The organism is Actinocrinis sp. (assembly GCF_035653575.1).
GTDB lineage: Bacteria > Actinomycetota > Actinomycetes > Streptomycetales > Catenulisporaceae > Actinocrinis.
In genome coordinates, this window is sequence record NZ_DASRBQ010000019.1 from 1 (window position 1) to 56,586 (window position 56,586).

The following is a 56,586-nucleotide window of genomic DNA, read 5'->3' on the forward strand; positions in this document are numbered from 1 at the left end:
CCTGCACCCGAGATCACCCCCGCCGCGCCACACCCCCGCGTGCAGCCCGCCCGCGCCGCATGCCGCCCCGCGCCGCGCCCGCCGACAACTATCGCGATGCGCACCGCACCGCCGAACCGGTACGCTTCCCCCGTTCGTCAGCGGGGTGTGGCGCAGCTTGGTAGCGCGTCCGCTTTGGGAGCGGAAGGCCGTCGGTTCGAATCCGGCCACCCCGACCCTGTGAGCAACACGTGGCGGTCACCTGTGCTCAGGTGACCGCAGTGACTCAGTCTCCTGCGATCGGGCGGGCTTCGTCTCCAGACCACCCGGGATCGGTACCGCTTCTCCGGCTGTCCACATGGGCCGTCGCCAGGCGGGTTCGGGCGGTCTTCGGCCGATTGAAGCGCGATCGGTGGCGGCGGGACGCGGCCGACCTGTGACGATCCGTCATGATCAGTCGTGATCTGCGCTTTTATCACCCGGCCGGGGTCGGCAAGGTACGATACCCGCGCAAGCGCGATGCGGCGCGCGTCTCGGTATGCCTGCCGCCGCCGCAACGCTTCCATACGGCGTGACCACACCCCGAGCACGCGCTTGCTACCGAGAAGTAGTCCCAGCGAGGAGATCACTGCTGTGAAGAGCGCCGTCGAGACCCTCGACCCCACGCGGGTCCGGCTCACCGTCGAGGTTCCCTTCGCCGAGCTCGAACCCAGCCTCGACACGGCGTACAAGAGGATCGCCGAGCAGGTGACGGTCCCGGGCTTCCGGAAGGGCAAGGTGCCACCGCGGGTCATCGACCAGCGCATCGGCCGCGGCGCCGTGCTCGAGGAGGCGATCAACTCCGCGCTGCCGGAGCTGTACGGCCAGGCCATCCAGGAGGCCAAGCTGGAGGTCGTCGGCCGCCCCGAGGTCGAGGTGACCGAGTTCGCCGACGGCGAGCAGCTGAAGTTCACCGCCGAGGTGGACGTGCGCCCCGAGTTCGACCTGCCCGACTACAAGGGCGTCGAGGTCGAGGTTGAGGACGTCGAGGTCACCGACGAGGACGTGGACGAGCAGGTGGAGGCGCTGCGCAAGCGCTTCGGCACGCTCACCGGCGTCGAGCGCGCGGTACAGGACGGCGACTTCGTGACCGTCGACCTGATCGCCACCATCGACGGCGAGGAGCTCGAGGACGGCACCGCCACCGGCGTCTCCTACGAGGTCGGCTCGAACAGCATGGTGGACGGCCTCGACGAGGCGATCATCGGCAAGAGCGCCGGTGAGACCGCGCAGTTCGTCTCCACGCTGGTCGGCGGCTCGCACGCCGGCGAGCAGGCCGACATCAAGGTCACCATCGGCGCGGTCAAGGCCCGCGAGCTGCCCGAGCTCGACGACGAGTTCGCCCAGCTGGCCAGCGAGTTCGACACGCTCGAGGAGCTGCGCGCCGACATCCGCGGCCGGCTCGAGCGGGCCAAGAAGTTCGAGCAGGGCGCCCAGGCCAGGGACAAGGTGCTGGAGAACGTGCTGGCCAAGGTCGAGGTCCCGCTGCCGGCCAAGGCCGTCGAGGCGGAGATCGCCTGGCGCAACGAGCAGCTCGACGAGCAGATCCAGCGCGCCGGGATGACCCGCGAGGGCTTCCTCAAGCTGCAGGACCAGGACGCCGACGCCTTCGCCGCGGACCTCGACAAGCAGGTGCGCGAGGGCATGAAGGCGCAGTTCGTGCTGGACCGGCTGGCCGACAAGGAAGAGCTGAGCGTCAACCAGGCCGAGCTCACCCAGCACCTGATCCGCCGCGCCTCCGGCTCCGGCCTGACCCCGGACCAGTTCGCCAAGCAGGTCGTCGACTCCGGGCAGGTGCCCGCGCTGGTCGGCGAGGTGCGCCGCGGCAAGGCGCTGCAGCTGATCCTGGAGAACGCGCAGATCAAGGACGCGTCGGGGAACACGGTCGACCTCTCGGAGCTGGACGCTCCGGCGCTCGGCGAGGGCCCGGACGCATTCGGGCGTGAGCTGGGGGACGAGCACTACGGGCACGACCACGCGTAGGTAGCGGGGAAGCGGCCAGCGACCAGTCGCCGAGCGAAGCGAGGCGGGCTGGGCGCAGAAGGCACTGCACTGCACGCCTAGAGCGAACAAGCGGCCCTAATCCGTCGTCACGTTAGTGGCACGGGTTAGGGTCGCTGTCAGTAGAACGGGTCTTCTGAAGCGAGACAGGTGGACGACGTGACGAATCCGTATTCGGACAGGGCTCCGCGCATGGCGGGTCTCGACGGCCCGGGCGGGCTCAACGACCAGATCTTCAACCGGCTGCTGCGCAACCGGATCGTCTTCCTCGGCGCGCCCGTGGACGACGACATCGCCAACACCCTGTGCGCCCAGCTGCTGCTGTTGAACGCGGAGGACCCGGAGAAGGACATCTGGTTCTACATCAACTCCCCGGGCGGTTCGGTCACCGCGGGCCTGGCGATCTACGACACCATGCAGCTGATCTCCAACGACGTGGCCACCGTCGCGCTGGGCATGGCCGCCTCGATGGGCCAGTTCCTGCTGACCGCCGGCACCCGCGGCAAGCGCTACGCCCTGCCGAACGCCGAGATCCTGCTGCACCAGGGCTCCGCCGGCCTCGGCGGCTCCGCCTCGGACATCAAGATCCAGGCCGAGCGGCTGCTGCGCAGCAAGCGCCGGATGATCGAGCTGACCGCGCTGCACACCGGCCAGCCCGAGGCGAAGATCGAGAAGGACTCCGACCGCGACCACTGGTTCTCCGCCGAGGACGCCAAGGAGTACGGCCTGATCGACGACATCTTCACCTCCGCAGCGCACGACCCGGTGAACAACCCGGTCACCACCTCCTGACCCGCCGCGACCAGACAAGGAATTCCGCAATGACTGAGAGCCAGTCGGCCGCGCGCAGGCACGAGGCCCGGTACGTCCTGCCCCACTTCATCGAGCGCACCAGCCAGGGCGTGCGCGAGTACGACCCGTACGCCAAGCTGTTCGAGGAGCGCATCATCTTCCTCGGCGTCCAGATCGACGACGCCTCGGCGAACGACGTGATGGCGCAGCTGCTGACCCTGGAGTCGATGGACCCGGACCGGGACATCACCATCTACATCAACTCCCCGGGCGGCTCGTTCACCGCGCTGACCGCGATCTACGACACGATGCAGTTCGTCAAACCGGACATCGTGACGGTGTGCATCGGCCAGGCCGCCTCGGCCGCCGCGGTGATCCTCGCGGCCGGCACCAAGGGCAAGCGGCTCGCGTTGCCCAACGCCCGCGTGCTGATCCACCAGCCGTACACCGAGACCGGCCGCGCCGACCTCAACGACCTGGAGATCCAGGCCAACGAGATCCTGCGGATGCGCGCCCTGCTGGAGAGCCTGCTCTCCAAGCACAGCGGCCGCACCGAGGAGCAGGTGCGTGACGACATCGAGCGGGACAAGATCCTGACGGCGGCTCAGGCCGTCGACTACGGACTGGTCGACCAGGTGGTCACCAGCCGGGTCGAGGGCATGGCCCGGCCCTCGCTCTGACCAGGGTGCCGGGTACAAGTCGAGGCACCAGGTTCGCTTGAGGCCGCGTCGCGCCGGAACGGACGGTGGGGGGCGCAGGGAAGCTTCCCGGCGTTTACCTGCCCCCGTTCCGGCCGCGAACGCGGTACCTTCTTCCATTGAGGGCTTTTTCGGCCCCGCCGGGCCGGGCGTCCGGCGTCGAGGCGAAGGAGATCCACCCCGTGGCACGCATCGGTGAGGGCGACCTGCTTAAGTGCTCCTTCTGCGGGAAGAGCCAGAAGCAGGTCAAGAAGCTGATCGCCGGACCCGGCGTGTACATCTGCGACGAGTGCATCGACCTGTGCAATGAGATCATCGAGGAGGAGCTGGCCGGCTCCGCCGAGCACCGGTGGTCCGAACTGCCCAAGCCGCGGGAGATCTACGACTTCCTCGACCAGTACGTGATCGGCCAGGACGCCGCGAAGAAGGCGCTGTCCGTGGCCGTGTACAACCACTACAAGCGGGTGCAGGCGGGCGACACCGGCCGCTCCTCCCGCGACGAGACCGTCGAGCTGGCCAAGTCGAACATCCTGCTGCTCGGCCCGACCGGCTCCGGCAAGACCTTCCTCGCCCAGACCCTCGCCCGGATGCTCGACGTCCCGTTCGCCATCGCCGACGCGACCGCGCTGACCGAGGCCGGGTACGTCGGCGAGGACGTCGAGAACATCCTGCTGCGCCTGATCCAGGCCGCCGACTTCGACGTGAAGAAGGCCGAGACCGGGATCATCTACATCGACGAGGTCGACAAGATCGCCCGCAAGAGCGAGAACCCGTCGATCACCCGCGACGTCTCGGGCGAGGGCGTCCAGCAGGCGCTGCTGAAGATACTGGAGGGCACCATCGCGGCGGTGCCCCCGCAGGGCGGCCGCAAGCACCCGCACCAGGAGTTCATCCAGATCGACACGACGAACGTGCTGTTCATCGTGGGCGGGGCCTTCGCCGGCCTGGAGAAGATCATCCAGGCCCGGATCGGTAAGCAGGGCATCGGCTTCGGCGCCCAGCTGCGCAGCCGCGCCGAGCTCGAGTCCCAGGATGTCTTCCACGAGGTCATGCCGGACGACCTGATCAAGTTCGGGATGATCCCCGAGTTCATCGGCCGCCTCCCGGTCATCACCAGCGTGCAGAGCCCGGACCGGGACGCGCTGCGGCGCATCCTGATCGAGCCGAAGAACGCGCTGCTGCGCCAGTACCAGCACCTGATGGCCCTGGACGGGGTCGAGCTCGAGTTCTCCGACGACGCCATCGAGGCGATCGCGGACCTGGCGATCCTGCGCGGCACCGGGGCGCGCGGCCTGCGCGCGATCATGGAGGAGGTGCTGCTCTCGGTGATGTACGAGGTGCCCTCCCGCCGCGACGTGGCCCAGGTGCTGATCACCGCGGAGTCGGTGAAGGAGCACGCGAACCCGACGCTGGTGCCGCGCGACTCGCCGCACCGGGCCAACCAGAACCGCACCCCGCGCGAGAAGTCGGCGTAGCGGGGCGGCGGGGACCGGTACGTTCCAGAGCGGTGAGGGATTCCTCGCCGCTCTTGGCGTATCTGGATCCGGGTGACGGGCTGGCCGGCTGCAGAGCTGACGCGCCGTCAGAGCGCTGGTGTGCGCCTCAGTGCTCGACGGCCGCCCGCAGGTCGAGCGTGTAGGTGACCATCTTGCTCTGGCTGACGCTGGGCAGGAAGTAGACCCAGCCGAAGCTGTCGTGGTCCACCCACACGCAGGAACGCACCGTGGTCCCGTCCACGTTCAGCTTGCCGCAGTCCAGCGCGCCGCCCAGTGCCCCGGGATTCTCCACGGTCACGTTCGTCATCGACGCGCCGTCGGTGATCTGCTTCATCACGCCCGTCGGGCCCATGATGCCGAGGCTGGTCTGGAAATCGGCCAAGTTCGCGGTGCTCTCCGCCAACAGCCACACGCTGAAGGAGCCCGCCGAACCGACCCGGTAGAAGCCGACCTGCGGATCCGGGTAAGCGCTGTTCGACTGGAGGTTCTTCTTCAGATCGCTGATTCGCTGCTGGGTGTCCCCGTTGACCACCAGGTGCAGCGGCCCCGCGGTCACCGGGATGATGAGCGTGTGCGAGGTCTGCGACCCGGCCGTGTCGGCGCCGGTCGGCGAGGGGTCCGCCGCGTTGTTCGGCGTGCTCGACCCGGACGCTGGAGTGGCTGTCGCCGTCGGCCCGTTCTGCGCGGCCGGTGTGGTCGGGCTGCCGCCGCTCATCGCCACGACGGCCGCCACGACTCCCGCGACCAGCACCGCGCCCGCGCCGAGCCCGACGTACAAGCCGGTCCGGCTGCGCTTGGGCGGCTGCGCGGTGCCCAGGGGAGGAGCCCCGAAGAACGGCGGCCCTGCCTGGTACTGGGGCTGACCCCAGGGCGAGGGGTTCGCGGCTCCCGGATTCCCCTGAGTCGCGTCCCACTGCTGTGTCGCTTGCCACTGAGACGGGTCCGGCTGCGGCGCGTACCACTGCGGGGTGTCTTGCTGCTGCGGGAAGGCCTGCGTCGGATGAGGCTGCGTGGGATGAGGCTGCGTGGGATGAGGAGGCTGCGTCGGATAAGGCGGCGGGAAGGCCTGCGTCGGGTGCTGCGGCGCCTGTTGCGGCAGGATCGGCTGGCCGTACTGGTCATAGCCCGTCGGCTGATCCGGTTGAGCCGGTTCCGAAGGCGGTTGCGCGTCCCATGACATGGCGTCAAACCTCCCTGCCCCGCCGCGGTGGCGAAGCGGGCAAACACTATCGAGGCGGCGCCGAATAAGGCGGGTACCTTTAGCTGCGCTCGAGCGGCCGCACCGCCCGCACGGCCGCGCGACGACGGTAATTGGGAACGGAGCCCGCTGCGCGATCCGTACAATCGGAGCGTGACCGATACCACTTCCCCTCAGAGCCAGGGCGCCCAGCTGGACGCCGCCGCCACCCTGCCGACGCAATACGCGCCCGCGCAGGTAGAGGGGAAGCTTTACGAGCGTTGGGTACGGGCCGGCTACTTCGAGGCCGACGCGAAGAGCGACCGCCCCGCGCACACCATCGTGATCCCGCCGCCGAACGTGAACGGCTCGCTGCACATCGGCCACGCCCTCGACATGACGATCCAGGACGCGATCACGCGCCGCAAGCGGATGCAGGGCTTCGAGACGCTGTGGCTGCCCGGCATGGACCACGCCGGCATCGCGACCCAGAACGCGGTGGAGCGCGAGATCGCCAAGGAGGGCCTGTCTCGGCATGACCTGGGCCGGGAAGCCTTCGTGCAGAAGGTGTGGGAGTGGAAGGCCGAGTACGGCGGCCGCATCCTGAACCAGATGCGGCGGCTCGGCGCCTCGGTGGACTGGAGCCGCGAGCGCTTCACCTTCGACGCCGGGCTCTCCCGCGCCGTGCAGACCATCTTCAAGCGCCTCTACGACGACGGCCTGATCTACCGCGCCGAGCGGATCATCAACTGGTGCCCGCGCTGCATGACCGCGCTCTCCGACATCGAGGTGAACCACGAGGAGGACGAGGGCGAGCTGGTCTCGATCCGCTACGGCGACGGCGCGCACTCGATCGTGGTGGCCACCACCCGGGCCGAGACCATGCTCGGCGACACCGCGGTGGCCGTGCACCCGGACGACGAGCGCTACAAGCACCTGGTGGGCACCGAGATCGAGATCCCGTTCACCGGGCGCCGGGTGCCGATCGTGGCCGACCGGCACGTGGACCCCGAGTTCGGCACCGGCGCGGTGAAGGTGACCCCGGCGCACGATCCGAACGACTTCGAGATCGGCCAACGCCACGGCCTGCCCTCGCTGCTGATCATGGACGAGCGCGGCTCGATCACCGCGCACGGCCCGTTCCAGGGCCTTGACCGCTTCGAGGCGCGGCCGGCCGTGGTGGCGGCGCTGCGCGAAGAGGGCCGCATCGTGGCCGAGAAGCGGCCGTACCTGCACGCGGTGGGCCACTGCTCGCGCTGCGACACCGTGGTGGAGCCGCGCCTCTCGCTGCAGTGGTGGGTGAAGGTGGGCCCGCTCGCCGCCGAGGCCTCCGCCGCGGTGCGCGAGGGCCGGGTGAAGATCCACCCGAAGGAGATGGAGCCGCGCTACTTCGCCTGGACCGACAACCTGCTGGACTGGTGCATCTCCCGGCAGCTGTGGTGGGGCCACCGCATCCCGGTGTGGTACGGCCCGAACGGCGAGATGGTCTGCGTGGGCCCAGACGAGGAGCCGCCCGGCGCCGGCTGGACCCAGGACCCTGATGTGCTCGACACCTGGTTCTCCTCCGGGCTGTGGCCGTTCTCCACGCTCGGCTGGCCGGACGACACCGAGGACCTGCGCAAGTTCTATCCGACCAGCGTGCTGGTGACCGGGTACGACATCCTGTTCTTCTGGGTCGTGCGGATGATGCTGTTCGGCCTGTACGCGATGAAGGACCGCGGGCCGATCGAATCAGTGCCCTTCCGCACCGTCTCGCTGCACGGCCTGGTGCGCGACAAGTTCGGTAAGAAGATGTCCAAGTCGCGCGGTAACGGCGTGGACCCGCTTGAGTGGATGGAGAACTACGGCTCCGACGCCGTGCGCTTCACCCTGGCCCGCGGCGCGAACCCGGGCGCGGACCTGGCCACCAGCGAGGAATGGGCGCAGGGCTCGCGCAACTTCTGCAACAAGGTCTGGAACGCGACCCGCTTCGCGCTGATGAACGGCGCGGCCCCGGCCCCGCTGCCGCCGCGCGAGCGGCTCGGCGCGGCCGACCGCTGGATCCTGTCCCGGCTGTCCGCGGTGACCGCCGAGGTGGACGCGTACATGGAGGACTACCAGCACGCCAAGGCCTGCGAGGCGCTCTACCACTTCGCCTGGGACGAGGTGTTCGACTGGTACGTGGAGCTGTCCAAGGGCCCGCTCGGGCGCGGCGGCGACGAGGCCGAGGCCACGCGGGCCGTGCTCGGGCACGTGCTCGACGTGACGCTGCGGCTGCTGCACCCCTACATCCCGTACGTGACCGAGGAGCTGTGGCTGGCCCTGCGCGCTCAGGCGCACGAGGGCGGCGCGCCGGGCGAGCCGGACTCGATCGTGGTGGCGGCCTGGCCGGTGGCCGATGAATCCCTGCACGACCCCGAGGCCGAGGCCGAGATCGCCGCGCTCCAGCAGGCGGTGACCGAGGTGCGCAGGTTCCGCGCCGACCAGGGCCTGAAGGTGGGGCAGAAGGTGGCCGCGACGCTGGCCCTCTCCGGCCCGCTGGCCGTGCACGAGGCCGAGATCCGCACGCTGGCCCGGCTGACCGACCCCGGCGAGGGCTTCGCGGCCACGGCCACGCTGCAGACCGCGCAGGCCACCGTGCAGCTCGACCTGTCCGGCGCGATCGACGTGGCGGCCGAGCGGGCCCGGCTGGCCAAGGACCTGGCGGCCGCGCAGAAGGAGATCGCGGGGGCCGAGGCGAAGCTGGGCAACGAGGGCTTCCTGAGCAAGGCCCCGGAAGCCGTGGTGGAGAAGATCCGCACCCGGCTCACCGAGGCGCGGGCCGACGTCGACCGGATCACCGCGCAGCTGGAATCTCTGCCGCAGGGCTGAGAACGGCTCACCGCGACGACCGCACGCAGCGCGGCGCACGACCCGACCGGGTCGTGCGCCGCTTTGCTTCACTCAGCCCTGCGCTCTATCGGAGCCCTTATTCGAAACCGAAGTCCTCGGTCCACCACGGGCCGACCGAGTTTGATCCACTGGTGTTCTGCGCGCCGTTTGCCGGGGCGCTTTTCGACGGTCCGTCGTAATAACCGACCCCGGCCGCCTTGTATGAACAGTTCAGAATATTCTGTCGGTGCCCTGGTGAATTCATCCAGCCGTTCACGACCTCCTGCGGAGTGCGGTATCCCTCGGCGATGTTCTCCGCCGCCGGCTGGGTGTATCCCGCGTTCTGCATGCGGGTCCACGGAGTGACCCCGGACGGCGTATCGTGCGAGAAGTAACCGTTGACTCCTATGTCCTGCGAGTGCTCGTAGGCGGCGCTGGTCATGGCCAGGTTGACCGCCAGCGGCGGGCACCCGTTGGCGGCCCGCTGCTGATTGACCAGTTCCATGACCTCTTCCGCGTAGAAACCCCCCGCGGACTGCACATCGTGCACGGCCCCGGTCTCCGGCGGTGCCTCGCGCAGCATGGGCGCCGCGACCGGGATCTGATGAAACGCCAAGGGCATCGGCACGGCCAGCGCCCCCGCGCCGACAGCCGCCTGAAGTACCCGCCGCAGACTGCGCTCGCGTGCCTCGTCCGATGCCGGACGGCTTTCGTTGATCATGCGGAAGACCATATTCCGCCCGAACGGCGGAACAGGGTGCCCACGCCGAAGCGGAGCCAAACCTCCGAAAGGTAGCAACTCCTCTCCGGATTTGACCAGGGACGGGGTTGGTGAGACGCTAGAAGCCCGCGCACCTGTCGTTTTGCACCATCGGACGCCAGTGGGCCGCCGCGCTTGCCGGGGCGTACAAGAGTCGGCTTCAGCTGCACTACAGCCGGGCTCTTTACCCCCTTCGGCACCCCTCCAGCCCCAGCACCGATCACGCATGACGACGCCGCGCGAACCGACCTCACGTGACACGGCATACCAGACGCCGTGTCGGTCACTCAGCGTGGAGGACCCTGGAATGGCTAAGGCGCTACTCGGACACATCGGGGGGACGGACCCGCGCATGGTCGCCGAGATGCGGAGGCTGCAACAGCGAGTACGTGACCTCGAAGACCAGCTGGTACGAGTACAGGCTGAGAACGACTCGCTCGCCGCGGCAGTGCAGACCGCTTCTCTGGACCACGAGCTGTTCGCCACTTCGGTCGCCGAGCGGGAGCCCGCGCTGACCTGACCGGATTCTCCGGTCAACCGGAGGCGCCGGCCGACACCGACGGCACCCGAAACACTGTGAAGGGACGCGAATCCGCGTCCCTTCTCCGCTTCCCGGGCCCGTCCGCCCCGTAGCCGGACCTCAGCCCCGCCGGTCGAGCCCGGCGCGCCGGGCATCTTCCACCCCGGTACCGGTACGACTTTCCCCGCAATCCGGACGGCTCGCCCGGAGCCGTCACCTCGGCCGGGTACGCTCAAGGGATAAGCCTTCCCGCCCGGCCCCGCTAGGACTCCGACCGACGTGTACCTGAAGAGCATGACCCTCCGGGGCTTCAAGTCGTTCGCCTCCGCGACGACCCTGCGCTTCGAGCCCGGGATCACCTGCGTCGTCGGCCCGAACGGCTCCGGAAAGTCCAACGTCGTCGACGCCCTCGCCTGGGTCATGGGCGAGCAGGGCGCCAAGTCGCTGCGCGGCGGCAAGATGGAGGACGTGATCTTCGCGGGCACCGCCGGGCGCCCGCCGCTCGGCCGGGCCGAGGTCACCCTCACCATCGACAACACCGACGGCGCCCTGCCGATCGACTACACCGAGGTCACCATCTCGCGGATCATGTTCCGCAACGGCGGCTCGGAATACGCGATCAACGGCTCCAACTGTCGCCTGCTGGACATCCAGGAGCTGCTCTCCGACTCCGGCATCGGCCGCGAGATGCACGTGATCGTCGGGCAGGGCCAGCTCGACGCGGTCCTGCAGGCCGGGCCCGAGGAGCGCCGCGCGTTCATCGAGGAGGCGGCCGGGGTCCTCAAGCACCGCAAGCGCAAGGAGAAGGCGCTGCGGAAGCTGGACGCGATGCAGGCCAACCTCACTCGCATCACCGACCTGACCACCGAGCTGCGCCGCCAGCTCAAGCCGCTGGGCCGGCAGGCCGAGGTGGCCCGGCGCGCCGCGGTGATCCAGGCCGACCTGCGCGACGCCCGGCTGCGCCTGCTCGCCGACGACCTGACCGAGCTGCGCACCGCGTACGAGAAGGAGACCGCGGACGACACCGCGATCCGCGAGCTGCGCGCGCAGCTGGAGCGCGAGTACGCGGAGAGCCAGGCCCGCGAGACCGAGCTGGAGCACGAAGTCCAGGAGCTCGTACCGCACCTGGCCGCCGTGCAGGAGGCCTGGTACCGCCTCTCCTCCCTGCGCGAGCGGCTGCGCGGCACCGCGTCCCTGGCGGGGGAGCGGGTGCGCAACCTCAACCAGTTGGCCCAAGGCGCCGACGCGAACGAGCGACGCGGCCGCGATCCAGAGGACATGGAGCGCGAGGCGCAGCGCATCCGCGAGCAGGAAGAGGCCATCGCTGAGGAGATCGCCGAGGCCCAGCGCGTGCTGGCCGACGCGGTACGCCGCCGCGGCGAATCCGAAACCGCGCTGGCCGCCGAGGAGAAGCGCCTGGCCGCCGCCGTGCGCTCGGCCGCCGACCGCCGGGAGAACCTGGCCAAGCTGGCCGGCCGGGTCGACGCGGTCAAGTCCCGCTCCGGGGCCGCGCAGGCGGAGATCGACCGGCTGCACGCCGCGCACGAGGAAGCCCGCGGCCGGGCCGCCGCCGTCCAGCGCGAATACGACCTGCTCAAGGCCGAGGTCGAGGGCATCGACGGCGGCGACGGCCTCGACGCCGAGGTGGAGGCGGCCACCGAGGCTCTGGCCACCACCGAGGACACGCTCACCGCGCTGCGCGCCGCAGAACGCGACGCCGAGCGGGAGCGCGGCGCGATGGCCGCCCGCAAGGAAGCGCTCGAACTGGGCCTGAGCCGCAAGGACGGCGCCGGCGCCCTGCTGGCCGCCACCGACCGGCTCTCCGGCCTGCTCGGCTCGGTCGCCGCGATACTGACCGTCGAACAGGGCGCCGAGGCCGCCGTCGCCGCGGCACTGGGCCTGGCCGCCGACGCCGTCGCCGTCTCCTCAGCCGACGCCGCGGTCAACGCCATCCGGCTGCTGAAAACCGAGGACAAGGGACGCGCGGCCATCATCGTCGGCGGCGCCCCGGCCGACGACCGCTTCGCCGAGTGGCCGACGCTGCCGCCGTACGCGAAGTACGTCGTCGACCTGGTCACCGTCCCCGAGGAGATGCGCGCCTCGCTGCGCCGACTGCTGCGCGGCATGGCCATAGTGGACGACCTCGGCGAGGCCTCCTCCCTAATCGGCGCCCACCCGGATCTGATCGCGGTCACCCGGGACGGCGACGTACTCGGCCGACACGTCGCACACGGCGGCTCCTCCTCCGCGCCGTCCCTGCTCGAGGTGCAGGCCGCCGTCGACGAGGCCGCCGAGAAGCTGCTCGAGGCCGGCGAGCGGGCCCGTCGCCTACGCGCCGAGCTCGAAGCAGCCACCGAAAGCCAGCGCACCGCCAAGCAGACCCTTGACGCGCTGCTCGCCCAGCGCCGCGCCGCCGACGCGCAGAAGGCCTCGGTCGCGCAGCAGCTCGGCCGGCTCGGCGGCCAGGCCCGCGCCGCGCTCAGCGAGGTCGAGCGATACGCCAAGTCCATCGAGACCGCCGAGAGCGCTCGCGAGAAGGACCTGCAGACCCTGGCCGACCTCGAACTCCAGCACGAGGAGGCGATCGCCGCCGCCGAGGCGCTGGAGGAGGGCTTCGACCTGGCCCCGGACGCCCGCGACGAACTTGCCGCGGAGGCGAGCGCCGCGCGCGCCGCCGAGATGGAGGCGCGGCTGGCGGTACGCACCGGGGAGGAGCGCGCGCGCTCCCTGGCCGGCCGCGCCGACGCGCTCGACCGCAACGCCCGCCAGGAGCGCGAGGCCAGAGCCCGCGCCGCCGAACGTCAGCAGCGCGCGTCCCGGCAGGCCTCCGTCGCGCAGGCCGTGGTCTCCGGCGCCCGGCAGACCCTCGCCTGCCTGGAGGTCTCGCTCGCTCGCGCCGGAGCCGAACGGGAGGCGGCGGAGCGCGACCGGGCCGAGCGCGAGGCGGCGCTGCAAATCCTGCGCGGCCGGGTGCGTGAACTGGCCGGCGAGCTGGAGAAGCTGACCGACTCGGTGCACCGCGACGAGGTGGCCCGCGCCGAGAAGCGGATGCGCATCGAGCAGCTGGAGGCCCGCGCGCTGGAGGAGTTCGGCGTCACCGTCGAGGCGCTGCTCGACGAGTACGGCCCGGACAAGCTCGTGCCGCCGGCGGCCGCCCTCATCAACGCCGACAACCCCGACGACCCGCGCAACGCCCCCATCCCCTTCGTCCGCGCCGAGCAGGAGAAGCGGCTGCGGCAGGCGGAGAAGGACTACGCCGCGCTCGGCAAGGTCAACCCGCTGGCCCTGGAGGAGTTCGCCGCCCTTGAGGAGCGCTACAAGTTCCTCAACGAGCAGCTGGAGGACCTGAAGAAGACCCGCACCGACCTGCTCCAGGTGGTCAAGGAGGTCGACGAGCGGGTACAGCAGGTCTTCGCCGAGGCCTACGCCGACACCGCGCGCGAGTTCGAGGGCGTCTTCTCCCGGCTGTTCCCCGGCGGCGAGGGCCGGCTGTACCTCACCGACCCGGAGGACATGCTCACGACCGGCATCGAGGTCGAGGCGCGCCCGCCCGGCAAGAAGGTCAAGCGGCTCTCCCTGCTCTCCGGCGGCGAGCGCTCGCTGACCGCCGTCGCGCTGCTGGTGGCCATCTTCAAGGCGCGCCCGTCCCCGTTCTACGTCATGGACGAGGTCGAGGCCGCGCTCGACGACACCAACCTGCAGCGGCTGATCCGGATCTTCGAGGAGCTGCGCGAGTCCTCGCAGCTGATCGTGATCACGCACCAGAAGCGCACGATGGAGGTCGCCGACGCGCTCTACGGCGTCTCGATGCGCGGCGACGGCATCACGACCGTCATCTCGCAGAAGCTGCGCGACGCCGCAGCTGCCTGACGCGTCGTCAGATCACCGTCGGATCTGAGCTCTGCCGATCTGTCCGCCCCAGGCGATATCCTCCCGTCCCGTAACGTACGGGAGGACGTCGGCAGGGGGAATCGTGCCGGAAGAAACCGACAACGCCGCGATCAAGACAGCCGTCGTCAGGCCGGCTCCTATCAGAACGATGTCTGGCGTCGAACCGGCCGCCGTCATCGCACTCGTTGAAGCGTTGACGTCCGCCTCCGAACGCCTCGCCGGCATATCGGGCCGTCTCGAAGCGGCCCGCGTCCACGATGAGGCGTTCGGCAAGCTCATCGACGCGGCGAAGGTGCGCGACGCATACCACAAGCGGCTACCCGCGACCGAGCACAACCTCGGCGAGGCCCGCGCCGTCATCGAGCACTTACTCACCGAGTTCACCGCCGACGCCCCACTCGCGCAGACTCCCAGCTGCCCGGCAGATGCCTCGTGAGCCGCGCGCGTACCCACCACTGGACCCATCGCTACGACCGCGCCTGTGAGGCTGGGGCCGATCAATCGCCCGAGGCTTATCGAGACCACGCCCACGACCCGATCGACGAAGCTGCGCTAGCGCAGATCGGCCGAACGCATCTTTCGCACGTCCGCATCCCGAGCATCCCGGTGCCCGGCCTCGGCACGCTGGAGAAGAAGCTGATCTACTGGGTCTGCGAACACACCGGCGCGCCAAACCCTTTCCACGCGCTCGAACGGCTCACCGGCGACTGCGCCGAACTCCTAGCAGCCGAGCGGGCCTGGGAGGCGGCGTTCAACGAGATCGAGGCTGTCGCCGCGTCGATCCGAGCCGCGGCGCAGCCGGTTCGCGCCACCTGGACCGGCGCCGAGGCCGAGCGATTCGGCACCGCATTGGACGCCTATCTCGCTGAACTCGACGTCCTCGCCGGATGCGTGCGCACGACGCGGGATTGCTTGAAGGCGGTGCGCAGCGAGGCGCAGCTGGCGGAGAGCACCGTGCAGATGCTGATCAACCTGCTGCTCGGCTCGCTCGGTGGGCTGATCGTCGCGGAACTGATGACGGCCGGGACGGTGACACCGGTGGCCGCGGCTCAGGTCCAGATGGAGCTGACGTACGTCGCCAAGAAGATCGCGACCATCGGCGGCAAGCTCAGCGCGCTGTACTCGGACGTGATCAAGGTGCTCGACACGGTGCGCGGCTTCAAGCGGATCGAGGCGATGCGGTTCGTCTTCGACCTCGCGCCGGGCGTGACGTCCGCGCTGTGATCCTCCTCCCGAGCGCTTTACCTCCGCGCGCGGCCGGCGTGGCCCCGGCAACCCCCACGCCTTGAGAGAATGGCTTCATGGAGATTGTGATCATCGTCATCGCCGTCGTGCTCGCCTTGGCGGTGATCGGAGTGCTCGCCAACTACCTCGTGAGCGGGAGCCGCGCCCGCCGCCAGGTGCCGCCGCCCGCGGAGCCCGCGGCGCCGCAGGTCGAGGAGCGCCCGGCCGGGGGAACGTCGACCGCCACACTCGCCCCCGAAGCACCACCCGTCGAGGCGCCCACCGCCCCGCCGGTTCCCACCGCGCCGCCCGTTCAGACCGCGCCGCCGCTCGAGGTCCCGGAGCCCACCGCGGGCCGCCTGGTACGCCTGCGCGGCCGCCTCGCCCGCTCCAACAGCGCGGTCGGCAAGGGCCTGCTCAGCCTGCTGTCCCGGGACAAGCTCGACGAGGAGACCTGGGAGGAGATCGAGGACCTGCTGCTGACCAGCGACATCGGCGTCGCGCCGACCCAGGAGCTGGTCGAGCGGCTGCGCACCCGCGTCCGGGTCCTCGGCTCACGCACCCCCGATGAGCTGCGCAACCTGTTGCGCGAGGAGCTGCTGACGCTCATCGGCCCGGACACAGACCGCACGGTGCGCTCGCTGCGCCCGGAGGGCGAGGGACCAGCGGTCGTCATGGTCGTGGGCGTCAACGGCGTGGGCAAGACCACGACCACCGGCAAGCTCGCCCGCGTCCTGGTAGCCGACGGCAGAACGGTGGTCCTCGGCGCCGCGGACACGTTCCGCGCGGCGGCGGCCGACCAGCTGCAGACCTGGGGCGAGCGAGTCGGCGCGACCACGGTGCGCGGCCCGGAAGGCGCGGACCCGGCGTCTGTGGCGTTCGACGCGGTCAAGCAGGCCAAGGAGAACGGGGTCGACACGGCCCTGATCGACACGGCGGGCCGGCTGCACACCAAGGTCGGCCTGATGGACGAGCTCGGCAAGGTCAAGCGCGTGATCGAGAAGCACGGCCCGGTCGACGAGGTGCTCCTGGTCCTCGACGCGACCACCGGCCAGAACGGCATGGTCCAGGCGCGGGTCTTCCGCGAGGTGGTGGACATCACCGGCATCGTGCTGACCAAGCTCGACGGCACCGCAAAGGGCGGCATCGTCGTGGCGGTCCAGCGAGAGCTCGGCGTCCCGGTCAAGCTCGTCGGCCTCGGCGAGGGCGCCGATGACCTGGCCCCCTTCGAGCCCGCCGCCTTCGTGGACGCCCTGATCGGCCAGTAAGGCGCGGCTTCGCCGGGACGCTGGGCCGCTCCGCCTCGCCTGGCGGCTCGGCGTCTTCGCGCACGCCTGCGGCTGGCCATAACGCCTACGGCTGCCCGCCCTCCCGCCCCAGACGCTCCGCACCCTCGCTGACGCTCGGCCGCTCCGCTCCCTTCGCACTCGTCGTCAGTGAGGACGGTCTCGCTGGCGTCCGTAGTTCGAGACGTCGATCGGGACCTTCGCGCGCCCCTATTTATCCCAGCCCAGCACGTGAGCGAAGGCCGAGATGACTGTGGCAAGCGCAGCCTCGGGCGTCCCGGGATCCAAGGTCTGATGGCGCAGTTGGCTTTCCCAGTCGCCGCACGCCTGGCGGTCGAAATAGTGCGGCGTGATCTGGACGCCGGCGACGCGACGGTACAGGTCGGCCGCCTCGGACGTGATCGCGCCGAGATTCGCGAGAGCCGCGAGGTCATAGAGGTCTCGGGCCGTGCGGCGGTCCAGCCACGCGACGGTCTTCATCGCGACGAAGGCGGGAAGTGTCGGAACCGACATGGTTACCGACGTCGGCAGGTCGCTGTAACGGAGGCTGACTTCGCGCTGTTCTGAAGGCCAGGACCGCAGCTCATGGTGATCTCTGCTGTCGATGAGTTGGACGCGGACGCGCAATCCATCACCGGTCACCAGGCTTGCCGGCTCAAGGTGTTTGGTTCGGCTTAGCGCGGGATCCCAAGCCAGGCTGGGAAACTCGCGTCGCAATGCGCGCGGCAACGCCGAGTCGAGGTCCGATGCGAGCCGCGCGCGCTCCGGAGTATGCAGGTCGATGTCTTCCGACAGTCGGCCGCCCCGTGCCGGATCGGTGAGGTGCGTGCGGGCCAACGCAGTACCGCCGAAGAACGTAAGCGGCGAGTCGACGTGTGCCACTGCGCGCAGCAGGTGGCTGATGAGGTGGTCCCGGCGAACCTGATCCTCGGCGACGCCGAACTCGGCTGCCGTCTCGGAGAGTTCGGCGTCAGACAGCATCCGCAGTTCCGATCAGGTCGCGGACTGTGCGCAATGCCGATGGCCGGTGCTGTGAGTGGGCGAGTTCGGTGAGTAGATCGGCATCGGCGCGCGAGTTCAAGGCCCGAATGGCGTCGAAAGCCTCCGTGGCAGGTTGGCCTCCCAGTTCGGGTCTCGCGGCAAGATCAAGCATCGTCTGCTCTATTGTCGTGACCCAGCCAGCTGTCAGCTCGGTGGTGATGCGCTCTAGGTCGAGCTTCGCGGCATCGCGCTTGACGAAAACGACGTCGCCTGCGGTCGTGACGAGCCGGGGGCGCTGCTTGGGAACTGCTACGACGGCAGTCGCCAGAGCGCGGGGAATGGCGCCGTGGTGTCGCGCCGCGGTGACACCCATCAGCGCCACTGCGTCCCGGCTGTAATCGGCCTGCCCGATGCCGAGCGCCACAGCCTCGATCGCGGGCCGCCAGCGATGATCGCCGAGCCGATTCTGCGGGTTCAGCACGTAGTAGCCGGTGGCGACGCGAGTGATCACACCGTTGGCGACAAGTCGCCTGAGTTCGGGGCGGGGATGCGCATAGACGAGCCCCGCTTCCGCAGTCCGCAAGATCCGATTATCCCGCCGCGCCAGCGCCGGAGGGAGTGCGGTCGCCGCTCGGGCCATCTATCACCACCGTAGGCTTGAACCCTACGCTCATTATAGTCAATGGGGTGAAGCGCCTTGCGGCTTGGTCGCCGCGCGACCCAAACCGACTAGCGGGTCGGCAGCGAGCCGGCCAACGCGCGGCGGGGTGCGAGGGCGAGGGCGCCGAGAACCACGTGGGCCGCGGGGAGCGTGGGGCGGGCCGCGCTCGGCGCGCGCAGCCAGAACGGATCGGCCGGGGTCGGCGCGGCGGCGCGCTGGGCGAGGTGCAGCTGGAGCTGCGACTGCGACTGTGCCTGCTCGAGGACCTTGGGCAGCTCCACATGGCTGCCGGCGCCGAGCAGGGCGGGGCCGGTGCGCGGATCCATCAGGGGGCTGAGTGCGGCGGACGTGCCGACCCGCACGAGGAAGCTGATGCGCGCGCCGTGGGTACGCTCGCCGGGCCGCGGGGTGACCAGCACCGGACCGAGCTGCACGCCGAGGCGGTCCAGGCGGATCAGCGCCGTGCGGCCGGCGGTCGCGTCGGCCTCGATGACGTCGAAGGCGATGCCGCATGCTGCGAGGATCGGCGACTCGGGCGTCCGCGACCACGTCGCGAAGACCTGCTCGAGGTCCGTGGACGGCGCCTGCTCAGGGCTCGGCGTGATCGGCCAGTTCCAGGCGGCGTAACGCAACGCGGCGGTGCGGGGAGTGCTCGCGCTGGGACTCGTGCGCGGGCGGCCGATGGCGTGCGCGCGGGACGCGGCGCTGGTGCGCACGCTCGGGGCCGGGCCGATCGCGAGGCCGAGACCCGCGCTCGTGCGGGGCGCGATCTGCCGTGCCGATTGGGCTTCGGCGTCGGGTGCGGACGCTACGCGGTCGCGTGCGTGCAAGCGTTCCGGCGCGATCAAGCCCCGTGCACGCGCTGCGGCCTCGTTATCGGCTGCATTTGCACGCGCTGCCGCCCCGGCCGCGTTCTGGCCGGCGGCACGGCGGCGCGCGGCCTGGCGCGGTAGGAGAGCGCCCAGTCCGAGCTGGCCACGCATCGTCGTCACGCCTCTCTCAACTGTGACGCCCCGATTCGGTTACTGCCGCGCGCTCCGGTTCCGTCCCCTCACCGGAATGAGCGATGGCGAACAACCTCCCGCAATAGACCTTAGTCGGGGGGACAAAACGACGCGCCGGAGGCCGGGTGGCGAATCCTGGCGCATTTGCAGATTCCGCTGCGAACGCCGCAGTCGAGCGGTTACGTTCAGCTCACTAGGGGTTCACTAGCGGTCACAAGCGGCTTCAGACGCAGACGACGCATGGCATGTATGGGAGGGGCGGGCCGGTGCCTGAGCGGCTGCCGAACGAGCTGTTCGCCTCCTGGTTCCTGCGCAGCGGGTGGTCGAAGGGCGAGGTCGCCCGGCTGGTGAACCGGCGGGCGCGGGACCTCGGCGCGACGCACGTCGCCACCGACACCTCCCGGGTGCGCCGCTGGCTGGACGGCGAGCAGCCGCGCGACCCGATCCCGCGGATCCTGACCGAGCTGTTCAGCGAGCGCTTCGGCTGCGTGGTCACGCTCAGCGACCTCGGGTTGCGCGAACCGGCCAGCCCGATCGCCGGCACGCTGACCGACCTGCCCTGGTCGGCCGAGCGCACCGCCGAGCTGCTCGCGGAGTTCTGTCGCAGTGACCTGATACTCGGGCGCCGCGGCGCGGGCGGCGCTCCACCGCTGGCCGCCGGGTCCGCGCTGGTCGAGCCGGTCAAGCGCTGGCTGCTGCCCGCGCCGATGGTGCGCACGATGGGCCCGGCCGGCGCCGTGGGGACGCTCGCCCCGATGAACGCGGTCACCGTGTCGAGTGCGGCCGGCACGGCGACCGCGTCGGGAGCTGCCGCCACGCCGGGCGGCCTCGGCAGGACCGGCGGCGTCGGCCTGGCCGGCCGGCCGCGGCTGAACCGCACCGCGATCCTCGTCGAGCAGCTGGAGGAGGCGGCGCGCACCTTCCGGGAGTGGGACGCGGCGGTCGGCGGCGGAATCCGGCGCGCGGCCGTGGTCGGCCAGCTCTACGAGGTCGCCGAGGTGCTGCGGCAGTTCCGCGAGACCGCGCCGGCCCGCGAGAGCGTCCAGCCGCGACTGTTTCGCATCGCCGCGCAACTCGCCCTGCTGGCCGGGGAGATGGCGCTGGACTCTGGCCTGCAGGCGACCGCGCAGCGCTACCAGATCCTCGGCCTGCACTGCGCGAAGGAGGCGGGGGACCGGTCGCTGGCCGCCGGGATCCTGGCCGCGATGGGCCGCCAGCTGATCCATCTCAATCGCGCCCAGGACGCCCTCGACCTGCTCGCGGTCGGCCGGGCCGGAGCCCGCGGCGAACTCGAACCGCTGGCCTGCGCGCTGATCGAGGCGGTCGAGGCGCGGGCCCACGGCGCGCTCGGCCGCGCCGAACAGTGCCGCAACGCCGCGGAGCGCGCCGCTGCCTCACACGAGCTTGGCCGTGCGCAAGACCACACGCCGGAGTGGCTCGCCGGTTACACCACCGCCGCCTTACACGCCGAGCTCGGCCAGGCCTTCCGCGACCTGGCCGACCGCGTTCCGGCCGCGGCCACCGAGGCCGCCGCCGAGTTTGAGGCCGCGGTGCTGCTCTACGAACGCGAGGGCGCCTCGCAGCTGCGTGGCCACGTGGCCGCGCTGATCGGCTTCGCGGACGCCCGAACGCTGCTCGCCGACGCCGCCTCAGCCGCCGACGCCCTGCGTACGGCCTGCTTGCTCGCGGTCCGGCTAAGGTCGCGGCAGACCGAGGAACGGCTGCGCGAAGTACTGGCCCGCGCCCGGCAACGCTTCCCCCAGGAGCCCGCTCTGCGCGAGCTCACCGAGCGGTTGCGCGACCCCGCTCCGGGGCCCGGCGCCTTCCCGATCCCGGCGGCGGCTCTCCCTCTCCAGGCGTTCACACGCTCGTAACCAGTTTGAGCAATCCGTCACGTCAGTGAAACATCACGCGCCGTGAGCGGTAACGGCTCGCGGCGATGGTTCTGCGCAGGACAACGGCGTCACCCCCCTGTGAACGGTCGGCCGCGCGGTCGGCACCCCACTGTGCGCAACCCTCCACTGACACGACCCTGTTACGGTCCTGGCCGCTGCGCCGGACCGCCGGGCGGGCCTCGCGAAGGATACGTGAACGATGCCAACTCTTGACTCCGGTAACACCGCCTGGGTGCTGGCAAGCTCAGCGCTCGTGCTGCTGATGACGCCAGGGCTCGCCTTCTTCTATGGCGGCATGGTGCGCGCCAAGAGCGTGCTCAACATGCTGATGATGAACTTCATCTGTATTGCGATCGTCACCGTGGCATGGGTGCTGTACGGATGGTCGGTTTCGTTCGGTAACGCGAATGACGCGAGCGGAAGCGGCTTCTGGGGCGGTCTGACCCAGTGGGGCATGCACAGCATCGCCACCGGCGCCAGCTCCGGCCACCCTGGGATCTACGGCTCGACCGGCGTGCCGCTGTTCGCGGTCGCCTGCTTCCAGCTGATGTTCGCGATCATCACCCCCGCGCTGATCTCCGGCGCGATCGCCGACCGTACCAAGTTCGTCGGCTGGAGCGTGTACGTACTCGGCTGGGTCACGCTGATCTACTTCCCGGTCGCGCACTGGGTCTTCTCGCCCAACGGCTTCATCAACGCCAAGCTGCACGTGATGGACTTCGCCGGTGGTACCGCGGTCCACATCAACGCCGGTGCTGGCGCTCTCGCCTGCGCCCTGGTGATCGGCAAGCGGGTCGGCTTCCGCAAGGACCCGATGCGTCCGCACAACGTGCCGTTCGTAATGCTCGGCGCCGCGCTGCTGTGGTTCGGCTGGTTCGGCTTCAACGCCGGCTCCGCGCTCACCGCCAGCGGCCAGGCCTCGGTCGTCTTCCTCAACACCCAGGTCGCCACCTGCACCGCGGTGATCGGCTGGCTGGCCGCGGAGAAGATCCAGCACGGCAAGTTCACCACCGTCGGCGCGGCCTCCGGCGCGGTCGCGGGCCTGGTCGCGATCACCCCGGCCTGTGCCTCGGTCTCCCCGATCGGCGCCATCTTCGTGGGCCTGATCCCCGGCTTCGTCTGCGCCTACGCGATCAACCTGAAGAACAAGTTCGGCTACGACGACTCGCTCGACGTCGTCGGCGTCCACCTGGTCGGCGGTATCCTCGGCACGCTGTTGATCGGCCTGTTCGCCGACCCGATCGAGGTCGGGGCCTACACCAACGGCGCGCGTGAGGGCCTGTTCTACGGCGGCGGCCTTGACCAGCTGTGGGCGCAGGCCGAGGGAGCGGGCATCGTGTTCGCCTACTCCTTCCTGGTCTCCCTCATCCTGGCGTTCGTCGTGCACAAGACCATCGGCCTGCGGGTCACCGAAGAGGCCGAGATCACCGGCGTGGACCAGACCGAGCACGCCGAGACCGCGTACGACTGGGGCGGCCTCAGCGGCGCCCTGCACCGCGCGGCGGTGAGCGTGGCCGCCGCGACCGCACCGGCATCCGCTGCGGCGGCCGAGCCGATCGGCGCCGCGTCCTCCGATGAGAAGGTCGAAGCCTGACCATGAAGCTGATCACCGCGATCATCAAGCCATACAAGCTGGACGAGGTTAAAAGCGCGCTGCAGGCCTTCGGCGTGCACGGGCTGACGGTCACCGAGGCCTCCGGCTACGGCCGCCAGCGTGGTCACACCGAGGTCTACCGCGGCGCCGAGTACACCATCGACCTGGTGCCGAAGATCAAGCTGGACCTGCTGGTCGAGGACCACGACGTGGAGACCCTGATCGACGTCATCGCCAAGGCCGCGCAGACCGGCAAGATCGGCGACGGCAAAGTGTGGGTCACTCCGGTCGAGTCGGTGGTGCGGGTGCGCACCGGCGAGCGCGGAGCGGACGCGCTCTAAGTCACAGGCGGGGTGAGCGGGCGGAGGCCGGATCCGGTCTCCGCCCGTCCGCGTGCCGGGGCGACGTGGCAGCGTGGAACGAGCAGGGCCGCAGTGCGAGCCGCAGGACCACAGTGCGAGCCGCAGGACCGCGGTGTGAGCAGAGCCGCTGTGTGAGCAGAACCGGAACGGGAGCGAGCGGAGAGGCCGCATGGGATACGCCGAGCAGCGCACCGAGCTGATCGCCTCCGGGCTGCGCGGGCCGAAGCTGCGCGGCGCGCTCGCCGAGGCGGCCGATGCGTGGCTGACGGAGCTGTTCGCGAACGCGCTCGCCGCCGCCGGTCTGCGTGCCGGGGGCGGGGAGGCGGGAGCCACGGTCCACGGCACAGGCGTCGCGCTGGTGGCCGTCGGCGGCTACGGCCGCTCGGAACTGTCCCCGGGCAGCGACCTGGACGTACTGCTGCTGCACGACGGCTCGCACAAGTCCGACCGGATCGCCAAGCTCGCCGACGCGATCTGGTACCCGGTCTGGGACTCGAAGGTGAAGCTCGACCACTCGGTGCGCACGATCGGCGAGGCGCGATCCATGGCGAAGGAGGACCTGCCGGTCGCCCTCGGCCTGCTGACGGCGCGTCACATCGTCGGCGATCCCACGCTGACGGCGGGGCTGCGCACGTCCGCGCTCTCCGACTGGCGCGCCGGAGCGGCCAAGCGGCTGCCCGAAGTGCAAGCCACGCGCGCCGAACGCCTCGAACTGCACGGCGAACTGGCTTACCGGCTCGAAGGCGACCTCAAGGAGGCGATCGGCGGCCTGCGCGACGCTTACGCACTAACCGCTATCTCAGCCTCCTGGCTCGCCGACATCCCGCACGGCGAACCGGAGGCCGCGCGGGCCCGCCTACTCGACGTGCGCGACGCGCTGCACATCACCACCGGCAGGGCTGCCGATCGGCTGCTGCTCCAGGAGCAGGACGACGTAGCGGCGCAGCTGGGGCTCAGCGGCGGCGCGGACGAGCTGCTGGCCGAGGTCGCCGACGCCGCGCGCACCATCGCGTATGCCTGCGATGTGGCGTGGCGGCGGATCGAACAGGTGCTGGCTCAGCGCACGTGGTCCGGTCGCCGGCGCGGCGCGGCGACACAGCGCACACCACTCGCGGACGGTGTCGTCGCGGCGGACGGGGAGGCGACCCTCGCGCTCGCGGCAGACCCGGCGCGTGACCCGGTACTGCTGCTGCGTGCCGCGGCGGCAGCGGCCTCGGCAGGACTGCCGCTCGCGCCCGCAGCGTTGCGCCGCCTCGGCGAGGAGGGCGCGCCGTTGCCGGTTCCCTGGCCGCGTGCGGCCCGCGAGGAGTTCGTGCGCCTTCTCGGTTCGGGGGCCGGCCTCGTCCCGGTGTGGGAGGCGCTGGACCGCACCTCGCTGCTCAGCCGACTGCTGCCCGAGTGGGAGCGAACCAGGTCGCTGCCACAACGCAACGCACTGCACATCCACACCGTCGACCGGCACTCCGTACAGACTGCGGTCCAGGCGGCCAAGCGCACGCGACGAGTCGCCCGGCCGGACCTGCTTCTCGTCGCAGCCGTCTGTCACGATCTCGGCAAGGGCTTGCACGGCGAGAACGGCGAACCGATCGACCACAGCGAAGCCGGCGCCGAAATCGTCGTCGGCCTGGCCGCGCGCCTCGGCTTCAACGCCGCGGACAGCGCCGTGCTCGCCGCGCTCGTGCGCCACCATCTGCTGCTGGCACAGCTGGCCGTCAACCGGGACCCGGACGACCCGGCGACGCTAGACGCGTTGCTGGCCGCCGCCGACGTGCCCAGTGGCTCCGTGGACGCCGCCGAGTTCGTCGCGCTGCTGCACGCACTCACCGAGGCCGACTCGGAGGCGACCGGGCCGGCGGTGTGGAGCCGCTGGCGCGAGGCACTGCTGCGCGGGCTCGCGGACCGCGCGCGTGCCCGGCTCGCCGGACATGCACTGGCCGCCGCTCCCGCATTCGACGGCTCCGCGCTCGCCGCGCGCGCGGCCGCGTCGCCCGACCGGCTGGCGGTGCTGGCACTGGCCCCCGGGGCGGCCGGCGTCGCAAGGCTCGATGTCGCGCTCCCGGACCAGATCGGGGTGCTGGCGACGGTCGCGGGCGTGCTCAGCCTGCGGCATGTGCGGATCCTCGCCGCCGAAGTCGAGACGGTCGGTTCAGTACCAGGCGGGCCGATCGGTAACGCAGCGGCCGGCGGTAACGCAGCGGCTGGCGGAAGCGCGGTGGCTGGCGGGAGCGGCGGCGGGGAGCTGTGGGCGGTGCAGCGCTGGACTGTCGCCGCGGAGTACGGCGAATTACCGGACATCGCGCGGCTGCGCACCGACCTGCGCGCAGCGCTCGGCGGACGGCTCGACCTGGCCGCGCGCGTCGCGTCCCGAGAGGCGGAGCATCGCCCGGTGGGCCGTGCCCGGCTGGCCCAGCCGCCGTCCGTGACAGTGCTCGAAGACGCCTCGGCGGTCGCCACGGTGATCGAGATCCGCGCGGGCGACACGCCCGGCCTGCTGCACCGGGTCGCCTCCGCGATCGCGGCCTCCGGGGCGGACATCGCCACCGCGCGTATCGCCACCCTCGGCGCTGAAGCGATCGACGTGTTCTACCTCACTGGCCCGGAGGGCGCCCGGCTCGCCACTCAGGACGCGGAGCGCGTGGCCGAACGGATCAGGTCTGCGCTCGGTGCCTGACCCGCACGGGACCAGCGCTTTGCGGCCGGATTCCTAAACCGCCGAAGATTTGGACAGCGCTTCACCTCGCGTTCACACCGGCAGTTCAGGCGCGGGATAGCGTCGCGGCGAGCCCGAGAACGAGCCGTGAACGAGTCGGCCGTGCCGTCCCGCCAGGAGGCGTCCCGTGGAGCCCACCAGTTCTGTCACTGCTGCTTCGGAGAGCCGCACAGTCGAGAGCACCGAGTCTGAGGCGACGCTGCCGGAGAAGGGCGGATTCAGCCGCCGTTCCGCGCTGCGTGCGGCTGTAGTCGGCGGTGCGCTAGCCGGCGCGCCGGTGGCCGTCGCCGCTCCGGCCTCGGCCGCATCGGCTGTGTCCGTATCGAGCGTGACCACCGCAGCCCAGGCCACGTCACCGCTGCTGTGGCGTCAGCCGGAGAAGCTTGGCGCGCCGCCGGTGGACGGCCTGCACCTTACGTTCGGGGCGGACCCGTCGCGTGAGATGTTCGTGTCCTGGTCCAGCGTCACGCCGATCTTAAAGGCCCGAGTGCGGTACGGCACGCCAGAGGACGGCTTCGGTCACGAGGCTAAGGCCGAGACCCGTACGTACATCGACGCCGCCAGCAACCGCGAGGTCTACGTTCACCACGCGCACCTGACGAACCTGCACCCTGACACGACCTACGTCTACGCAGCGCTCGGCGACGGCGTACTGCCTGACGCCGGAACGTTCCGTACCGCACCGACCGGCCGCGCACCGTTCACGTTCACCAGCTTCGGTGACCAGTCGGTACCCAGTGTCGGCTGGCTGCCAGGAGCCGGATCCGGTACGTACAGCGCCGGAATCAGCGGCCTGGCCTCGCCCGCCGCCGCCGACATCGTGCACGGCATCGAGCAGGTCCAGCCGCTCTTCCACCTCCTCAACGGAGACCTCTGCTACGCGAACCTCTCCAACGACCGGGTGCGCACCTGGAACTCGTTCTTCGCGAACAACACCCGCTCCACCCGCTACCGGCCGTGGATGCCTGCCGCCGGAAACCACGAGAACGAGAAGGGCAACGGCCCGATCGGCTACCAGGCCTACCTCACCCGCTTCGCGCTGCCGGGCAACGGCTCGGCCGACTGGAACGGTCTGTGGTACGCGTTCACGGCCGGCAGCGTCCGAGTCATCGTGCTGCAGAACGACGAGGTGGCGCTGCAGGACGCCGGAGACTCGTACGTCAACGGCTACAGCGGCGGCGAGCAGCGCGCCTGGCTCGAGCGGCAGCTGAAGGCGGCGCGCGCCTCCCGGCAGATCGACTGGATCGTGGTCTGCATGCACCAGGTGATGGTCAGCTCCTCGGACGCGAACGGCGCCGACCTGGGCATCCGGCAGAACTGGGGACCACTGTTCGACCGGTACGAGGTGGACTTGGTGCTCTGCGGGCACGAGCACGACTACGAGCGCTCCCTCGCGGTGCGCGGCACCGTGTCCGGCTCCGAGACGCTCACCCCGAACCCGGTCTCCTCCGCGACCGACGACATCGACACCTCGCAGGGAACCGTGCACATGGTGCTCGGCGGAGGTGGCACGAACTCGCCATCGAACTCGAAGTTCTTCACCAACGGGACCGGCAAGGTCATCACGGCGGTCGGCGCGGTCGGCGCCAACGGCAAGAAGACGCCGACCTACGTCTTCGAGCAGGCCGTCTGGTCGGCCTTCCGCGACCTGACCCACCCCTACGGCTTCGCGGCCTTCGACGTGGACCCGGGCAACCGGCCCGGCGGGCAAACCTCGATCCGGGTCACCTACTACACCGTGGCGCAGCCGGACGGGGCGATCGCGCCGCTTGAGTCCTTCACCTTGCACCGCAAGCGCTCCGACGGCTGAGGCTGACGGCTCGCGCGCGGCGATACGCGGTGGCACGCGGCGCGACGGGCAGCGACAGGGGCAGTGCAGCTAGCTAGCCGCTGCGGGCGGGCCTGAGCCGGGCGTCTTAGCTGCTCAGGCCCGCTCAGACGGCGGACGGCGCCCCGGAGGGAGCCGCGGCGCCGGATGAAGCCTCCGGCTGGTGAGGCCGCGCGGTTTGCATACCTTGCACACCGCGCGCCTCGTCCGGCCGCGGGATCCGGACCGGCCAGCCCGGCTCCGGGGTGAACGGCTCGCCGCGCCGGGCCTTGTACTGCGCGAAATCCGCCTCGGCGGCCGCCTTCCAGGTCGTCTGCCGGGCGTGCAACTCGGTGAGGCTCGCCTCCGCGACCTCCTGGTACCGCGCCGCCTGCGCGCGGGCCACCTCCAGCGCGGCGACCGCGTCCGCGCAGGCGTCGTGCGCGTTCTCGATAGTCACGCCGTAGTGCGCGCACTGGGCCTCAAGCGTCCGGCTGCCCTTGCGGAACCGGTCCATGGTCCGGTCGATGATCAGCGGGTCCACGATCGGGGCCACCGCCGCGACCCGGTCCCGCAGCGCCCGCAGGCCATGCCGCTCCAGTTCGGCCTCAAGCAGGGTGAGGTCGAAGGGCGCGTTGAAAACCACCAGCGGAGCGCCCTTGGCCAGGTGCGCGGCCAGCAGCGCGGCGATCCGCTCCAGCGCCTCAGCCGGCTGGGTGCCGTGCGCGCGGGCCTGCTCGGTGCTGATCCCGTGCACCGCGGCCGCCTCCGCCGGGATCTCCACGCCGGGATCGACCAGGAACTCGTGCCGCTCGCCGGTCGAGGTGACGAAGGCCGCTGAGACCAGCCGCGCGGAGAACGGGTCGGTCCCGGTCGTCTCGCAGTCGTAGGAACCGATCAGTCCGGAGTGCCAGCCGGGAGCCGGCGCGGGCAGGCAGGCGACGTGGTAGACGACCCACGCGTCCGACTCTTTGCGCAGCTCGCCGCCCTGCTCGGGAACCATCTCCCCACAGGTCTTACACGCACCGGCGTACCGGTTCGGCGCCATGGCCGCCACCGACCTCTCTGCTTGACTGAACCTCACCATAGGCGACAGCACCGACAACTCGGCCGCCGCGGATCCGGCCACGCAGCGCCAACGGATACCCTTGACCGAGACGCACGCGTGCCCGTTCGCGGGACGCCACTGTTTCAGCCGCTTCGGCGGGAGCATTCGAGGACCGCTCGAGAGCTCCGTGGCCGGCGCTCCGCTTAGGCAAAGCAGTACGCAACAACTTCAGTCCCTTCAAAGCAGCGAGGATCTGACGGCGCCGTGTTCGACACGCTTTCCGACCGCTTGGCAGCGACCTTCAAGTCCCTGCGCGGCAAGGGCCGCCTGTCCGAACAGGACATCGACGCCACCTGCCGCGAGATTCGCATCGCGCTGCTGGAAGCCGACGTGGCGCTGCCCGCGGTGCGCCAGTTCGTGGCCGCGGTCAAGCAGCGGGCCCTGGGTGCCGAGGTCTCCCAGGCGCTCAACCCCGCCCAGCAGGTCATCAAGATCGTCAACGAGGAGCTCATCTCGATCCTCGGCGGACAGACCCGCCGGATCAGATACGCCAAGCGCCCGCCGACGGTGATCCTGCTCGCGGGCCTCCAGGGCGCCGGTAAGACCAGCCTGGCCGGCAAGCTCGGCCGCTGGCTCAAGGGGCAAGGGCACAGCCCGCTGCTCGTCGCCGCGGACCTTCAGCGGCCCAACGCGGTAACGCAGCTGCAGGTGGTCGGCGAGCGGGCCGGTGTGTCGGTATTCGCGCCTGAACCGGGCAACGGCGTCGGCGACCCGGTTAAGGTCGCGCAGGACTCGATCCAGTACGCCCGCGACAAGATGTACGACGTCGTGGTCGTCGACACCGCCGGACGTCTGGGCATCGACGCGGAGCTGATGCAGCAGGCCGCCGACATCCGCGACGCGGTCAGCCCGGACGAGATCCTGTTCGTCGTGGACGCGATGATCGGCCAGGACGCGGTCACCACGGCGCAGGCCTTCCTCGACGGCGTCGGCTTCGACGGCGTGGTCCTCACCAAGCTGGACGGCGACGCGCGCGGCGGCGCGGCCCTCTCGGTCGCGCAGGTGACCGGCCGTCAGGTGATGTTCGCCTCCAACGGCGAGAAGCTCGAGGACTTCGACGTCTTCCACCCGGACCGGATGGCCTCCCGGATCCTCGGCATGGGCGACGTGCTCACCCTGATCGAGCAGGCCGAGCGCACCTTCGACGCCCAGCAGGCCGAAGAGATGGCCCGCAAGATCATGGGCGGGGACTCCTTCACGCTGGACGACTTCCTCGCGCAGATGGAGCAGCTGCGCAAGATGGGCTCCATGCAGAAGATCCTCGGCATGCTGCCCGGCATGGCCGAGGTGCGCCAGCAGCTCAACCAGATCGACGAGAAGGAGATCGACCGGGTCAGCGCGATCATCCGGTCGATGACCCCGGCCGAGCGGAAGGACCCGAAGATCCTCAACGGCTCCCGCCGGGCCCGCATCGCCCGCGGCTCCGGCGTCTCGGTCTCCGCGGTCAACAACCTGGTCGAGCGGTTCTTCGAGGCGCAGAAGGCGATGCGCACGATGAGTCGCGGCGGCATCCCCGGCATCCCGGGCTTCGGCCCCGGCGGCGGCCGCCGGATGTCCGCGAAGCAGAAGGCCAACGCGCAGGCCGCCCGCAACAAGAAGGGCCGCAGCCGCTCCGGCAACCCGGTCAAGCGCGCGGCGGAGGAGCAGGCCAAGGCGCAGCGCGCGGCCGCGGGTCCGGCGCTGCCACAGCTGCCGAACCCCGGCGGGGACTTCGAGCTGCCGGACGAGATCAAGAAGATGCTCGGCTGAGCCTGAGCAGGCGACGAGGCGATCGTCAGGGCGTCCGGTAACGCATCTCCGGACGCCCTAGGCGTTACCGGGGGAAGTTCGCCATACCGACCTTCCGGGGTTTGGTAATTCGCACCCCCTGCGGTCTGGCAGAATGGCAGGTCGAGTACTCGGACCGCGCGGCCCCTCTCTCCGCCGGCTCCGCGTCCGCCGGGAGGCCGGAAACCGCAATCCCCACGCGGCGGCTCGGCCACCCAACCGAATTACGAATCCAGGAGATCCCACTCCCGTGGCAGTCAAGATCAAGCTGAAGCGTCTGGGCAAGATCCGCACGCCGCAGTACCGCATCGTCGTCGCCGACGCCCGCACCAAGCGGGACGGCCGCGCGATCGAGGAGATCGGCAAGTACCACCCGAAGGAGGACCCGTCCTTCATCGAGGTGAACTCGGACCGCGTCCAGTACTGGCTCAGCGTCGGCGCGCAGCCGACCGAGTCGGTCGCCGCGATCCTGCGCGTCACCGGCGACTGGCAGAAGTTCCGGGGCCTGCCCGCCCCGCCGCCGATGAAGGTCGCCGCGCCGAAGGCGGACCGCAAGGCGCTGTTCGAGGCCGCGCACAAGGAGGCCGAGAACGAGCCCAAGGCGGCCACCACCGCCTCGCGCAAGCGTTCCGAGAAGCCGGCCGAGGAGGCCGCCGCCAAGCCGGCCGAGACCGAGACCCCCGCCGCGAGCAGCGAGGCCTGAGCCGATGCTGGAAGAGGCGCTTGAGCACCTGGTCAAGGGCATCGTCGAGCACCCGGACGAGGTGGTCGTCCGGGATCGGGCGCTGCGCCGCGGCCGGATTCTCGAGGTCCGGGTGCACCCCGACGACCTGGGCAAGGTCATCGGGCGCCAGGGCCGCACGGCCAAGGCGCTGCGCACCGTGATCGGCGCGCTCGAGGGCCGCTCGGTCCGCATCGACCTGGTCGAAGCGCCGGGCTATCGCTGAGCGCGCGGACCTGATGTCTGCCGATCAGATGACGGCGAACGGACACGACGACGGCGAGCCGCGTGAGAAGCTGCGGCTCGTCGTCGGCCGTATCGGCAAGGCCCACGGCCTGCGCGGCGAGGTCACCGTCGAGGTACGTACCGACGATCCCGACCTGCGGTTCGCGCCCGGCGCCGTGCTGGAGACCGACCCGGCCCGCCGCGGTCCGCTGACCGTCGCCTCCGGGCGGGTGCAGGGGGGCCGTCTGGTGCTGCGGTTCCAAGGCGTCGAGGACCGTACCGCGGCCGAGGGCCTGCGCAACACGATGCTCATCGTCAACGTGGATCCGGACGAGCTGCCGGATGACCCAGACGAGTTCTACGACCATCAGCTGGTCGGACTGCGCGTGGTGACCGTGGACGGCCAGGAAGTCGGCACGGTCGCCGAGATGCTGCACCTGCCCACGCAGGACCTGTTCGCGGTGACCCGGCCGGACGGCCGCGAGGTGCTCATCCCATTCGTCGAGGAGATCGTGCCCGACGTGGATCTGGAGGAGCAGACCGTCCTGGTCGATCCGCCAGAGGGCCTGCTCGAGCTGGCCGATCCGCCCAAGCCCGCGACCGCGGACTCCTGAGCAGCGTCCGCAGGCGGTCCCGTGCGTATCGACGTCATCACGATCTTTCCCGAATACCTGGCGCCGCTGGGTGTCTCGCTCATCGGCAAGGCCGCGGACCGCGGACTGCTGGAAGTCCGCACGCACGATTTGCGTTCATGGACCCACGACGTCCATCGCACCGTCGACGACACGCCTTACGGCGGCGGCCCCGGCATGGTGATGAAGCCTGAGCCGTGGGGCGAGGCGCTCGACACGGTAATCGCCGACGTCGCGCCAGAGTCACCTGAGCTGCTGCCGACGCTGGTCGTACCGACGCCCAGCGGCCGCCCCTTCACCCAAGCCAAAGCCGCGCAGCTGGCCGAGTCACCATGGCTGATCTTCGCCTGCGGTCGGTATGAGGGCATCGATCGGCGCGTTATCGACTCGGCAGTTGAGCGGATGCCCGTAGAAGAGCTGTCTATCGGTGACTACGTGCTGGCCGGGGGAGAGGTCGCCGTTCTCGTCATGGTCGAAGCGATCGGACGGCTGCTACCCGGTGTCCTGGGCAACGCCGAATCGGTCCGTGACGACTCCTTCGCCGCCGGCGCGATGGAAAGCCTGCTGGAAGGCCCGGTGTACACCAAGCCGGCCGAGTGGCGCGGCCGCGTCGTGCCCGAGATCCTCACCTCGGGCAACCACGGCGCGATCGCCCGCTGGCGCCGCGACCAGGCCTTCGCGCGAACGGCCGCGCATCGGCCCGAACTGCTCGCCAGGCTCGACCCGGCCGCGCTCGACAAGAAGGACCGCATCGCGCTCGCCGCACTCGGCTGGCACATCGAGGACGACCGCCTGGTACCGGACCGTGCCACTGAAGACAAGGCACCGGACGACCGTGTACCTGACGACGGTGTAACCAACGACGGTGTAACCAACGACGGTGCACCGGGCGATTTCGCCGATCAGCCCCCCGCGTGAGAGACTGACCCGTCGGCCCGACCGGCCGCGTCACCCTGCGGTCCGCGCCACTCCTGCCATGGGGGGAGCGAAGCGCGCAGCACGGTCGAGGCCCGACGATTACGCAAACCACTGAAGCCGTGGGTGACCTGTGGCACCTGCGAGGAGACCACGATGCAGAAGCTAGACGAGCTCGACTTTCAGTCGCTGCGCTCCGACGTACCCGCGTTCAACCCCGGTGACACCCTCAACGTGCACGTCCGGGTCGTCGAGGGCAACCGCTCCCGGATCCAGGTGTTCAAGGGCGTCGTGATCCGTCGCCAGGGCGCGGGCGTGCGCGAGACCTTCACCGTCCGCAAGATCAGCTTCGGTGTCGGCGTGGAGCGCACCTTCCCGGTGCACACCCCGGTGATCGAGAAGATCGAGGTCGTCACCCGCGGCGACGTGCGCCGTGCGAAGCTCTACTACCTGCGTGACCTGCGCGGCAAGAAGGCGAAGATCAAGGAGAAGGTCGACTACGCGCGGTAGTTCGGCCGGTTCGCCGGATTCCGCAGAACCGGCGGCCTACTTTTCCCGTGTCACCCTCGGTACCCTCGGGAACCGGGGGTGTTCGCCTTTCTTCAGGCGGAATCGGTAGTCTGCGAGGCTGGTGACACCAGCGCGCGGCGCGGTGCGAGGCGACTGGAGGATCGGCGTGGCGAAGGGGCGGCGACGCCGGCTTAAGCCGATCAAGCTGTGGCGGGAGATTCCGATCCTGCTCGGCATCGCCCTGCTGCTCGCCCTCGGTATCAAAACCTTCATGGTGCAGGCGTTCTTCATCCCGTCGCAGTCGATGCAGAACACGATCATGCCCGGCGACCGGGTGCTGGTGAACAAGTTCTCGCCCTGGTTCGGCGCCCAGCCGCAGCGCGGCCAGATCGTGGTCTTCCACGATCCCGGCGGCTGGCTTGAGGGCACGGCCACGCCGGCCTCGGACAACCCGATAGTGCGTGACGTCAAGAGCGTCTTCACCTACGTCGGCTTGTTGCCCTCGGCCAACGAACACGATCTGATCAAGCGGGTCATCGGGGTACCCGGAGATCGTGTCGTCTGCTGCGACGCACAGGGTCGGATCACAGTCAACGGCGTACCGCTCGACGAGACGGGGTACCTCTTCCCGGGCGCGCAGCCTTCCACGATCCGTTTCGACGTCACCGTCAAACCCGGGCGAATCTGGGTGATGGGTGACAATCGCGGGGATTCGGCAGATTCCAGATACCACATGACCGGCGGATCTGACGGTACTGTGCCAATCAGCGACGTGGTGGGTCACGCGTTCGTGTTGATCTGGCCGCCAAGCCGCGCCGGCGGGCTGGGTGTTCCGGCTACCTTTCACCAGAAGGCGTTGGCCGGGTTCCCGCCGGCTCCGGCGCTGCCTGCCACCGCGGCGCTCCTCGGGGCGTTCCCGGTGCGGCTGCTGGGCCGGCGAGGGTGGCGATGGGCTAGGTCGACACGGTTCCTAACAGACACGAGGTTGCGACGTGGCATTGGACAGACCGGACGCACTGGGCGCACAGGGGCAGCCCGGGACGGTGACCGGTGGGCGTGGAACCGATGGGGACGGTTCGCGCGGACACGGTGGCGATGGCGGGTTCCCGGGGCCGGATGGCTTCGCGGCGCACGCAGGCTTCGCCGAGCAGACGCCGAATGCAGGGACCGCGGCGTCTGAGGAGTCGTCAGCAGCCGGCCGCAACGGGCACACAGGAGCCGCAGAGGAGCCCGGGGCCAAGGAACCGGACCAGCCGCAGCCGGACGGCAGCGGAGGCGAGGAGGGGGCCGCTAAGCCGCGCTCGGCGCTCGGCTGGGTCTTCCTGCCGTTCGTGGCCGTGTGGCGCTTCCTGTTCCCGAAGAAGCCGCGCCCGTTCATCGTGGAACTGCCGTTCCTCGTCGTCTTCGCCCTCTTCCTCGCCTTCCTGATCAAGACCTTCCTGGTCCAGGCGTTCTTCATCCCGAGCGGTTCGATGCAGAACACGCTCGCGATCGGCGACCGGGTGCTGGTGAACCGCGCCTCGGTGTGGCTCGGCGGGCAGCCGCAGCGTGGCCAGATTGTCGTCTTCCAGGATCCGGGCGGCTGGCTCGGCCCGGAGGAGACCACGTCAAGCAGCAACTGGCTCACCAAGACGCTCACCTTTGTCGGCGTGCTGCCCCAGGACAACGGCGACCTGATCAAGCGGGTCATCGGCGTCGGCGGCGACCACGTGGTGTGCTGTAACGCGCAGGGCCAGATCACGGTCAACGGCGTACCGCTCGACGAGACGTACCTGTATCCGGGCGACTCGCCGGGCTCAGGCCAGGACGGCACCTTCGACATCACGGTCCCGCAGGGCCGGCTGTGGGTCATGGGTGACCACCGCGGCGTCTCCGAGGACTCCCGTGCGCACCAGTCGCTCAACGGTGGCACCATCCCGGTCAGCGCGGTCGTCGGCCGGGCCGATCTGGTCATCTGGCCGATCAGCCACTGGGGCACGCTGCCGGTGCCTAACACGTTCAAGCAGACCGGCCTGTCCACGCTTGCCGCTCCCGGTGGTGTCCCGGCCGTGGCGATGGTCGGCGCGTTGCCCGTGACGCTGCTGCGTCGGCGTCGGAAGCTGCGCAAGCTTGCTCGGAAGGCTCAACAGGCGCACGAGTAGCTAATCTGATTACGTGTCAGCGCTCCAGCAGCCCCTCGATTTGGGCATCCCGTTACCGCCGACCCTCGGTGGAGAGCAGGACCTCTATGGGTACGAGGCGGCGCTGCGCCTTCACGGTTTCGCCTCGGTAGCCGGTGCGGACGAAGCGGGACGCGGCGCCTGCGCGGGACCGCTGGTGGCCGGCGCCGTCATCCTGCCTCCCGACCTGCGGCCGGACGGCCTCAACGACTCGAAGCTGATGACCGCCGCCGCCCGGGAGCGGGCATATGAGCAGATCGTCAGTCACGCGGCCTGGGCGGTGGCGATCATCCCCGCCGCCGAGGTGGACCGGATGGGCGTGCAGCAGGCCAACTACGCGGCGCTGCGTCAGGCCGTCGCGGGCCTGTCGCAGGCGCCGGGCCTGGTCCTGTTCGACGGCTTCGCGGTGCCCGGTGTGGCGATCCGCAGCCAGGCCGTGGTGAAGGGCGACCGGCTGGCCGCCTGCATCTCTGCGGCCTCGGTGATAGCGAAGGTCACCCGCGACCGGATCATGGTCGAGTTGCACGAAACCCACCCGGTCTACGGTTTCGCAGCTCACAAGGGGTACTCGACGGCTGCGCACCAGGCGGCCCTGGACGAGCACGGGCCGTGCCCCGAGCACCGCCGCTCCTACGCGAACGTGCCCGGAGCGCGTCCGTGTCCCGTGGCGGAAGGGGGAGACCCGGGACAGGACACCGCCGGAGCGATTGTGGGTCAGAATGGGAAGGGGAGCGCCCAGGCCGCCCAGGGCGATCTCCTGGACTTCGGCGTAGTCGCCGAAGCCGGTTCACGAGCTCGACTGGACTTTTAGGGGAGCGCGGGAATGAGCGCCGAGGATCTCGAGAAGTACGAGACCGAGATGGAGCTTCAGCTCTACCGGGAGTACCGGGACGTGGTCGGGCTCTTCCGTTACGTCGTGGAGACGGAGCGGCGGTTCTACCTCACCAACCACGTCGACCTGGACGTCCGCTCGGCCGACGGCGAGGTCTACTTCGAGGTCACCATGTCCGACGCGTGGGTCTGGGACATGTACCGCCCGGCCCGCTTCGTCAAGAACGTGAAGGTCGTGACGTTCAAGGACGTCAACGTCGAGGAGCTGGCCAAGGCGGACCTGGAAGTCCCCACCGACTAAGGCCGCCCTCGCCGAAACGTAACCCCTGGTCAGACCCCATCTCGTCAAAGTTATCCACAGTCCGAGGAATTTTTGCCCCATTTTCCCTCTCGATCCCGCATTGTGGATCTTGCCGGGAAGGTCCGGCACCGGCGCGAGCCGGATCCACGGGAACGGGAAAGCGGGGCAGCACGATGGGAACGGCGGCAGTTTTCGCGGCACACCGCCGCACGCGCGGCGAGTTCAGCGTCACGAGCGGTCTGCGCGAACAGCCCGGCAGCTGGCAGTGGGGCCATTGGCTTGGCCGATACGGCGAGGAGGCGGCGGCGCACTACCTGCTCGGCGCGGGCTATCAGCTCCTGGATCGCAACTGGGTGTGCCGAGACCCCGACCTGCGCGGCGAACTTGACCTCGTCGCGCGCTACCGCCGCACGGTGGTCGCCTGCGAGGTCAAAACGCGCGCAGGCGACCTCCTCGCGCACCCGGCACAGGCGGTCACCCGAGAGAAAGCCGCGCGGCTAAGGCTGCTCGCAGCCCGCTGGCTCCACGAACACCAACGCGGCGCCTCCCCACCCCTCCACCGTGCCGCCCGCCTGCGCATCGACGTCATCGCGATCCGCACCGGCCCGCGCCCGCCCTACCCGCTGCGCAGCCTCGACCACCTCGTCGGCGTGGCGTAGCACGTCCACCGTCCATCGAGCCGGACTCCGCACCGAACGAGGAGCCGCACCGAGCCCACGACCTCGCCAGCCCGTCCAGCCGGTTTGCCGACCAGCCGGTCCAGCTGGCCAGTCGTGCGATCACCACATCCGGCTCGCGGCCCCGCGCTCGGTGCGGCGTGACCTCCGTGCCGAGGCCGCACCCGCTCGCGACCTCGATTACTTGCTAGGACAGGTCGCACCTGGCTCCAGCCTCAGCACACGCTGCCCAGCGCTGGCCGCTGCTGCACCGAGTTGCTGGCCAGCCTGGCCGGTCACGCCAAGGCGGCATCCGGTTCGCTGCCTCGTGGCCTCGTCAGCGCGGCACTCGTTCGGGCTGCGCTCGCAAGGGCGCAACGGGTTCGCAGCCTTGCCGCCTCGCCAGCGCAGCAGTCGCCCGAGGCTGCGCTCGATCCGAGTCTTCGGCACCCCTTCGTGTCGACTCTCTCCTCCTCGATCATCTCCTCCTGCCACTCACATCTTTCCGGAGCTCCCTATGCCTCCCATGTCTCCTCACTGCTGGCTGCCGCCCGACGGCCCCTTCGCCCCACCTCCTGTGTGCACACCCGTCCAGGTCTTCTTTCTCGCCTACCGCCACCCTGGAGCGACACCGTGACCGGCTTCGGCCGCGCTTGGTCGGTCGGCCTTCTCGGCCTGCGCGGCACCCCGGTCGAGGTCGAGGCTCACGCGGCGTCCGGCCTGCCCAAGTTCACCCTCATCGGCCTGCCTGACTCGGTGCTCAACGAGGCTCGCGACCGTGTCCGCGCTGCCGCGCTGAACTCCGGCATCGACTGGCCTCAGGCGATCCTGACCGTCAGCCTCTCTCCGGCCTGGATCCGCAAGCAGGGTTCCGGTTTCGATCTGTCAAGCATTTGCGCAGAGCGTTTTTAACGCTAACCTCAAGACGTGACCGAACCCACCGAGACGGGCCGCCGTGCCGCGATCTACGAGCGCATCAGCTCCGATCCCACCGGGCTAGCCGCCGGAGTCGACCGGCAGGACGCCGACTGCCGCGCCCTCGCGGAACAACTCGGCTGGCACGTCGTCGCCGTCCACCGCGACAACGACGTTAGTGCGTACTCTGGCAAGCCGCGCCCCGGTTACCGCGATCTGCTCAACGATCTGCGCGAGGGCCGCGCCGACGCCGTGATCGCCTGGCATCCGGACCGCCTCTATCGCCAACTGCCCGACCTCGAGGAGCTGACGAAGGTCGTGCAAGCGCGCGCGGTGCTCATCCGCACCGTGCGCGCCGGAGTCGTCGACCTGAACTCGGCCAGCGGTGTCATGACCGCCGAGATCCTCGCCTCGGTCAGCAAACACGAGGTCGCGCACTCGATCGAGCGCATCACCCGCGCCAAGGCCCAGGCCGCCGCAGAGGGCCGCTACCGGGGCGGCCCGCGCCCGTTTGGGTTCGAGGCGGACGGCGTCACGGTGCGCGAGGATGAGGCGCGGTGGATCGTCGCGGCCACCGACGCGATCCTGTCCGGCGAATCACTGAACGGGTTCTGCCGCGCCCTCAATGACGCCGGGGTGCGCACCGTGGAGCGCCGCTACCGCCAGAGCGACGGCAGCAAGGGCGAACCGGAATCCCGTGCGTGGCGACAGCCCGAGCTACGCCGGATGCTGCTGCGCGCCCGCAACGCCGGACTGGTCGAATCGCGCGGCGAGATCGTGGGCAAGGCCGAGTGGCCGGCCATCGTGGACGAGGACCGGTGGACTGCGTGCCGAGACCTGCTGACCGATCCGGGTCGGCGAACCCAGACCGGCACGGCCCGTGTATGGCTTGGCTCGGGCATCTATCGCTGCTGGTGCGGCTCCACGCTCAAGGGCACGACGACAGGCACCGGCGCGCGGGCCAAGGCGGCGCAGCGCGGCGGCGAGCCGGGCAAGGGCCACGTCGCCGCGTACCGCTGCCGGGCGAACTCCGCGCACGTCGTTCGGCGTGCGGTGAACCTCGACCAGTACGTGACCGACCACGCGATCGAGCGGCTGTCGCGGGCGGATGCCGCCGAGTTGCTGCTACCGCCACGCCCGCAGCTCGAACCGGCCGAGGACTTGGCGGCGCAGGCGAACGCGCTGCGCGCCAAGCTGGAGACGATCGCCGCGGACTATGCCGCAGACGCGATCACCCGGGCGCAGATGCTCAAGATGACCGCAGACACCCGCGCCCGCATCGAGGCAGTCGAGGCACGCACGGCGCAGCGCGCCACGGTGTCGGTCCTCGCGTCGCTGCCGCTCGGGACGCCGGACATCGCCGAGCAGTGGGACGGCTACCACCTCGACAAGAAACGGGCGATCATCGACGCGCTCATGACTGTGACCGTCCACCGCGCTCGCCGAGGCCGACCGCCCGGCTTCCGGATGGGCACTGGCGAGACGTACTTCGACGAGGACACGATCGAGATCGGCTGGAGGTCCCCCGAATGAGCCCTCTGGCGCGATACGGTCTCAGCGCAGTGCGAGCAGGTAGCTACCTGCCGTAATCTCGGCATACCTACCGTTTAGCAGATAGTAACGCAGCAATTTTTGCTGCATACTTTGAAGCATGAGTACCGAGACGATCCGCAAGAGCGTTCCCCTCAACGCCGCCGAGCAAGCGGCGCTCAGCGAGGCGCGCATCGACGGTACACCCGTCCACGACGCCCTCGCCGAACTCGTCGGCCCCGACGCCACCCGCTCCGAGGCCGCCACACTGCAAGCCCTCCTGCATTTGGGTCTGCGTGCGGTCAAGGAGCGCGTCGACGAACACGGATACGCCGCCCTGGCGGCGGCGCGCACCGAGGAAGACTGGGCATTCCACCGCGCGATGCGCGCACGCCGCCGCGTACGCGGAGCCGAGGGCGAGTGAACGCCTACCCCATGCGCGGCCAGGTGTTCTACGCCGACGTAGGCGACGGAGACAAACCGTTCCTCGTCGTGTCCAACAACCGCCGCAACCAGGTGTTCGGCGATTTCCTAGTGGTGCGCATGACCACGACACCCGAGGAGAAGATTCCGGAGGTGGCAAGCGTCGTCGAGACCGGGCCCGGCGACCCGCTGGTCGGCCGAATTCGGTGCGATGACATTGTGCTGATGTACCGCGACGAGCTCAAGCGTGAGGCTGGCGCGTTGACGCGCACGACGATGCAGCGCGTCGCCGCTGGGCTTATGCACGCGCTCGCGATTTAGCCGACAAACGCAGAGGGGCCGCCTGCCGAGCAGCAGGCGGCCTCTTGCTATCGAGTGGAAGGAAACCGCCTAATGCTCTCCAACGCGGAGCGAGTAGGCGTTGATGGCGCCCCTGAGGCCGCGACGGTATGACACCCGAGATTGAAGCAGTCCTCATCGGCGCCGGCACCACAGCCGTCACCAGTGCCATTGCCTGGACCGTCAATCAGGTGTTCAAGCGCCGAGATGTGCGTGCCGCTGCAGCCGACGCAGCCCGCAACCGCGATGTTCAAGCCCTTGAGGCGCTCATGCGCGACGCCCAGGAAGTCCGCTTCAACCTCGGAGTCCTCCAGAACCAGTGGAGCGGATGGCGTGCTCGCGCGCCGCAAGCCATGCAAGCGCTCGCCCACGCCCTCGGCGGTTATATGGATGGCAAGCGCTTCGCCGGGCTAGCGGACGCGTTCGGCGTCGTCGCTGCGTCGCGGAGCGCTGAGTTCGACTCGAACATGCTGCTGCTCATTGAGCCGCTGCAGAGGCTCGGCGCTTCGGTCGCACATATCGCCTCGCTACCAGACGTGGAGGTGCGCGAGGTCGCGAACCGAGTCGGCAACGCGGTCGGCGGCCTGGCGCAGGCGGCGATCCACCGGCCGGGCCACGCGTCACGAGTGAAGGCCGAGGAGGAGTTCGACGCGGCGATCATCGAGCTGGGCGAGGTGATGCGCTCGCGCGGTCAGCCGCGCCCTAAGACGCCTTCGGACTCGAAATCCTGGCCGGCTCCCGAAGTGACATAGAGAGCTACGCCGCGCATCGGGTTGTCCGTCCACTGGTCGAACTACGCATCAGGCGAGGTTTACGCGGTTCCCGTGGGCCAGGGCTGAGTACGCCGTCGATCAACACAGTCCGGTCTCTTGTCACGGTTCGACGAAGTACAGGACGTGTCGGGACATCCGGAATAGCGTCGCATCTGCCTTGTTGGCGTCGGAAATCGAGGGGAATCGATGAGGCCACTTGCTGCAGCACTCCTGGTCGCTGTGCTCACCGCGTCGGCCGCAGCATGCAGCTCCGCACCAGCGCCGGCGCCCGCGGCATCCGCAGCCCCTGCCGAGGCACTGGTTTTTGCTGGACTTTTGGCCGGGACGCTAAGCAACGGTATTGACCCGCTCCAGTTCTCCCGCGTCGAACCATCGCAGGCTCCAGACGGTACGGTCACGCACACGGCTTGCGCCTCCTTCGATGTGAAGGACATGAGCGGTATGGACTGGGGAAATACCTATGAGATTGCGATCTACGGACGTGTTGGCACGCACAACGCCAGTCTGGTCGTGACTCTCGATAGCGAGATCAAGCCGAGCGGTACCGTGCCCTTTACGGGCCGAGCGAACCAGGGGGCGATGGCTTCGCTCAATGCGACAGGAAGCTCGCTCGCCGATGCTTCCTATCTTGCCTCGGACGCTTCATCGTCGATCACGTTCGATCCCGGCAGCCGGTCGGGCTCGATCCAGCTTCACGTCGCGAACGCACCATTCGGGCCAACGGTCGAGACGGTTGCCGGGACATGGCGCTGCCCTTAGATGTGTGATTAGGTCGCCACCGCCTGCGGACACCTACAGCCCGACGCCGCGCATCGGGTTGTCCGTCCACTTGTCCACGGCGCGGATGTAGCCGAGTACGACGGGCGAGTTCTCTGCCCACCGGCCGTGCCGCGCGATGACGGAGACCGGTGCCCCGGCCTTGTAGCTCGCAGTAGCCCCGCCGGCCCGCAGCGAGTGCGCCGTGTACTTCTCGGCCCCCGGAAGCTTCGCCCGCACCGCGGCCGCACGCACGACACGGTTGATTCCGTCCGGGCTGATGCCGCCACCGATGCGGCCGTGACGGTCCACGCTGCGCAGCAGCCGCCCCGACTCGATCCCGTCCTCGGCGAGGCGCGCCCTCCAGGCACGCAGCAGGCCCACCGGGTCGGTGTCGTCATGGTTGCCGCGCGGGATAGCGACCTCTTCGCCGTGCGCATCCTGGTCCGTCTTGCTCATGCGGATCTGCACTAACAGGCCGTTCTCCGTCTCGGTCACGTCTGTCAGGTCGAGGGCGGCCAGCTCGCTGCGCCGGCCCATGAGGGCGAAGCCGAGCACGAGCAGCAGTCGATCCCGCGCACCGGCCGCGGTGCCCGGGTCGGTGGCGTCGACCATGGCGCGCAGCGCGTCGAGCACGAGCGGCGGGGCCTTGCGCTTGCGGGCGCCCTGCCCGGCTCGCTCGCGGCGGTGCGAGCGCAGCACCAGCCGCGCGGCGGACGTATCCGGCTGGTTCGCGTAGCCGGCGAGCCGGTGTGCGGCGCGAATGGTCGCGACCGCCTGCTCGACTGTGCTCGGTGCTTTGCCCTCGGCGCACAGGTGCTCGACGTACTCGGCGAGCGTCTGCGCGGTCGCCGGCAGCGCCGTCCGGCTCTGCGCCGAGCACCAGGCCGTGAACGCCCGCAGGTTCCGCTCATAGGCTCGACTGGTGTTGGCCGCCCAGCCGTCGTCGATGCGCTCGCGGGTGGACGGCGAGACGGTCAGGTCGACGTCGGCGGGGGAGTGGACCGGCTGCAGCGTCATAGTTTCAGTCTAGCGATTCTGGTTCGCGATAACCTCACTTATCGCGAACCAGAATAGCCTAGCGGAGTGCCGTGGCGATGCCGTGGCAGCGTCACTCCGATCTGTCTTGCTCGCGTGCCCGCTCGGCCTGGAGCCGTCGTTGCGTGGCCTCTCGCTCGGCCTCTTGCTCCGCCTCAAGCCGCTTGCGCCCCTCCGCCGCTGCGGCTTCGAATTCGCTGAGGTCGACGAGGATCGTGCGGCCGGTCAAGCCCCGCAGCCGGGGCGCCGCAGCCGACTCCCGCTCCTGTCCGAGCGGCGGCAGCAGTCCCCTCTCCCTCGCAGCCCGGATACGTCGAGCTGCTGTCGCGCGCGAGTAGCCGAGCGCTTTCGCGACGGCTTCGCCCGGAGCGTTGCTACCTGCGGCCAGCGCTTCGGCATAGACCTGCGCCGCCTCCGCAACACGGTCGTTCGAAACCCTTTTCCCGCGAACGCCCGCCTCGGCTGGTGGGCTGAACCATGCCTGATACGGAGGGTCGCCGGGGATCTGGAATGCATCCTCGCCGAATTCGGGACGATCGGTGGTCGGCGCTATGACCTTGTCAAGGGCCATCCTCAGCAGAGTGTCGACGGGAAGTTGGCGCAGGAGCGTCGAACTCACGGAGCCGTGCAGGTCTCGTGTGGTCACCTCAAGCCGCCACGCACGCGGGCGGCCACCCGACTCAACCGCTCCCCAGAGGCGCACGTTGACGGCGGGCTCGGCGATCTCGATCCACGCCTCGAACCTCGTCGGCGCAGCACTAGTGGGGCCAGTGCGAACCCAACTCGTCTCTGCGGACGGAATTGCCCCTGTAACTACGACGTTCGGGTCGCCTGGCCAGCGCCTCGGCCGCCGAGGATCGTCGGCTGCACGCCCGTGAGGATTGATCTCTTCGGCCACACGGTGACGATAGGAGCCTGTCAGTGACATGGCAACATTGATCAACCCTTGACGCAAGTCTGATCGGGCTTGCCCTGTCAAATGCAGGTCAAAGAAGTTGACAGGTCAGGGCAGCTTTGTCATGCTGACAAATCGCTGACGGCACCCTATCATCGAATGCATGAGACGCCTGTCTACGGCTGACCGCGTTCTCGAGGTCACCGAGTGGATTCGTACCGGCGAGGCGCGCGAGCGGCGCATCCGCAGCGGCCTGTCGCAGAGCGAAGTCGCCGCGTCCTGTGATGCCAGCCCAACAGCAGTACTGCGGTGGGAACGCGGCGAGCGCCGACCGCGCGGCCGGTACGCCGTGGCGTACCACAAGGTGCTTGAGCAGCTGGGCGCCCGGGAGCTGGCCTGATGATCTCGTACGCCGACAAGCGACTTGCCGACGCCGAGGCCGCGGGCGATCAGGCACAGATCCGCTACTGGAAGCGCGTTCGCGCCCGTGTGGATGCCGCGCCCGCGCTGAGTGAAGCCCAGCGCGACCGCCTCGCCGTACTCCTGCGCCCGCCGCCCGTCGAGGTACCCGCGCCTGCTTCGCACCCCCGCCGTCAGGCCGCCTAGACGCGAATCGGGCGATCCCACGCCCAGGGACCGCCCGACCAAGCGAAGCCGCGCCAACGTCTTCTAGGAGCAATGTACCAGTGAGCACCCCGCCGAGCAGCAGGTCACCGGACAGCGCAGACGCACTGCCCGCCGGCCTCGACACGCTCAGCCTGGACGAGCTGTTGCAACGCGTGCACGCCCTCGTGCGCGGCGGCGTCGAGGACATGCCGCCCGCCGACCAGGTGGCGCGCGGCCAGTTGCGCGCCCGGCTGCTCAACGAAGAGGAGCAGTTCGACTTCGGATACGCCGAGGGATACGAGGCCGGATACGCCGCCGCACACAGCGACATGGCCGAGTGGTTCGCCCTGGTGTCCCGTCTCGTCCGGCAGCGCGCCGGTCACCCGGCGTACGCAGAGCGCGCCGAGGCTGAGGCCGAGTGGGTCAAGCCGCGCGAGGGCGATTACCTGGGCCGACTGAGCCGCGAACAGTACTTCGGCATCGGCACCCCGCGGCTCGCTGCGGCGGAAAGGCGCGCAGCGTGAGCATGGACCGTGTCATGCAGGCATTCGACCGGGACGTGACAACCCCGGTCGTCAACGGCGCCGAGGAGCCGCCGGATTGGGACGAGCCGCTGGCCGACTCCGCGGTGTCGCACACGCGTCCGGGACTGCTGCCCGAGGAGTTCTGGGACGCACGAAAGAGCTTCGGGCATATCCGCCGAGCCGCACACTCCCGCGCCTGCTCCGGAGACGTGGTGTTCTACACCACGCTGGCCCGCATGTCCGGCATGATCTCGCACCACATCAGGGCGGCGACAGGCATCGGCGGCCGGGCATCACTCAACGTGTTCGCTGCAACGGTGGGCGCGTCCGGCACCGGCAAGTCGACCGGATCGGCGCTCTCCCGCGAACTCATGCCGTCCCCACACAGCCATGACGACTTCTACGACGGACTGCCGATCGGTTCCGGCGAGGGCATCGCCGAGGCGTTCATGGGTGTGGTCGAGAAGGACACGGACAAGGTTTACGAGCGGGGGCCGCACAAGGACAAACCGATCACGGTGAAGGTCCGCGAGCAGGTGAGGCACAACCTGTACTGCTATGTGGACGAGGGGCAGACCCTCGCGCAGCTGGGGCAGCGCTCAGGCTCGACGCTGGCCGAGACAATCCGGCGCGCGGCCGTGGGCGAGGCACTGGGCCAGACCAACGCTTCTGAGGAGCGCCGCCGCTACGTCGCCCCGGGTTCTTACGCCATGGGCATGCTCGCCGGGTTCCAGCCGAGCACCGCCGTTCCGCTGCTGGCAGACGCCAGCACGGGCACCCCGCAGCGGTTCTTCTGGTCATGGGCCGAGGACCCCTCAATCCCTGATGAGCCGACACCGTGGCCCGGCGCGATCGAGGACCACCTCGGCTGTTGGCGCCCGTCTGGCCCCGTAGACATCGACTTCCCGGACAGCGTCAAGCGGAGGCTGTGGCGCGACCGGGTGGCGCGCAACCGCGGTGAGATTGAGATCTCCGAACTCGACGGGCACGCGGGCCTGATGAAGGTGAAGCTCGCGGCGATGTTCGCGCTGCTCGACGGCCGCGACAAGGTGACCGAGGACGATTGGGATCTCGCCGAGATGGCGTGGACAGCGTCCTGTGCCGTGCGTGACGCCCTTGTCGCTCGCGCTAAGCGGGAAGCGGACGTGGCGCGTGAACTCCAGGAACAGGCGGCCGTCCAGCTCGCCGTCCGCACGCACGACGCCAAGACAGCGGCGGACTTGGCGGTGGAGCGCGTCGCGCGCCGGGTGCTGCATATCGCGTCGGCGACGCCCGGCGGGGTCACCTATGGGGCGTTGCGCAAGTCCATCACGAGTCGCGACCGAGGCATGACCGAGAAGGCGATCACGTTCGCCGTTTCCCGCGGTTGGGTCACTGAGGAGAACGACCGAATCTGCGTCCGAACTGACCTCGTCGAAGGTGGCCATGGTGGCCGCTAATTGCCGGGTGGCCATGGTGGCCATTGGCCACCATCCCCCTCTGAGTGCTGTTTCTGGCGCCCTCAGGACACTAACTAACTATAAGAAAACGGACATTCCCGCTTTCACGCGTTGGAGTGCGGGGGTGGTGGCCATTGGCCACGGCCACTTGGCCACCATGGCCACCTTCCGCCGGCCGCCACACCGGCCGGGGCGAGCCGAATTCGCCCCGGCCGGTATCCATCCGACCCAACGGAGGACCCGATGACCACTGGCGACTACCCGATCCTGTTCGCCGAACCCCACGGCGATGACCCTGCCGAGGCCGGCGCGCTGCGCGCCCAGGTGCTCGCGTCCGCGCGACTCCTGCTCGCCCCCGACCGGCGCGTGACCATGGCCGAGCTCGGTCGGCACGCCTGGGCGCGGCTGACCGCGCAGGATCGCGCCGCCGCGGTGCCGGAGCTGATGGCCACGTACATCACCCGCGTGCAGCGGGAGGTGGCCGAGCGTGTGTACGCCAACGACGCGGCAGACGCGGCGGTGAGCACGTATCTGCGCGCCATCGACGTGCCGATGCTGTGGGACTCCCACCAGGCGGCCGGCGGGTCGGACGAGGCGACCGTCGACCGCCAGGCGCTGCTCAACATCTTGTGTGAGATCGAATTGCTGTACCACCGGCTCGCGATGGCGCACCCCGCGGCGGGGCAGGACTGACCGCCCAGTGACCCGAGCCGTACAGCCGACACTGCCCGGGGCCGAACCGCGTCGGGCGGGAGTCGGCCGCGCTCCGGCGATGAGCGAGGAGTCGCTGCTCGCGGCGATCCGCAAGCTCGCCAAGATGACCGGCGGCAGGTGGATGACGTATCACACCCGGTTCTCACGCGGCAGCGAACCAGGCTGGCCCGACCTGGTGCTGCTCTCGGTGCGCCAGCGCCGCCTGCTGGCGATTGAGCTCAAGCGGGAAGGCGAGCAGCCCACCGCCGCGCAAGAGCTCTGGCTAGGTGCTCTAGCCGCCGTGGGGATCGAGACGGGTGTCTGGCGGCCTGGTGATCTTCCCGAGATTGCCAGCGTCCTGCGCGGCCGTCGGATCGAGCCGGGGGAGTTCGGGGTCACACCGCTGTCCGAGGCTGAGGCGAGGTGGATGCGGTGAGCAGGCCCCGGCCCTGGCGTCCCCGGCAGGACGGCAGCGTGCACAGCTTCGACCACACGGCGCTGCGCGCCACGCCGGAGTACGTCGCGCTGCTCAAGGCCGTCGATGCCTTCTCGCGCGCCGCGCACGGGTTGAGCGACGAGCAGGTGATCGAGGCCGTGCGCAACACAGCGGCGCTCATGGCGCTGGGCGACCCGTGCCCGCGCTGCAGCGTCGGCGCCCGCCTGCGGCTCGCCGTTCCGCACAAAGCTGAGGCGAGCGCGCGAGGTGCGCGGGTGACCGCGTTCTATCTGTGCCCGACCTGCTCGACGGCCTGGAGCGCGCAGTACGCGGACCCGCAGGCGAGGGCCGAGGAATGAGCACGGACCAGGTCAACGCGGCCAAGGGCTGCCGGGCCGCAATCGCGGTCGTGACGGCCTGCCGCCACGGCGTGCCCGCGACCGTGGCCGACGCTGCGGGCGACGCGCCGCTGACCTGGACCGTCGTAGCGCTCGGCCACCTCGCCGCAGGACTGCTCGCCACGATGCCCGACGCCGAGGCGGAAGAGTGGCTGCGAGGCAAGGCGCTGCGGGTCGCTGCGGACCTCGCCGATCTGGAACAGGCGCACCGCAACCGCGACCGCGAGGCCACCTGACGCCGCACACAGACCCGGCCAGCCGCTACGCAACCGGCGCGCGGTGGCCGTACACGAAGGAGAGCACGATGCAGCAGGACGAGCCCGAGAGCATGGGCACGCTGCCCGCCCCGGCCGGGGCGGCGGTCGAGGCGCACAGCACCGGAGCGGGCGCGCCGTACGCCGAGGGCGCGCACACGCCGATGCACAGCCGCGTGGACGACGCGGGCGTCAGCCGGGTCGCCGAGCGGTTCGAGGACGCCCCGCGGGACGCCGGAGCGCGCCAGCCGGGGCAGGCGTAGCGACGATGACCCCACGGATCCGGCACGCTGCGTCCGACCTATCTAACCGTCCCCATGCACCGGTCACAGGTGACCGCTGATGGCCCGGGTCAGGTGGGCGCGCAAGTGTGCCGCACGGCGCAGGAATGGCCTGCCGTGCGGCAACTACGCGATCAGCGGCGGCAAGGTGTGCCGGGTCCATGGCGGTTCGGCCCGGCAGGTTCGCCGGGCCGCACAGCGCCGGCTGCTCGAAGCCTCGGCGTACCGGGCGTTGGCCGCGGCGATGGAGCGGCTCAAGCGCGAGCGGACGGATTGGGCGGTCGCTCGCGTCCTCGCTGCCTCTGACGTGCTCGGTATCGCCGTCGAGCAGCTGGTGCGCTCGGATGTCTGGTCGGCCGCCGCGATCTCCGATCACCCGGACCTGCACGCGCCGGAGCCGCGGCTACGGTTCGACCGGCGGTTCGGACCGCGCGGGACTGCGGCCACGCAGAAGGTGAAACGAGATGCCCCGTAGAGGCGGGCCGTACCCGAGACTCCGGCGCGACCTGGCGGTCAAGGTCGAGGAGGGTCACGCCGTCGTCCGGCTGATCCTCGCCGGCCACTCGATGCGGTCGGCTGCGGCGCAGCTCGGGCTGTCCGTGACGACGGCGTGGCGGCGGTACTGGTTCGTCATGGACTGGTCCCTGCCGCAGAGCTACGGCCGTCCGCGCGGCCCGATCCCGCCGCAGCGAGGCACGCGGGCCTGTCCTCGCGGCCGCCCGTTCCTGCCGACCCTCGACGCGGTCGACCGCCCACGACCGCGCGCCCGATCCGCTACCGCTCCCCGAAAGGACTGCTGATGCCCACGACCAGCACGCCACGTACACGGCCGCCGGACGGCTTCTACTCGGTGTGGGATGCCGCCCGGTGCAAGCTGACGCACTGGCACGTGACGGACCGTGGCCGCGGTCTCGCACCGTTCCCATCCGGCGCGAAGTACGGCCCGCCGAAACCCGGGTACGACCCGGACCTTGACCCGGAGGTCCGGCGCGAGGCGATGCGCCGCTGGAGAGAGGACCGCGACGCCTTTCTCGCCCTGGTCGTCGCGTCGATCGCTGCCGATCCGGACGCCGCCGGGCGGGCGTTCGTCCGCTGGACCGGGCGCTGTCAGTCCTGCCGGGCCGCGCTCAAGGTCGAGGATTTGCAGCCGGACGCCGAACCGGAGCAGTCGAGCGACCGCGCGTCGCACTCGCCTGCCGCCGCCCTGTTGGCCGCTGCCGTAGCCGGCCGCACGGTTGACGTACGGGTGCTGCTCGGCGACGCGGACCCGGCCGAGGTGATCGCGCAACTCGCCGAGACGATCGCCGTCCTCGCGCCGCTGACCGGCGGGAGGGCCTGAGCGAGGTGCAGCAGGTGGAGGCTGGAGCGGTCATCCTGACCGGTGCCGAGGCGGTTGCCCTGGCACGGATCGTCGCTGCCGGCCTCCCGATCGTCGAGCGTGTGGACGGCGGCCCGAGCGAAGCGGACCGTGCGCTTGTCGCGCAGGTCATCCGTGTTGCGCAACTGGCGCAACAGGCTGAGCGGCGGTTACGCGCTTCCGGTTGCGCACCCGCCCCCGAGGTGCGCGACGCTGGCGCATCCTCGTTGGAGACCTGGCCCGGGACTGCAGAAGCCGGGGCGATGTGTGGCGTATCTAGTGCGTATATACGGCGGCTAGCAAGCTCGAAGCGTCTGCAGGCGGAGCGCGATGGCCGTAAAGCGTGGCGCATAGAGCCCTCATCGCTTATGGAGTGGTCCGCGAGCCGCGCCCGCTGACGAGCACGGCCGAACGCAGGCCGAGAGGGGCCACGATGCCCGACGCCACCACCACCGCCACCGACGCGCCGGATGCGGGCGCACGCATCCGCGCCCTGATCGAATCGCTGCTCAGGCAGGCCGCCGACTACGACGAGTTCGGGGACAAGGTCGGCGGGGACCTCGGACCGCACTACAAGGATCTTGCACGCGCCCTGCGTTGCCGCGTAGCGGTCCTGCTCGGCCCCTACGGACTGGCGGCCGCACGCAAGGCGCAGCCCGCCGCGAGCCTGAAGCCGCGCGACTCGCGCGAGATCGGCGAGGCCGCCCGCGCGTACGTGGAACTGCTGACCGCACGCCGCGAGGGGATCGACGACGACGGCGCCCGGCTGCTCGCGGGCCGTGATCCGGGACCGGTCCTGTGGGTGGCGGTCACGGCCATGACATCCCTGCTCAACAAGGTCTCCGAGGAGTCCGCGCAGGACCTGATGTCCCGCTGGGGCGTGACTGCGGCGAACCTCGCCGAGGGGGTGACCACCGCCAATGGCTGACGGCGAGGAACTGCCCCCGGTCGTTGCGACGCTCCTAGGCGAGGACGCCGAGTTCCTGGCGATGCTGGACCGGGACATCCAGGCCGCCCGGGAGGCGGGCGTCGCGATCGAGACGGCGCTGACCGAAGGTATCGGCGCCGGCTTCACCTTCTCCGGCGGCCAGATCGGCAACGAAGGGGTGGGCGCCGCGGGCGAGGCGATCGGCGGGGAGCTGGCCGCCGGGATCACCGAGGGGGCGGCGGGGCTCGGCGAGGAGTTCTCCACTGAGATCACTCCCGAGATCGAGGCCGCGATCCGGGAGATGAACGGCCCGGTCGTTCAGTCCATGGCCGAGACCGGCGCGCAGGCGGGCGCGGCGTTCACCTCCGCGGCCGAGGAGGAGTTGGCGGCATGGCGTGGGGCCGTGGCTGAGGCCACGGCCATGGGCGCGTCCGTGCCCAGCCCGGTCGGCGACGTCTTCACGCAGGTCGACTCCGGGGCGATCAGCGCCGCCGACGCGGTGGCGCAGCTTGAGGCGTCCATGTCCGCCAGCGGGCAGGCGGCCGAGATCAGCGGCGCGCAGTTCAACGCCGCCGCCGCGGCGCTGCGCACCGTGGGCACCAGCAGCGGCCTGTCGATCGAGCAACTCAAGGCCGTCAGCGTCAGCTTCGCCGACGCGCAGGCCGCGGCCGAGCGCTACGGCACCTCCGAGGCGCAGCTCGCGCTGAGCACCAAGGGCCTGGAGGAAGCGCAGGCGGCCCTCGCCTCCTCGAACGCGACGCTGATGCAGAGCTACCTGGTCATGGCCTCCTCCGGGCAGGCCGACCTCGACGGGCTGCAGGTCGCCCTCGAGGACGTGGCCAGCGCGCAGGCGACCGTCGCGAGCATGGCGCAGGCCCAGATCGACGCGCTGACCGCGGTCAACCTCGCGGTGATCGAGGGCAGCGACGCGTTGATGAACGAGCAGGAGGCGCTGCGCTCGCTCGGGGTGGCGGCCCAGGTGACCGGCGTGGACGCCGAGGAGCTGTTCGTCCAGCTCAACGAGGGCACCTACGCCACGCTCAACCAGGTCGCCGCGGACGCCGAGGCCCAGCTGAAGGCGCTCGCGCTCGGCGAGGCGCAGAAGCAGCTCGCGGCCGCGAACCTGACCCTGGTGGACACCTACCATCAGGTGGCCAACGGTGTGGAGGTCTCCGCGCAGAAGCAGGCCGCGGCCCTGTCCGCCGCGGCGGCTGCGCAGCGTGAGGTCACCGCCCTGGGCGGCGGCGCGGCCGCCAGCCTTGGGCAGGCCGGCACGGCGGCGGAGGGCGCCGGCAAGTCCATGGGCGGACTGGCCGGGATCATGAACGGCCCGCTGATGCAGGGCATCTACGGCATCTCCGCGATCGCGTTCCTGCCGATGGCGCTCGGCCAGTTCGGCACGATGATCGCCGGGGCGTTCGACAACGCCGCCGCCGCCGCCTCGGACTTCACCTCGGCGGTGCAGCAAGACTCGAACGCGGTCGGCGACAACACGGTCGTCACCATCCAGAACGCGCTGTCCAAGAGCCAGCTGACCGGCCTCGCGCAGCAGCTGGGCGTCTCGCAGGCCACGCTGATCGAGTACGCGGCCGGGGAGAGCGCCGCGCAGACGCAGGTCACCAAGGCCTACGACGCCAAGGCGCAGTCCATGGCGCAGGCCGCGGACGCCTCCACCATGGGCGTGAGCGCCACGAACGCGCAGATGACCGCGCAGCAGAAGCAGCTGGAGCAGCTGCAGATCCAGAAGACCCAGCTGGACCAGGTGGCCGCCGCCGTGCAGCAGGCGGTGCAGCAGGACCGGGACTTCACCGCCGCCACCATGCAGGCCGAGCAGACCGAGCAGATCTTCAACGCGGCCCTGGACGACGGGCACACCAAGATGCTCGCGCAGGCCCAGTCCGGCGCGATGGGCACCGTGGCCACGCTCGGGTTCAGCGACGCGCAATCCGACCTCAACCACACCCTGGTCGAGGCCATCTCCCAGTACAGCGTGGCCGCCAACCAGGCCAGCGCGTACGAGAGCGCACTGCTCGCGCTCGGCGGCCCGAACTCGGGCATGGTCTCCGCCGCCCAGTACGGGATGCTGCTTCAAGGCGCCCTGGACGGGGTCACCCAGAAGATGCAGGACCAGGCGCAGCAGACCGCGCTCTCCGCCGTCGGCGCGCTGAACCTGGGCGACAACCAGACCGGCCTGAACGAGGCCATGATGAGCGGCGTGGAGGCCTTCTCCCAGGCCAACACGCAGGCCTCGGCGTATGCGACGATCCTGAGCGCGCTGGACCCGCACACCGTGAGCGCGGCGCAGTACGCGATGATCCTGCAAGGCGCCCTGGACGGGGTCACGAGCAAGATGCAGACCCAGGCCCAGCAGGCCGCCCTCTCGGCGGTCGGGGTGCTCGACCTGGGAGCCAGCCAGTCGAAGCTGAGCGAGACGCTGATGGGCTCGGTGCAGTCCTTCTCGCAGGCGTCCGCGCAGGCCTCGGCGTACGCCACGGTCCTGGGCTCGCTGGGTGCGCACACTGTGAGCGCGGCGCAGGAGGCCATGCTGCTGGGCGACGCGATCGACGCCACGGACGTCAAGCTCAAGGCGCAGGCCAGCAGCACCGCCCTCTCGGCGGTGGCCGCGCTGCAGCTGGGCGGCAACCAGGGCGCGCTGAACCTGGCGCTCTACAACGCCGTGGACGCCTACGCCCAGGCCAGCGCGCAGGCCAGCGGGTACGGCAGCGTGGTGACCGCGTTGAACGGCTCCATGCAGGGCATGCTGGCCGCAGAGGCGCAGGTCACCATCGGCCTGGACGGGGTGTCGAAGGCGGCGGCGTCCAACGGCACCAGCCTGGACATCAACAACGCCAAGGGCGCCCAGAACATCCTCACCTTCGACCAGCTCTCGCAGGCCGCGGACAAGGCCGCCGAGGCGGTCTACCAGAACGACGTGAACACCGGGCACGCCTCGCAGGCGTTCTCGGACGCCAACCGGATCCTGGGCGAGGAGAAGCAGGCGTTCATCGAGGCCGCGGACAAGGCGGGCTTCAACAAGGACAAGGTCAAGGAGCTGGCGGACCAGCTCTACCACCTGCCGCAGAACATCCCGATCGACATCAGCGCGAACACCGCCCCGGCGACCGACGCAGTGCAGTCGATGGTCGAGTACTTCGACCACGAGGTGGCCTACGTCCAGGTGTACGCGACACCCACGGGCCTGCCCGGCGGCAAGGCGCTGCTGCCCAGCCGGGATGCGGGTGGCCCGGTCGCCGCGGGCGAACCGTACATGATCGGCCTGAACGGGCGCCCCGAGGTGTTCGTGCCCGGCGCGGACGGCTACATCACGCCGATGGACATGCTCACCCCCGCGATGGCGGCTCCGGCTGCCGCAGGCGGTGGCGGCTTCGGTTACGGCGGTGGCTTCGAGCCGCCGATCGTCAACGTGTACGTCACGCTCGACAGCCAGGAGATCACCGCAGCCTCGCGGGTCGAGGTGCAGGGCTACGCCCGCTACAACTCGCTGACCGGGTTCGTCGGCGTCGGCAACTGACCGGCGCCTTGCGCCACGAGACGACAGGAAAGTCATGTCCACAGCAACCGCAGTCCGTAGCGCGGCGAACGCCTCAGTGCAGGCGGAACTCGACTCCCCGGAGCAGGCGCAGCGCGCCCTCGAACAGGCCGCGCTCCTCCGCTCGCACGCGGCCGGCGCCCGCAGCGACGGCGCCGCGCTCGTCCAGGCGGCGCGCGACGCCCTCGCCATGGCCGAGCGCCGCGCCCGCGTGCTCGGCTGGATCGCCGACGAGGCCGAGCCCCTGGCGGTCGAGTTCGAGACCCGCGCCCGAGTCGTCAACCATGTGCGCAGCTTCCGCGAGCAGCTGCCCGCCGCGCAGGCGGCTCGTGACGCGCTGGAGACCGAACTGGCGACGCTCACCGAGCGTGCCGCCGGACTGGAGGCGCGCCTGGCGGAGCTCGGCGGCCAGCACGAGGCCTTGGCGGCCCAGCTGACCGAGGCCCGCGCCGCAGGCGAGGTGATCGAGGTGGCCGGGATGCGCACCGCGCTCAACGCCCTAGAAGAGGTCGCGGCCGATCTGCGTGGGCAGCTGGCGGCGGTGCGCGGCCGGATGCAGGAGATCGGCGTGGCGGGCAATGACCGGCTCCTCGCCCAGGCGCACCACGAAGTCGAGGCGCTGAGCGAGCAGCACGCCCAGGGCATCGACGCGCTCGGACCGGACACGCCCAACGAGACGGTGCTGTCGTTCGTCATCCGACTGCTCGGCCACGCCGACCGTTGCGAGGGCGATGCCGAGCAGGCCCGGCACGCCGCCATTCTCGCGGTCCTCGACGGCGAGCCCGGGTTCACGGCGGTCATGCGCGAGGCCCGCGAGCGCCGCGCGGCGATCGAGCGGCGCAACCGGGGCGAGGACGGCGCGCAAGCCGCCTAGCCGTGTGAGAAGCCCGTGATAGGCCCCACTGAGCGGCTGGTCAGAGCCATAGACCAGCCGCTCACTTGATCTCGCAGCAAGCTCATTTGCTGGATTCGGCGGCGTTCCGGCGTCAGCTAAGCCGCCAGTCGTACACGCCGCCCTGCGCGTTGTACTCAACCATGACGGGTTGGTCGGCTCCGGTGAACAGGAACGGGATCAGCCCGGAGCGGCATGTGCCTGCGTGGTAAGTGAGGTTCGCGTCGTTCGGGTAGAGCGGCCCGGGCCAGTCCTGCGTCCCGTATGCGGACGGCGGGGTGTACGCCGCTCCTGCGGCGGTCAGTACGCTCAATGGGCTCCAGGTCAGGCCCACGCCGTTCCCGGACTTGTCGGCCGTGACGCACATCCGGACTCCGACGAGCGCGACCTTCGTCCCGGCTTTGGCAAGTTCCTGATTCTCTGTGCTCAGCGTAACGACCCGGTAGGACGTGGCCGTGACCTTAATCGTGACGCCGTCGCCGGCGTCGGCGAAGGTCTGCTCGGTACCGAGCGCAGGGGCTGCACTGCCGGACGGTGACGGGCTCGGGCTCGGTGAGCTGTTCGTACCGCTCGGACTGGCGCTCGCGCTCGGCGGGCTCGATGCTGTGGCCGTCGGGCTGGCGGTGCTGCTGCACGCTGCGACCGCCGCAAGTAAAGCGGCAGCGCTGGCGGCGAGGATGTTGCGGTTCATGGACCCCCCACTGGGTCGGCGTCTCGGCCGCCGATGACGCTACGCCGGGGCTGGGACGCGCCGCGGCGGATTCGCAGAATCGTGATGCAGTGTTCGGCGCCATGGGCGTCAACGCGACTTGCGGCGCCCGGTCGAGTCGAAGGCGTGCTCGGCGAGGTTGAGCGTGATGTCCTCGTCGGTGAAGCCGACCGCCCGGCCGAAGCGCGTGTGATGCAGCTCGTCCTTGTGGTCCTCCAGCCACCGCGCGCTGACGATGCCGCCGAGGATCTTGGAGGTCGTCTCGTAGTCGTGCAGTCGTGGAGCGGCGATTCCGTCG

General features: G+C 70.1%; 57 protein-coding genes, 1 tRNA gene and 1 pseudogene (1 of these 59 only partly in view). 49 read left to right on the plus strand and 10 right to left on the minus strand.

Going from position 1 to position 56,586, the window contains the following annotated elements; genetic code table 11:
- Window positions 1-141: 141 nt before the first annotated feature.
- The 5 genes from VFA06_RS02830 (at window position 142) to clpX (ending at window position 4,984) form a co-directional block, all read left to right on the plus strand.
- Window positions 142-215, plus strand: a tRNA-Pro gene (locus tag VFA06_RS02830).
- A 397-nt stretch (window positions 216-612) separates the two neighbouring features.
- Window positions 613-2,001, plus strand: coding sequence for a trigger factor (tig, locus tag VFA06_RS02835; RefSeq protein ID WP_324838777.1), 1,389 nt, complete (start codon window positions 613-615; stop codon window positions 1,999-2,001).
- A 210-nt stretch (window positions 2,002-2,211) separates the two neighbouring features.
- Window positions 2,212-2,811: an ATP-dependent Clp protease proteolytic subunit gene (locus VFA06_RS02840; RefSeq protein ID WP_324838837.1), complete on the plus strand. Its 600-nt coding sequence runs from the start codon at window positions 2,212-2,214 to the stop codon at window positions 2,809-2,811.
- A gap of 29 nt (window positions 2,812-2,840) precedes the next feature.
- Entirely contained in the window at window positions 2,841-3,491 is a 651-nt protein-coding gene (locus VFA06_RS02845) for an ATP-dependent Clp protease proteolytic subunit (RefSeq protein WP_324838778.1), read from the plus strand.
- Between the two features lie 200 nt (window positions 3,492-3,691).
- Window positions 3,692-4,984, plus strand: a complete 1,293-nt coding sequence (clpX, locus tag VFA06_RS02850) for an ATP-dependent Clp protease ATP-binding subunit ClpX (protein WP_324838779.1) — start codon at window positions 3,692-3,694, stop codon at window positions 4,982-4,984.
- A gap of 127 nt (window positions 4,985-5,111) precedes the next feature.
- On the opposite strand, the gene VFA06_RS02855 is transcribed toward clpX, so the two are convergent.
- Window positions 5,112-6,185: a hypothetical protein gene (locus VFA06_RS02855; protein WP_324838780.1), complete on the minus strand. Its 1,074-nt coding sequence runs from the start codon at window positions 6,183-6,185 to the stop codon at window positions 5,112-5,114.
- A gap of 171 nt (window positions 6,186-6,356) precedes the next feature.
- On the opposite strand from VFA06_RS02855, the gene VFA06_RS02860 reads away from it, so the two are divergent.
- Entirely contained in the window at window positions 6,357-9,032 is a 2,676-nt protein-coding gene (locus VFA06_RS02860; RefSeq protein ID WP_324838781.1) for a valine--tRNA ligase, read from the plus strand.
- A 97-nt stretch (window positions 9,033-9,129) separates the two neighbouring features.
- On the opposite strand, the gene VFA06_RS02865 is transcribed toward VFA06_RS02860, so the two are convergent.
- Window positions 9,130-9,753 (minus strand): CAP domain-containing protein, encoded by a 624-nt coding sequence (locus VFA06_RS02865; RefSeq protein ID WP_324838782.1) that lies wholly within the window; start codon window positions 9,751-9,753, stop codon window positions 9,130-9,132.
- 346 nt (window positions 9,754-10,099) lie between these two features.
- On the opposite strand from VFA06_RS02865, the gene VFA06_RS02870 reads away from it, so the two are divergent.
- From VFA06_RS02870 to ftsY, 5 genes are all read left to right on the plus strand, one after another.
- Window positions 10,100-10,312 carry a hypothetical protein gene (locus tag VFA06_RS02870; protein ID WP_349260028.1) on the plus strand — a complete coding sequence of 71 codons (213 nt, stop codon included), beginning with the start codon at window positions 10,100-10,102 and terminating at the stop codon, window positions 10,310-10,312.
- Window positions 10,313-10,591: 279 nt separating this feature from the next.
- Window positions 10,592-14,182 (plus strand): chromosome segregation protein SMC, encoded by a 3,591-nt coding sequence (smc, locus tag VFA06_RS02875; protein ID WP_349260029.1) that lies wholly within the window; start codon window positions 10,592-10,594, stop codon window positions 14,180-14,182.
- 169 nt (window positions 14,183-14,351) lie between these two features.
- A complete protein-coding gene (locus tag VFA06_RS02880) occupies window positions 14,352-14,639 on the plus strand; it encodes a hypothetical protein (RefSeq protein WP_324838785.1) in 288 nt (95 codons plus the stop codon).
- Entirely contained in the window at window positions 14,636-15,427 is a 792-nt protein-coding gene (locus tag VFA06_RS02885) for a hypothetical protein (protein ID WP_324838786.1), read from the plus strand. Before VFA06_RS02880 ends, VFA06_RS02885 begins: the two co-directional genes overlap by 4 nt.
- A 77-nt stretch (window positions 15,428-15,504) precedes the next feature.
- A complete protein-coding gene (gene ftsY, locus VFA06_RS02890) occupies window positions 15,505-16,695 on the plus strand; it encodes a signal recognition particle-docking protein FtsY (protein ID WP_324838787.1) in 1,191 nt (396 codons plus the stop codon).
- 228 nt (window positions 16,696-16,923) lie between these two features.
- On the opposite strand, the gene VFA06_RS02895 is transcribed toward ftsY, so the two are convergent.
- The 3 genes from VFA06_RS02895 to VFA06_RS02905 form a co-directional block, all read right to left on the minus strand.
- A complete protein-coding gene (locus tag VFA06_RS02895) occupies window positions 16,924-17,694 on the minus strand; it encodes a nucleotidyl transferase AbiEii/AbiGii toxin family protein (protein ID WP_324838788.1) in 771 nt (256 codons plus the stop codon).
- Window positions 17,684-18,277 carry a type IV toxin-antitoxin system AbiEi family antitoxin domain-containing protein gene (locus tag VFA06_RS02900; protein WP_414639808.1) on the minus strand — a complete coding sequence of 198 codons (594 nt, stop codon included), beginning with the start codon at window positions 18,275-18,277 and terminating at the stop codon, window positions 17,684-17,686. The genes VFA06_RS02895 and VFA06_RS02900 overlap by 11 nt, the downstream gene beginning before the upstream one ends.
- Before the next feature lie 146 nt (window positions 18,278-18,423).
- A complete protein-coding gene (locus VFA06_RS02905) occupies window positions 18,424-19,185 on the minus strand; it encodes a bifunctional DNA primase/polymerase (protein ID WP_324838790.1) in 762 nt (253 codons plus the stop codon).
- A 440-nt stretch (window positions 19,186-19,625) separates the two neighbouring features.
- Between VFA06_RS02905 and VFA06_RS02910 the strand changes: the two genes are divergently transcribed.
- The 5 genes from VFA06_RS02910 to VFA06_RS02930 all read left to right on the plus strand — a co-directional run bounded on the left by VFA06_RS02910 (window position 19,626) and on the right by VFA06_RS02930 (window position 27,730).
- A complete protein-coding gene (locus VFA06_RS02910) occupies window positions 19,626-21,233 on the plus strand; it encodes a hypothetical protein (protein WP_324838791.1) in 1,608 nt (535 codons plus the stop codon).
- Between the two features lie 220 nt (window positions 21,234-21,453).
- Complete coding sequence (locus tag VFA06_RS02915; protein WP_324838792.1) at window positions 21,454-22,848, plus strand: ammonium transporter; 1,395 nt, start codon at window positions 21,454-21,456, stop codon at window positions 22,846-22,848.
- A 2-nt stretch (window positions 22,849-22,850) separates the two neighbouring features.
- A complete protein-coding gene (locus tag VFA06_RS02920) occupies window positions 22,851-23,189 on the plus strand; it encodes a P-II family nitrogen regulator (RefSeq protein WP_324838793.1) in 339 nt (112 codons plus the stop codon).
- 148 nt (window positions 23,190-23,337) lie between these two features.
- On the plus strand, window positions 23,338-25,881 hold the full coding sequence (locus VFA06_RS02925; protein ID WP_324838838.1) for a [protein-PII] uridylyltransferase: 2,544 nt from the start codon (window positions 23,338-23,340) through the stop codon (window positions 25,879-25,881).
- A gap of 238 nt (window positions 25,882-26,119) precedes the next feature.
- On the plus strand, window positions 26,120-27,730 hold the full coding sequence (locus VFA06_RS02930; RefSeq protein ID WP_414639810.1) for a purple acid phosphatase family protein: 1,611 nt from the start codon (window positions 26,120-26,122) through the stop codon (window positions 27,728-27,730).
- A 124-nt stretch (window positions 27,731-27,854) separates the two neighbouring features.
- On the opposite strand, the gene VFA06_RS02935 is transcribed toward VFA06_RS02930, so the two are convergent.
- The gene (locus tag VFA06_RS02935) at window positions 27,855-28,775 is read right to left on the minus strand and encodes an exonuclease domain-containing protein (protein WP_324838839.1); all 921 of its coding nucleotides are present in this window, start codon (window positions 28,773-28,775) and stop codon (window positions 27,855-27,857) included.
- Between the two features lie 264 nt (window positions 28,776-29,039).
- On the opposite strand from VFA06_RS02935, the gene ffh reads away from it, so the two are divergent.
- The 17 genes and pseudogenes from ffh to VFA06_RS03020 all read left to right on the plus strand — a co-directional run bounded on the left by ffh (window position 29,040) and on the right by VFA06_RS03020 (window position 42,291).
- A complete protein-coding gene (gene ffh / locus VFA06_RS02940) occupies window positions 29,040-30,584 on the plus strand; it encodes a signal recognition particle protein (protein WP_324838795.1) in 1,545 nt (514 codons plus the stop codon).
- A 268-nt stretch (window positions 30,585-30,852) separates the two neighbouring features.
- Entirely contained in the window at window positions 30,853-31,305 is a 453-nt protein-coding gene (rpsP, locus tag VFA06_RS02945) for a 30S ribosomal protein S16 (RefSeq protein ID WP_324838796.1), read from the plus strand.
- Between the two features lie 4 nt (window positions 31,306-31,309).
- On the plus strand, window positions 31,310-31,549 hold the full coding sequence (locus tag VFA06_RS02950) for an RNA-binding protein (protein ID WP_324838797.1): 240 nt from the start codon (window positions 31,310-31,312) through the stop codon (window positions 31,547-31,549).
- Window positions 31,550-31,619: 70 nt separating this feature from the next.
- Complete coding sequence (gene rimM, locus VFA06_RS02955; RefSeq protein ID WP_349260030.1) at window positions 31,620-32,162, plus strand: ribosome maturation factor RimM; 543 nt, start codon at window positions 31,620-31,622, stop codon at window positions 32,160-32,162.
- A gap of 21 nt (window positions 32,163-32,183) precedes the next feature.
- Entirely contained in the window at window positions 32,184-33,098 is a 915-nt protein-coding gene (gene trmD / locus VFA06_RS02960; protein ID WP_324838799.1) for a tRNA (guanosine(37)-N1)-methyltransferase TrmD, read from the plus strand.
- Window positions 33,099-33,251: 153 nt separating this feature from the next.
- Entirely contained in the window at window positions 33,252-33,605 is a 354-nt protein-coding gene (rplS, locus tag VFA06_RS02965; protein WP_324838800.1) for a 50S ribosomal protein L19, read from the plus strand.
- 166 nt (window positions 33,606-33,771) lie between these two features.
- Window positions 33,772-34,398, plus strand: a pseudogene (gene lepB / locus VFA06_RS26020) (signal peptidase I); the annotation flags it as partial.
- A gap of 250 nt (window positions 34,399-34,648) precedes the next feature.
- Window positions 34,649-35,746, plus strand: a complete 1,098-nt coding sequence (gene lepB / locus VFA06_RS02975) for a signal peptidase I (protein ID WP_414639809.1) — start codon at window positions 34,649-34,651, stop codon at window positions 35,744-35,746.
- 40 nt (window positions 35,747-35,786) lie between these two features.
- Window positions 35,787-36,575: a ribonuclease HII gene (locus tag VFA06_RS02980; protein WP_414639811.1), complete on the plus strand. Its 789-nt coding sequence runs from the start codon at window positions 35,787-35,789 to the stop codon at window positions 36,573-36,575.
- Between the two features lie 12 nt (window positions 36,576-36,587).
- Window positions 36,588-36,896 (plus strand): DUF2469 domain-containing protein, encoded by a 309-nt coding sequence (locus VFA06_RS02985; RefSeq protein ID WP_324838803.1) that lies wholly within the window; start codon window positions 36,588-36,590, stop codon window positions 36,894-36,896.
- 173 nt (window positions 36,897-37,069) lie between these two features.
- Entirely contained in the window at window positions 37,070-37,555 is a 486-nt protein-coding gene (locus VFA06_RS02990; protein WP_324838804.1) for a YraN family protein, read from the plus strand.
- 630 nt (window positions 37,556-38,185) lie between these two features.
- Window positions 38,186-38,464 (plus strand): magnesium chelatase domain-containing protein, encoded by a 279-nt coding sequence (locus VFA06_RS02995; protein ID WP_324838805.1) that lies wholly within the window; start codon window positions 38,186-38,188, stop codon window positions 38,462-38,464.
- A gap of 15 nt (window positions 38,465-38,479) precedes the next feature.
- Window positions 38,480-40,000: a recombinase family protein gene (locus tag VFA06_RS03000; RefSeq protein WP_324838806.1), complete on the plus strand. Its 1,521-nt coding sequence runs from the start codon at window positions 38,480-38,482 to the stop codon at window positions 39,998-40,000.
- A gap of 118 nt (window positions 40,001-40,118) precedes the next feature.
- Window positions 40,119-40,421 carry a hypothetical protein gene (locus VFA06_RS03005; RefSeq protein WP_324838807.1) on the plus strand — a complete coding sequence of 101 codons (303 nt, stop codon included), beginning with the start codon at window positions 40,119-40,121 and terminating at the stop codon, window positions 40,419-40,421.
- Window positions 40,418-40,741 carry a type II toxin-antitoxin system PemK/MazF family toxin gene (locus VFA06_RS03010; RefSeq protein WP_324838808.1) on the plus strand — a complete coding sequence of 108 codons (324 nt, stop codon included), beginning with the start codon at window positions 40,418-40,420 and terminating at the stop codon, window positions 40,739-40,741. The genes VFA06_RS03005 and VFA06_RS03010 overlap by 4 nt, the downstream gene beginning before the upstream one ends.
- A 128-nt stretch (window positions 40,742-40,869) precedes the next feature.
- On the plus strand, window positions 40,870-41,511 hold the full coding sequence (locus VFA06_RS03015) for a hypothetical protein (protein ID WP_324838809.1): 642 nt from the start codon (window positions 40,870-40,872) through the stop codon (window positions 41,509-41,511).
- A gap of 453 nt (window positions 41,512-41,964) precedes the next feature.
- Window positions 41,965-42,291, plus strand: a complete 327-nt coding sequence (locus tag VFA06_RS03020; RefSeq protein ID WP_324838810.1) for a hypothetical protein — start codon at window positions 41,965-41,967, stop codon at window positions 42,289-42,291.
- Window positions 42,292-42,324: 33 nt separating this feature from the next.
- Here the strand turns inward: VFA06_RS03020 and VFA06_RS03025 are convergent, their stop codons facing one another.
- Both VFA06_RS03025 and VFA06_RS03030 read right to left on the minus strand, forming a co-directional pair.
- On the minus strand, window positions 42,325-43,308 hold the full coding sequence (locus VFA06_RS03025; protein WP_324838811.1) for a site-specific integrase: 984 nt from the start codon (window positions 43,306-43,308) through the stop codon (window positions 42,325-42,327).
- Window positions 43,309-43,399: 91 nt separating this feature from the next.
- The gene (locus VFA06_RS03030) at window positions 43,400-43,897 is read right to left on the minus strand and encodes a hypothetical protein (protein WP_324838812.1); all 498 of its coding nucleotides are present in this window, start codon (window positions 43,895-43,897) and stop codon (window positions 43,400-43,402) included.
- 487 nt (window positions 43,898-44,384) lie between these two features.
- Here VFA06_RS03030 and VFA06_RS03035 point away from each other — a divergent pair, with 487 nt between their 5' ends.
- The 16 genes from VFA06_RS03035 to VFA06_RS03105 all read left to right on the plus strand — a co-directional run bounded on the left by VFA06_RS03035 (window position 44,385) and on the right by VFA06_RS03105 (window position 55,561).
- The gene (locus VFA06_RS03035) at window positions 44,385-44,621 is read left to right on the plus strand and encodes a helix-turn-helix domain-containing protein (RefSeq protein ID WP_324838813.1); all 237 of its coding nucleotides are present in this window, start codon (window positions 44,385-44,387) and stop codon (window positions 44,619-44,621) included.
- Entirely contained in the window at window positions 44,621-44,827 is a 207-nt protein-coding gene (locus tag VFA06_RS03040) for a hypothetical protein (RefSeq protein WP_324838814.1), read from the plus strand. Before VFA06_RS03035 ends, VFA06_RS03040 begins: the two co-directional genes overlap by 1 nt.
- 80 nt (window positions 44,828-44,907) lie before the next feature.
- On the plus strand, window positions 44,908-45,351 hold the full coding sequence (locus VFA06_RS03045) for a hypothetical protein (protein WP_324838815.1): 444 nt from the start codon (window positions 44,908-44,910) through the stop codon (window positions 45,349-45,351).
- Complete coding sequence (locus tag VFA06_RS03050; protein WP_324838816.1) at window positions 45,348-46,790, plus strand: hypothetical protein; 1,443 nt, start codon at window positions 45,348-45,350, stop codon at window positions 46,788-46,790. The genes VFA06_RS03045 and VFA06_RS03050 overlap by 4 nt, the downstream gene beginning before the upstream one ends.
- 243 nt (window positions 46,791-47,033) lie before the next feature.
- A complete protein-coding gene (locus VFA06_RS03055) occupies window positions 47,034-47,483 on the plus strand; it encodes a hypothetical protein (RefSeq protein WP_324838817.1) in 450 nt (149 codons plus the stop codon).
- 79 nt (window positions 47,484-47,562) lie between these two features.
- The gene (locus tag VFA06_RS03060; RefSeq protein ID WP_324838818.1) at window positions 47,563-47,919 is read left to right on the plus strand and encodes a VRR-NUC domain-containing protein; all 357 of its coding nucleotides are present in this window, start codon (window positions 47,563-47,565) and stop codon (window positions 47,917-47,919) included.
- Entirely contained in the window at window positions 47,916-48,278 is a 363-nt protein-coding gene (locus VFA06_RS03065) for a hypothetical protein (protein WP_324838819.1), read from the plus strand. Before VFA06_RS03060 ends, VFA06_RS03065 begins: the two co-directional genes overlap by 4 nt.
- Window positions 48,275-48,553: a hypothetical protein gene (locus VFA06_RS03070; protein WP_324838820.1), complete on the plus strand. Its 279-nt coding sequence runs from the start codon at window positions 48,275-48,277 to the stop codon at window positions 48,551-48,553. Before VFA06_RS03065 ends, VFA06_RS03070 begins: the two co-directional genes overlap by 4 nt.
- Window positions 48,554-48,621: 68 nt before the next feature.
- Window positions 48,622-48,834, plus strand: a complete 213-nt coding sequence (locus VFA06_RS03075) for a hypothetical protein (RefSeq protein WP_324838821.1) — start codon at window positions 48,622-48,624, stop codon at window positions 48,832-48,834.
- Between the two features lie 79 nt (window positions 48,835-48,913).
- Complete coding sequence (locus VFA06_RS03080) at window positions 48,914-49,327, plus strand: hypothetical protein (protein ID WP_324838822.1); 414 nt, start codon at window positions 48,914-48,916, stop codon at window positions 49,325-49,327.
- The gene (locus tag VFA06_RS03085; protein ID WP_324838823.1) at window positions 49,317-49,652 is read left to right on the plus strand and encodes a hypothetical protein; all 336 of its coding nucleotides are present in this window, start codon (window positions 49,317-49,319) and stop codon (window positions 49,650-49,652) included. Before VFA06_RS03080 ends, VFA06_RS03085 begins: the two co-directional genes overlap by 11 nt.
- Window positions 49,652-50,191, plus strand: a complete 540-nt coding sequence (locus VFA06_RS03090; protein ID WP_324838824.1) for a hypothetical protein — start codon at window positions 49,652-49,654, stop codon at window positions 50,189-50,191. The genes VFA06_RS03085 and VFA06_RS03090 overlap by 1 nt, the downstream gene beginning before the upstream one ends.
- Before the next feature lie 221 nt (window positions 50,192-50,412).
- Window positions 50,413-50,607: a helix-turn-helix domain-containing protein gene (locus VFA06_RS26025; protein ID WP_414639812.1), complete on the plus strand. Its 195-nt coding sequence runs from the start codon at window positions 50,413-50,415 to the stop codon at window positions 50,605-50,607.
- A gap of 35 nt (window positions 50,608-50,642) precedes the next feature.
- Entirely contained in the window at window positions 50,643-51,137 is a 495-nt protein-coding gene (locus tag VFA06_RS03095) for a hypothetical protein (RefSeq protein WP_324838825.1), read from the plus strand.
- Window positions 51,130-54,669, plus strand: coding sequence for a hypothetical protein (locus VFA06_RS03100; protein ID WP_324838826.1), 3,540 nt, complete (start codon window positions 51,130-51,132; stop codon window positions 54,667-54,669). The genes VFA06_RS03095 and VFA06_RS03100 overlap by 8 nt, the downstream gene beginning before the upstream one ends.
- A 34-nt stretch (window positions 54,670-54,703) precedes the next feature.
- Window positions 54,704-55,561, plus strand: a complete 858-nt coding sequence (locus VFA06_RS03105) for a hypothetical protein (protein ID WP_324838827.1) — start codon at window positions 54,704-54,706, stop codon at window positions 55,559-55,561.
- A 112-nt stretch (window positions 55,562-55,673) separates the two neighbouring features.
- Here VFA06_RS03105 and VFA06_RS03110 read toward each other — a convergent pair whose 3' ends face one another.
- Entirely contained in the window at window positions 55,674-56,270 is a 597-nt protein-coding gene (locus VFA06_RS03110; protein WP_324838828.1) for a hypothetical protein, read from the minus strand.
- A 108-nt stretch (window positions 56,271-56,378) separates the two neighbouring features.
- Window positions 56,379-56,586, minus strand: partial view of a hypothetical protein gene (locus VFA06_RS03115; protein ID WP_324838829.1) — the 3' portion only. It continues 44 nt past the right edge of the window; 208 of the gene's 252 nt are visible here — the last part of the coding sequence; its start codon lies beyond the right edge, outside the window; its stop codon occupies window positions 56,379-56,381.

Bases quoted from the DNA above. Each gene is read 5' to 3' on its own strand.
- VFA06_RS03100 (WP_324838826.1), top strand. From the start codon at position 51,130: ATGGCTGACGGCGAGGAACTGCCCCCGGTCGTTGCGACGCTCCTAGGC.
- VFA06_RS02845 (WP_324838778.1), top strand. From the start codon at position 2,841: ATGACTGAGAGCCAGTCGGCCGCGCGCAGGCACGAGGCCCGGTACGTC.
- VFA06_RS03060 (WP_324838818.1), top strand. From the start codon at position 47,563: ATGAGCGAGGAGTCGCTGCTCGCGGCGATCCGCAAGCTCGCCAAGATG.
- VFA06_RS02990 (WP_324838804.1), top strand. From the start codon at position 37,070: ATGGGAACGGCGGCAGTTTTCGCGGCACACCGCCGCACGCGCGGCGAG.
- VFA06_RS02865 (WP_324838782.1), bottom strand. From the start codon at position 9,753: ATGATCAACGAAAGCCGTCCGGCATCGGACGAGGCACGCGAGCGCAGT.
- VFA06_RS03090 (WP_324838824.1), top strand. From the start codon at position 49,652: ATGCCCACGACCAGCACGCCACGTACACGGCCGCCGGACGGCTTCTAC.
- VFA06_RS03095 (WP_324838825.1), top strand. From the start codon at position 50,643: ATGCCCGACGCCACCACCACCGCCACCGACGCGCCGGATGCGGGCGCA.
- VFA06_RS02920 (WP_324838793.1), top strand. From the start codon at position 22,851: ATGAAGCTGATCACCGCGATCATCAAGCCATACAAGCTGGACGAGGTT.
- VFA06_RS02985 (WP_324838803.1), top strand. From the start codon at position 36,588: ATGAGCGCCGAGGATCTCGAGAAGTACGAGACCGAGATGGAGCTTCAG.
- VFA06_RS02915 (WP_324838792.1), top strand. From the start codon at position 21,454: ATGCCAACTCTTGACTCCGGTAACACCGCCTGGGTGCTGGCAAGCTCA.
- VFA06_RS03040 (WP_324838814.1), top strand. From the start codon at position 44,621: ATGATCTCGTACGCCGACAAGCGACTTGCCGACGCCGAGGCCGCGGGC.
- VFA06_RS02935 (WP_324838839.1), bottom strand. From the start codon at position 28,775: ATGGCGCCGAACCGGTACGCCGGTGCGTGTAAGACCTGTGGGGAGATG.
- VFA06_RS02840 (WP_324838837.1), top strand. From the start codon at position 2,212: ATGGCGGGTCTCGACGGCCCGGGCGGGCTCAACGACCAGATCTTCAAC.
- VFA06_RS03080 (WP_324838822.1), top strand. From the start codon at position 48,914: ATGGCCCGGGTCAGGTGGGCGCGCAAGTGTGCCGCACGGCGCAGGAAT.
- VFA06_RS02950 (WP_324838797.1), top strand. From the start codon at position 31,310: ATGCTGGAAGAGGCGCTTGAGCACCTGGTCAAGGGCATCGTCGAGCAC.
- rplS (WP_324838800.1), top strand. From the start codon at position 33,252: ATGCAGAAGCTAGACGAGCTCGACTTTCAGTCGCTGCGCTCCGACGTA.
- VFA06_RS03055 (WP_324838817.1), top strand. From the start codon at position 47,034: ATGACCACTGGCGACTACCCGATCCTGTTCGCCGAACCCCACGGCGAT.
- VFA06_RS03025 (WP_324838811.1), bottom strand. From the start codon at position 43,308: ATGACGCTGCAGCCGGTCCACTCCCCCGCCGACGTCGACCTGACCGTC.
- VFA06_RS02870 (WP_349260028.1), top strand. From the start codon at position 10,100: ATGGCTAAGGCGCTACTCGGACACATCGGGGGGACGGACCCGCGCATG.
- VFA06_RS03105 (WP_324838827.1), top strand. From the start codon at position 54,704: ATGTCCACAGCAACCGCAGTCCGTAGCGCGGCGAACGCCTCAGTGCAG.
- VFA06_RS03005 (WP_324838807.1), top strand. From the start codon at position 40,119: ATGAGTACCGAGACGATCCGCAAGAGCGTTCCCCTCAACGCCGCCGAG.
- VFA06_RS03075 (WP_324838821.1), top strand. From the start codon at position 48,622: ATGCAGCAGGACGAGCCCGAGAGCATGGGCACGCTGCCCGCCCCGGCC.
- VFA06_RS02895 (WP_324838788.1), bottom strand. From the start codon at position 17,694: ATGCTGTCTGACGCCGAACTCTCCGAGACGGCAGCCGAGTTCGGCGTC.
- VFA06_RS02880 (WP_324838785.1), top strand. From the start codon at position 14,352: ATGTCTGGCGTCGAACCGGCCGCCGTCATCGCACTCGTTGAAGCGTTG.
- VFA06_RS03015 (WP_324838809.1), top strand. From the start codon at position 40,870: ATGACACCCGAGATTGAAGCAGTCCTCATCGGCGCCGGCACCACAGCC.
- VFA06_RS03070 (WP_324838820.1), top strand. From the start codon at position 48,275: ATGAGCACGGACCAGGTCAACGCGGCCAAGGGCTGCCGGGCCGCAATC.
- VFA06_RS02855 (WP_324838780.1), bottom strand. From the start codon at position 6,185: ATGTCATGGGACGCGCAACCGCCTTCGGAACCGGCTCAACCGGATCAG.
- VFA06_RS03030 (WP_324838812.1), bottom strand. From the start codon at position 43,897: ATGGCCCTTGACAAGGTCATAGCGCCGACCACCGATCGTCCCGAATTC.
- ftsY (WP_324838787.1), top strand. From the start codon at position 15,505: ATGGAGATTGTGATCATCGTCATCGCCGTCGTGCTCGCCTTGGCGGTG.
- VFA06_RS03020 (WP_324838810.1), top strand. From the start codon at position 41,965: ATGAGCGGTATGGACTGGGGAAATACCTATGAGATTGCGATCTACGGA.
- VFA06_RS03035 (WP_324838813.1), top strand. From the start codon at position 44,385: ATGAGACGCCTGTCTACGGCTGACCGCGTTCTCGAGGTCACCGAGTGG.
- VFA06_RS03110 (WP_324838828.1), bottom strand. From the start codon at position 56,270: ATGAACCGCAACATCCTCGCCGCCAGCGCTGCCGCTTTACTTGCGGCG.
- VFA06_RS03085 (WP_324838823.1), top strand. From the start codon at position 49,317: ATGCCCCGTAGAGGCGGGCCGTACCCGAGACTCCGGCGCGACCTGGCG.